The sequence below is a fragment of the Lentibacillus sp. Marseille-P4043 genome (genome assembly GCF_900258515.1).
In the GTDB taxonomy this organism is placed as follows: domain Bacteria; phylum Bacillota; class Bacilli; order Bacillales; family Amphibacillaceae; genus Lentibacillus_C.
The window spans coordinates 2132812-2190482 of record NZ_LT984884.1 but is presented as its reverse complement, the minus strand read 5'-3'; the positions used below and the strand labels follow the sequence as shown (position 1 = coordinate 2190482).

Below are 57671 nucleotides of genomic sequence, written 5' to 3'. Positions count from 1 at the left end.
TAAGGTTAACTGTTTTACCATTATATGCAACCTCAACCTCTGATTCATACTGTCCAGCTTTATTCACCAACAATGTTGCAGGTCGAGCATGTACACCTGTATCTGCAGTGATTGTGAATGTTTTTTCTTGCATTGTATCTCATCCTTCCAATTGTAATAAATATACGTATGTACTTCATTAACATACATTTTTGCTCGTCATTAACTCAAATCATTTTATAAAAAACGTGAATGAATGAACTATCTTTATTATATACAATTCCTCACATTTATGAAACAAAAAAACCCTACTATAAGAAAGAAATTTGTCTTTAAATTGGTGTTGTGATAACGTTATTTTGTAAGAAAAGCAAAAAATGTAGGAGGTTCAATGGATGAGTGTACATATTGGTGCTAAAAAAGGCGAAATTGCCGATAAAATCTTGTTACCGGGGGATCCACTACGGGCAAAATTTATTGCAGAAACATTTTTAAAGGATGTAACGCAATACAATAATGTTCGAGGTATGTATGGTTTTACCGGGACGTATAAAGGTGAAAAAATATCTGTCCAAGGAACGGGCATGGGAGTTCCTTCAATTTCAATTTATGTTAATGAACTTATTCAAAGTTATGATGTTCAAAAATTAATTCGTGTTGGGACATGCGGTGCGATCCAGAAAGATGTTCAAGTTCGCGATGTTATTTTAGCACAGGGATCAACAACTGATTCACAAATCAATCGCATGGTGTTTAATGGAATTGATTATGCGCCATTGGCAGATTTCAACTTATTAAAAGATGCATATGATGTAGGTATAGAAAAAGGACTAAATCTACGGGTAGGAAATGTCTTTACAAGCGACACTTTTTATCGCGATAATGCAAAAGAGCTTAATGAGTTATTAGCCAAATATAAAGTTTTAGCAATTGAAATGGAGACATCCGCTTTGTATACCCTAGCAGCAAAATTTGATCGTCAGGCTTTATCAGTTTTAACAGTTTCAGATCACATCCTAACTGGCGAAGAGACGACAGCAGAAGAACGCCAAACTACCTTTAATGACATGATGGAAATTGCTTTGGATGCAGCAATTAAATAAAAGTCTGTCCCCACCGTGCTAGCGTGTTAGCTGGTAGGGACAGTGTTTCCTAATTGTAAACCATATCAAAATTAAGTTGACAATGTGACACCTTCTCCCTTATGATTACCTTACAAGGAAGGGAGAGAATACATATGAATGGTTTACGTCCATTAGATCTAACATTTGGTGCTGTATTCGTCTGTTTAATGGCAATTGGTGCTAATATAGCAGTATGGTTTCCTATATTAGCTGTCCCAATTGGCGGGGCATCTGTACCGTTATCATTACAAACTTTTTTCGCAATTTTAGCAGGGTTAATGCTTGGTAAAAAACTCGGAACCATTTCAATGATCACGTATATACTTGTTGGGGTTGCTGGTGTCCCAGTTTTTGCAGGGATGTCTGCTGGACCAATGGCATTAGTCAGTCCTACAGGTGGATTTATTATTTCTTTTATTTTTGTAGCATTTTTTGTCGGGTTGATCACCGATTTTAGTAAAAAACCATCCATTCCATTATACACAGCCGCAGCGGTTATTGGATTGGCAGCAAATTATGGAATTGGTGTTACCTACATGTACATTGCGATGAATACCTGGTTGGAATTAGATATTTCTTATATAGTTGCATGGACAAGCATGATCCCATTTTTAATAAAGGATGCCGCCTTAGCTTGCCTTTCCGGTGTGTTCATGGTTAATTTAGCCAAACGAATTCCAGCCAGATGGTTGACTGCTAAAATTTAAATAAATAATAAGTACAAGGATATTTCCACGGGAAGTATCCTTGTTCTTTTTTATAAACAGGGGTTTACTGCTAGTTATTGTGCGACAAAATTACTTTTCCTCCATTCGCTCGCCTGTATGCTTTTCATTATTCTGTATGATACTATAATCAGCGATTTTTTTTAAACGCCCCTTGCAGTTTTCCCATAGATGAACAGCAAGCACAGGCCTAAACTAGAAAGGAGGTTTCATCTATTCATGAGCCTTTTCACAAATTTCCCCTTATGGGCTGCATTGATCGCAATTGCCTTTGCACAAATAATAAAAATACCGATTCATCTCATTGCAACAAAAGAATTTAAGCCAAGTTTGGCCTTTAGTACTGGTGGTATGCCAAGTAGTCATTCCGCCGCTGTTGCTGCTTTAACAACCGGCATCGGGATCATGGAAAACGTAACCTCTACAGTTTTCGCTGTTTCATGTGTTTTTAGTATTATTACGATGTTTGATGCGACAGGTGTACGCAGACAAGCTGGAGAACATGCTATTGTATTAAATCAAATGCGCAAAGATTTTCTCTATTTTGTTGAAGGCGCAAAAGATTGGAAGAAAAAAGCAGAGTATGAGAAACGCAAGGATTTAAAAGAACTTCTTGGTCATCAGCCAATCGAAGTATTTTTTGGTGGATTAACTGGAATATGCATCGCATTTATCCTTTACCTTTTATAAAAAACAGGCATACATCATTGTATGCCTGTTTTTGGGTTAACTTTTTGTGATTTGCTCGCGAAATACCTGTAATGCCTCGTTTTCATTCCATTCAATAAGCTGTTCTTCGCTTAGGTTGCCATCACCCATTTCAACGATGTACACCTCTACTTCTTTTTTACCCCATTTTTCATATACGTCTTCAACCGTAGGGTAATATAGATCGATTTCATTGCCGTTGATTGCGCCACCTTTATCCGCAACAACCCCATATCCGTAATCAGGAATAAACATAACGGTTCCAACCGGATAAACACTTAAATCAGCTGCGATGGTAGAGTACAAATCACGTTTAACCTGTACACCGGAATACGTAATCCCATATTCAGGGTGACCAGGTGATTTACCCGTCGATTCAACTCCTGCTGTGTAACCTGTTGCAACAACAGTGGTACTTGGATACTGTTTAGCATTAATCGCTTCTTCCAATGTTTTTGGCCCTTCGATCTGTTCACTGGAAATATATCTTTTTGGCTCTTTTTTATAGTTTAATGTTTTTTCTTGAAGTGTAACCTGTTTCCCAGTGAGAGATCCCTCTGGAGCAACGGATGCATATGGTACATCTTTTTCAACCAATGCATGGACATCTGTTAAAGTGACGTTTGAAATACTAGAAATCGTCGTATAAAATGCAGCTAAAAACAGTAGAAACATTCCTGTTCTTCGGAAAAATTTAATTTTTTTCAATGATAACACCTCTCTGGATGTCATCATTTCCAATCTAGCAACATTTTATTCAAACATATTTAATTAAAACATTTGATAGCCACTTTTACGAAGAAATTTAATAACAAATCCCGAGACAATTGTTCCAACAAAACCAGCAACTAAAATTGTTATATCAACCGGTGTTAAATTTACTACCCTTGTGAGTAATTGTGAGAACGAATCACCTGGATCTTTAAAATATTGCGTCGTTGCAATATTATCGACAATCATGATGACAATTATCGGATAAATATAGGACATTAACCATGTACGTCTTAACAACATATTTAGGATAAATGCAATCCCAAAAAATATGACGAAAAATAATAATATAGAAACAACAAACTGAATCAACGCTGTGTCCCCCTCATTCGCGATCTATTTACACAAACTCCATTCTATAATAAAAAGGAATAAAAGCAAAGGCAGCAAGATTGCCTTTGCTTTTTTAAAGATAAGATAGTATATAAATAAAGACCTTATTTATATTAACAACAGTGTAAGTCGCGTCCAGCTCTAGTGCCTTAACTTAATAAAAAATATTGAATTTGCCTTTTCTCATTAATAGACTTAAACCGCCTAGCTTTAATAAATAACGATTATCGATCATTTTCTTCATGACCGTTGCTTTAAAGCCAAACAACTTTCGTTCATTCAAAATAACACCTATTGCATCGTTATGTCCAAGTGATGCGACCGTGCCAAGAATTTTTGGTTCAAAATGTTTTAGTTCCTGCGTCCCTTGTACAAGCTTCTTTACGTTTTGTGCTACTGTTTGGGACTCTTGAATCGCGATTTGTGCCGTTGGTGGGTATGGATGTCCGCTTTCTGGATTCGTAATTAATGCACAATCACCAAGCACAAACACATCATTGTAACCTGGTGCGCGCATATCCTTTTGTACTTCAACTTTACCTCGATTTGTCACAAAACCAGATTTTTCCACAACTGTATTAGCACGGACTCCAGCCGCCCAAACGGTTGTTAATGTTGGGACCTCTACTTGTTTGCCATCTTTTTCGTAAACGATGCTCTCTGGTTTACATTCTTTTAACATTGCACCAGTTACAAATTCAACACCACGTGATTCTAGTGAGTTCATCGCATATTCAACAAGCTGTGGGTCAAACCCAGGTAATACAGTTGGTGAACTTTCCACATTAATAATCCGTACCAAATTCTTATCAATATCATATTCTTTACACAATTCCGGAATCCGGTTAGCCAGTTCACCAATAAACTCAACCCCGGTAAATCCGCCACCGCCAACAACAATGTTTAAGCGTGCTTGATTTTTTTCCTGTTCGTTATGGTACATTGCGAAATTATACTCAATGTGTTCCCTGATTACCCTTGCATTATTAATATTGCCTATTGTGAAAGCATTTTCGATTAATCCTGGGATACCAAACGTAGCTGCTTCAAAACCAAGAGCCACAACCAAAATATCATATGTCAGTTCCCCATGCTGCAATTTAACTTTTTTTTCATCGGTTTTTACTTTAACTACTGTATCTCGAACAAAATTAATTTTATTCGTATTAACAACTTCTTTTATTGGAATGCGTGTACGGTCATGATGCAATGTACCGGCCGCATTTTCATGTAACCAAGTCGTTTGGTAATGATAGTTATTTTTATTAACAAGTGTAATGGTTGCCTCGTTGATTCCTAATGATTTTTGCAGCTTTACAGTAGTCATCATCCCACCATAACCTGCACCTAGAATCACTATATTCGGCTTTCTCATTCATTCATCACTTCCGTCTGTAAAATTTTCCGTATTCCCTATGTGACATAATTCACGTAAAATAACATAAGAAAAACTTAACATCCGCCAAGTATGTAATCTTTGAAATGTTTTTGTCACACAATCGTAATATACTAGATCCAAACAATATCTTAGCCTTTTTCCTGGTACTTTTCAACCCTATTCATTCATTTATAAAATTAAAAATTGAAGCTGTTACAGAAAATTGACCATCATGCTCAGTAAAACACATAGCATATCTCTTTATGATAAAATTAATATGTCGTAGTATAGTAACTATGGAATGGAGGAGCTTATTAATGTCAGAAAAAATATATGATGTAACAATTATTGGTGCAGGTCCGACTGGCTTATTTACTGCCTTTTACGGTGGCATGCGCGATGCAAGAGTAAAAATAATTGAAAGCTTGCCTCATACTGGTGGGCAATTGACGGCCTTGTATCCTGAGAAAGATATTTATGATGTTGCAGGATTTCCCAAAATTCGTGCCCAGGAACTGGTCGATAACTTAGAGGAGCAAGCTAATCTGTTTGATCCGACCATTGTATTGGGACAAGCGGTCGAAAAGGTAGAACGTCTGGAAGATCAGACACTTAAACTAACAACAAACAAAGAAACACATTATACAAAAACCATGATCATCACAGCCGGAAATGGTGCATTTCAGCCGCGGAGATTGAATGTTGGTGATTTTGAAAAGTTTGAAGGGGTTAATTTACACTACCATGTTAAGGATATGGATCAGTATAAAGACAAGCATGTTATGTTGCTTGGTGGTGGTGACTCTGCAGTTGACTGGGCTTTAATGCTTGAGACAATTGCTAAAAAGGTAACACTCGTACATCGACGTGATAAATTTAGGGCTCATGAACATAGTGTTGAAAAATTAATGGCATCGACGGTTGATGTTTTGACGCCTTTTACACCAAGAAGTATTACAGGCAATGACACAATTGAAAAGGTAACATTAGAAGAAGTAAAAGGTGATCGTGAAATTGAGTTGGATGTTGATTCCGTGTTATGTAATTACGGTTTCGTTTCTACTTTGGGTCCAATAAAAGATTGGGGCTTAGAAATAGAGAAAAATAGTATTGTTGTGAACACGAAAATGGAAACAAATATCCCAGGTATCTATGCTGCAGGAGATATTGTTACATACCCTGGAAAGATCAATCTTATTGCCACTGGATTTGGGGAAGGGCCAACAGCAATTAATAATGCCAAACAATATATTGATCCGAAAGCTAGGGTACAACCGAAGCACTCAACAAGCATGTTTTAATTATAAGCGGGACAGTCCCTATTGCTTTAGTACATTCGTAAAGCAATAGGGACTGTCCCAATTATAAGTTTGCTTATATGGGAACAAAAGATTTATCAGTTATGTATGTAATCTAAACAAATTCAACTAGTAGGCAATCATCAAAAATATGCCAAAATAAAAGCCAGAACGCCTACATAAGCGCCCTGACCTCTCATTAACATTTCTCTGGAGTACCTGCTCGATCCTTCGCTTTAAATGAAGACCCACATCCACAAGAAACGATAGCATTCGGATTATCGATTGAAAATCCTCCACCCATCATATTTTGTTTGAAATCGATTGTTGTTCCTTCAATAATCGGGATATCCTGTTTAAAGATAGTAACAGGGATACCGTTTATTTCATCAACCATATCCAATTCTTCATTTATATCATAATCAAACCCTAGAGCATAAGATAATCCGCTACAGCCGCCACCTTTTATTCCAAATCTAAGGCGAACATTTTCTTCTTCGTCTTTCATCATTTCTTGCACCTGTTCAATTGCTTTATCAGTAAACGTAATAACCATTCCATGTCCTCCTTCTCTAATTTAAGATGATCTTTACTTACTAGTATACAAACAGTTTCGGCATGATTCAAATTATTCATTTCATGTAAAATACACCAGTTGCTATCGTTTCTGCTCCACCAGTCATCCAAACTGACCCATCTGAATCCCATCGAACAACTAAATTACCACCACTTAAATGTACACAAATCTTTTCATCTTTTTTCATATAACCATTTAAAATTGCTGCTACAACTGCTGCACATGCTCCAGACCCGCAGGCTTGCGTTACACCAGACCCCCGTTCCCAGACACGAAAATTCATTTCATGTTCTGACAACACTTCTACAAACTCCACGTTAACACCCTCTGGAAAGCACTTATCTTTTTCAATAACGGGACCTAGATCATATAATGGTGCCTTATCAATTTCATCAACGAAAAACACGGCATGCGGGTTGCCCATGGAGACTGCTGTAACTTCCAGTTGCTGACCGTCAATTAAAAACGGCTCTGCCACAACGAACGGTTCATTTTCCCCAGCCATAGGAATCGCAGCACGGTTTAGTGTTGGCTTACCCATGTTAATCGTAACATCCTTTATATCATCATTTTCATCAAGGCCAACGATCACATCAACAACATTTGCTTTCGTCTCAATCCGAAAATTTCGAAATGGAACAATTTCATTCTCACAAACGTATTTTGCAACACAGCGCAACCCGTTGCCACACGTTTTTCCTTCCGATCCATCTTTATTAAAAATACGCATTTTAACTTCAGCCACATTACTTGGTTCAATCAAGATCAGTCCGTCAGAACCAATGCCGGTATGCACATCAGCCACCTGCATTGCAAGTGGCACTACTTTATCCTCTGCGATACTAAATCGAAATAAATCAAGATAAATATAATTATTGCCTAATCCATGCATCTTTGTAAAAGGTATTTTCATTACGTTTTCCTCATTTTTTTATGCTAAAAGTTCAACTCCATTAGTATCCAGCGCATGATAAATCGTCTTTAGTCTAGGAATTCCTTCCGCAACCATTTCGTCATTAACAAACACGATTGGAAAAAACAAATCCTCTGTAAGTACACGTTGGGCAAATTGTTTATGCTTTTCTATTTCTGGTGGTTCATTTATATCTACATACTCATATTCCACAGTATTGGTATCATATTTCCGAGCAACTGCTGCTTGAAGCCATTCGTACGTATCCTTTGAGCCTGGAGCACCGACACAGCTTGCGCAAATTTGTTCAGCCCCATAAATTGTTATCGTTACTTTCTTCATCCCCATTTATAAAACCTCCACCAACATAGTTACTTTTATTTTACAAAAACTTTTATAAAAGATAAAATGAAAGTATCTGTTATACTAAAAGTAGCTGTCCAAAAAACATAATTTCTAATAGATTTTTTTCATAATGCAGCTTATAATATAATTAGAAAGGAGAAGATGGATAATGCAAGAACAAGTTCGCGAAGTGTTAGAAAAATTACGTCCATTCCTACTGCGTGATGGTGGAGATGTGGAATTAATTGATGTTGATGATAATGGCATTGTACTTCTTCGTCTTATGGGAGCATGTGGAAATTGCCCAAGTTCAACCATCACTTTAAAAGCTGGAATCGAACGTGCATTAATGGCTGAAGTTCCAGGTGTTACGGAGATTGAACAAGTATTTTAAAACATAAAAGTGGCAGACACCTCCATGAAGGTGTCTGTTTTTTTATTAGGCTGTTTTAAAAGATTGTTGTTTTTGTAGAAATATCTATGCATATATTTCTTCAAAAGTAGCCCGTATACACTTATTCCACTGGTGTTACTGGATCCTCGCCATTAAGCACGTGATGGATATTTTCCAAACAAAGCTTCATCATATCGATCCGTGTATCGACACTTGCTGAACCAATATGTGGCAGACAAATAACATTCTCCAAATTTAATAATGGATGATCCACCCCAATCGGTTCATTCGCAAAAACATCTAAACCGGCTGCAGCAATTTCTTTTGTACGCAATGCTTCATACAATGCCTGTTCATCAACCACTTTACCACGGGAAACATTTATAAAAATTGCTGTATCCTTCATTTTATGGAACGTTTCCTGATGAAATAGCTTTTCCGTTTGCTCTGTTAATGGTACTAACGATACAACAAAATCTGATTCCTCTAATAGTTTATCCATGTCTGCATATGTTGCATGCAATTCATGCTCAGCACGTTTATGGCGTGATCGATTATGATACAAAATCTCCATTCCAAATCCACTTGCACGTCTTGCTACTGCCTGCCCAATACGTCCCATTCCGACAATTCCTATTGTTTTATTATGAATATCTGCTCCCGCAAGCATGAATGGTGACCAATGCTTCCACTTACCTGCTCTTATATAATCACTTGCTTCTACCACTCTTCTTGCTGTCGCCATTACTAATGTGAAAGCTAAATCAGCTGTCGTTTCCGTTAATACATCAGGTGTGTTGGTAACGATAATGCCTTGATCCTTTGCCGACGTTACATCAATATTATCATAGCCCACTGCCATGTTCGCTATGACTTTCAACTTAGATGCGTTTTCTAAACACTGCTGATCAACTTGCTCTGTCAATAAGCAGAACAACCCATCCACATGTTTAATCTCTTCTAACAAAATATCTCTTGGCACCGGTTCAGTTGCTTTTTCCCACATTCGAATATCAATAAATTGCTTATATGGTTTTATTACTTCATCTGGAATTTTCCTTGTAATATAAATTCGGGGTTTTTCCATGTATGCTCACCTCTATTCTACACTCTATAGCCAGTGTAACACAGGAATCTGTAATGCTTCAGGATCAACCGCAACTTCCGTGAAAAAGTCGCGTAAACGCTCTTCATATACTGTTTGCTGTGCCATCAATTTGGTCAAATCCGTGTAGACCTGATCATATTCTTGAGAGTCAAATCCACGCTTCAAACAATCATAAATATGGATAGGAAAAATTAATCTGGCATACAATAATCTCCAGCTGAATACAGATAAAGGACGAATCAATTGATAATCATGAAGAAACGACAATACTCTTTCTGTACTGTTCTTATCATTTTGCAGGAAATAAAAACGAATATTTTCCGCCAAATCCCTTGCTGGATGATCATATACTAATTCATCCGTCCAAAATACCGGTTTTGACATGCTATTCGCAAAACGCTGAAACGAAATTGTTCCTTGATCAACTTCATCAAACCGATATTCCTGTTCCGTTTCCTGCACATATTGAATGGCATTTTCACTAATACCGACAATATACGGCAAAATATCCATGACAAACCGATAATAGTCAGATGGATGTTTCTCTGCTTCTTGCATTAGTTTATTTTCATATATCGTCAATTTGTTTATCCATAACTGTTTCCATTGGCCGTAACTGGATATCTCGTGTGGTTCGTAACGATACATTGCGCCAACATGATGAAACGCTGCCAGTTGTTTTCCCTGAGATAAACCGTTCTGATCCTTCAGTTGATTGACCTGTAAAACAAGATAATTTTCCCCCTGATAGTGAAGAATCCATTCACCATGTATAGTTGGTATCGGTATGGCCATTTCTGTATAGTTATTTTCCGCCAAGTAATATGCTAGTGCTGCCTGCTCCATATGGATAACTTCCTTGTTGTCAGCTGAAATGATAAAATAGGTATGATCAGCACTTTTGTACCCTTTCCGTTGATCCAGTATGATTTCCGCTTCAATTTGGACATCATAATATGTAGCAAGTAAGTGCTTCAAAAAGATCCCCCCAGTAAATATCTATTTGTTTTAGTCTATGTGAATGAATAGAACTTTTTAACTTATAAACGAGAAAATTACTTAGAAAGGTGATTGTTATGGATACAAAACAGAGTGAATTGGAAGTAAAAGCAAGGGAATGGTTGAAAGAGCGAGGCGTTACAATAGATGACATTGCAGAACTTGTCTATTATTTACAAGCGAAATACCACGACGATTTAAGTATGGAAGAATGCGTTTATAATGTTGATCGCGTGCTAACGAAAAGAGAAGTTCAAAATGCCATCTTAACTGGAATCCAACTTGATAAACTTGCCGAGGAAAAGAAATTGGATCACCCACTTCAGGAAACAATTGAAGTTGATGAAAGCTTATATGGAGTAGATGAAATTATTGCCTTATCAATTGTTAATGTGTACGGTTCCATTGGGTTCACGAATTATGGTTACATTGACAAACAAAAGCCTGGAATACTTGAGCATTTAAACGATAAATCAACCGGTGAATGCCATACATTTTTAGATGACATTGTAGGGGCAATCGCTGCGGCAGCATCCAGCAGACTTGCACACGGAACAGCTGATGGTAAAAAATTAGACGATTAAAACAAAAGCTCCAGTGCCCGTATCTCACTCGGCGTTGGAGCCGGACGTGTCTTATCCTAACCGAGAACAAATTAGAGCCCAATTTTATACTTTCCTTACTTTATAAAAGGGAGTGCATTGGAACTGCACTCCCTTTTATATTTTCTCTATCCATTCCCCTAAATGCTGTACATGATAAGTTGGCTTCTTGTCCAGTTTTGGAAAGTCTTCATATGGAGTTACACCAGTAAAGACCATTAGCGTATCAACTTCCGCATGAATGCCAGCAAGGATATCCGTGTAATAATTATCTCCAACCATTAATGTCTGATCCTTTGAACTCCCTAGCGAAGTTAGTGCCTCATCCATAATAATTTTTTCGGGCTTGCCAATAAAAATCGGTTCCTTGCCAGTACTTACTGTTATAACAGAAGTAATGGCACCATTTCCCGGAATTAGACCACGCTCAGTAGGAATTGCTACATCACTATTCGTTGAAATAAACTGTGCCCCATTACGGACTGCTAAACACGCTTTTGCCAGCCTTTCGTAATTAACGGTCCGATCAATTCCTACGACAACAAAATCAACCGCTTCATCTGTGATCGTCATGTTTTCTTTTTCTAATGCATCACATAGACCTTCTTCACCAATAACAAAACAGCGTGCAGCCTTTTTTTGTCGTTTGATGTACCTTGCCGTTGCCATACTGGAGGTGAAAACGCACTCCGGAACCGCCTTAATCCCCAAATTCTGTAACTTTTCTGCAACCTGCACTTGCGTTTTAGCTGAATTGTTGGTTAAGAATAAATGAGGTATTTCCTTTTGATACAAGGCCTCAATAAATTCAGCTGCTGCTTCTATCCGTTCGTCTCCGCGATACATTGTCCCGTCTAAATCGATTAAATAAGCATTATAATTTCTCACGTGCGTGCCTCACTTCTACGCGCTGTATTACTCATTGGAAAATGCATTTGCCACACCTAATTCATTGTTAAGGTAATGTCTTACATGTGGACCAAATTGTTCTAAAACAGGTACATTATCCAAAATAGTGTTACTTAATTGTTCGTGATCAATCGTTGTATATTCTTTCACGACCATTTTCCGTAGTTGAATCATTTCCTTATATGAAGCTTCATCTTCTTTAGGTATTACTTTTTCATCAATTAAAATATCAATGATATCATCAAAACTTCCTGGATCGCGCATAATAAAACCATCTATCATCATATTCCCAACATCAAGCATTGACTCAATGATCATATGAGCAATGCGTTCCAAACCAAGCTTTTCCATAAAAGATGCAAAAGAATGGTGTTTTACTTCTTCCAATAGACTTTCCATATATGTAAGTGTTTGCTCAATTTTACTACGATCAACAAAATACATTTTCTTTAACCTCCATTTGTCCATGTAAGAATACTATATCATATTTCAAATGAACGATTAAACAAAACGTGGTATAGTGAAACAAATGTTTAAAAACGTTATTTGTATTAAATTGGAGGATGAATATTATTGAGTACAAATTTTGATTATTTAAGAGATGAGACAATTGAAAAACAAGTCAGATATGTTAGTTTTATGGGAAAGTTTCACCGCTACGATTTTGCCTTTATTGATGACAAAGATGACCCAAAGAAAAAAATTGTCATCGACTTACGCAAAAATCATTTCTCTATCTTAAGCAGACAAGATATTGAGAAGCCTGGTGAAATGGAACACGTTTTTCACGTTACTGAAATGGAGGCAGATGAACTGCGAATCTTTTTAATGGAGATATTTCAATCGCAGAATTAGGTGATACTTTTTTCAAGGAAAAAAAGATACCAACAATTGGCATGATGAACCTTTCTATTTTAGCAAAGGCTATAATCAGAAGGGGTGAATGTTAATGGGAGAAAAAGATAAAAAGAAATATTCGAATTTCTCAAATGTAAACAATATAAAAAACCATTTAATTCCTGAAGAGTTTCCTGAAGGTCCAGTAGGTTCGCCTATTAATGAAGAGAAGCCCGTAACTACAAGTAAATCAACACCGTGGACGGAACACCAACGCCGCCAAAGTGCATTTGTATATCCTTACAAGGAATTGCATGAGGACTTGCCACGGCAAACACCTGGTTCTCACCCCATCCACGACGAACCAGACGATGTCAATCCGCAACAGGAGGAACAGTAATTTTATAATTGGTGGAAATCGGCATAATGGCCGATTTCTTCTTTGTTTGATTATAGTATAACAAAATTCGGCACCCGCAATAAACAAGGCAAATGCCGAACTTTTTTGCGAAGAAAGCTTTATTTATCAACCTTTTTCATTACAAAATAAGCACAGCCAAAATTGCAGTATTCATAAAGATAATCATCTAATGCACTAATCTTTGTATCAAAAGAAGCTTTGTTGTTTTGATCGTCATAAAACCCCTTTAATCGTAGCTGATCATATCCCCAATCCCCTACAATAAAATCGTATTTCGCTAAAATTTCTGAATAACGATCGTTCAGTGCAGACTCTTGAAAGGCATTTTTTATGTTTTCGATGATTTCATAATTTTTTCCTTGTATCTCTATCACAGATTTCACCCCACTTACACAATTTATAGTTTATCACATTCAACCAAGTCATAACCAGAAATTTCAAAGTCAACTCTTCATATTATCTGTATGATTTTTTCATGACACCACAAACTAATAGGTAAGGGGAGAAATCATTTTGCTTGAGGAGGATAATCATGAGATGGAAAGTTTTACTACCATCCGCTTTAACATTGGGCATTATAACTGGATGTAATGGGACAGATGATGCTGCCAGTGAACAACAGCAAATTGTGAATGAATTGGATCCAGCAAAAGAGCAAGCACCAACAAACGAAGAAATGGATAATAAACTTGGCTATGTTCGCTACAACAAAGATCAACTTAATAATGATACAGAACAAAATCATTCTGTTCGTCTGGACCGTACACAAATGGCAAATACGATTACGCGAATGATTTTGAGGAACGATGGCTTTGATGAAGTTGCAACACTTGTAACCGATGAAGAAGTGCTAATCGCTTATCAAAAAGAAGATCAACTTGATGAACAAACTGCTGCTGATATCGCAAGTAAAACAGCCAAATCAACAATGCCTGGTTTCTTTGATGTATATGTATCAGATAATAAAACACTAATGAATGATATCCATAGCCTGCATAACTCAAGTACACGAAATAAAAATTATGATAACACAATTGACAAGATTATAGATGAAATGAAAAAATCCCCGCAAGGAACCCGCGACAATACGGCACAGCAATAAAGAGGGGTCCCTAAAATGGGACACCTCTTTTATAATTTTTTAAATAAGAAAAACTTCGGACCTGCTATAGACGGAATGAATGACAAGTTTTTCTAAGAATATTCACATGTGGATTTTGAGGTGACAAGGATTGTTTACAAAACGTACTTATTTTCTACCTGTTTTTTGTTTATTATTCCTGATATTGCCCATTGATCATGTACATGCTACGGAATCGATCTATAAAAAAAGAATGGCCTTATATGAGAAAACAGAGGCATTAACACAAATTCCTTGGTATTATATCGCCGCCATTGATCAGTATGAACGCAATATGGAAGATGACTCAGCGTCAGAAAATCTGGTTTCCATTTCCTTTCCAACTGAATTGTGGTATGGGTTAGGAAATAGTGCCATGATAAAAGATGAATCCATTATTGAATTTTTTAGTGGGATTGGTAAAGATGGAAATGGAGATAGTAAAGCTAACCCAAACAACCCAGAGGACGCTTTATTTACAATGGCCAATTGGCTTTTGCGCTATGGCCCGACAAAAGATGATATAAAAATTGGACTGTGGCATTATTACAAACGTGATTTAACGGTGCAAACCATCATGAGTACAGCAAAGGTATTTAAAACATATGGTAAGCTTGAATTGAAAACACGCGATTTTCCGGTATCCATTAAGTACAATTATAGTTATCGCAGCACTTGGGGAGACAGACGAGGGTTCGGTGGTGTACGTATCCACGAAGGTACAGATATTTTTGCTGGATATGGTACACCTGTTAAATCAACAACATATGGTGTAATCGAAATGAAAGGCTGGAATTTATATGGTGGCTGGCGTCTTGGAATAAGGGATATCAATAATATTTACCATTATTACGGCCATTTAAGTGGGTATGAGGATGATATTCAAGTTGGCCAAGTTGTTAAACCAGGAGATTTACTTGGAAGTGTTGGTTCTACTGGTTATGGACCACCAGGGACATCAGGAAAATTCCCACCCCATTTACACTACGGAATGTATAAAGACAATGGTTATAGTGAATGGTCATTTGATCCATATCCTTATTTAAGAAAATGGGAGCAAATGGCTAAATAATAAAGTTAGAGCCTTTGCTGAATAGCAAAGGCTCCTTTTATAAGAATTAATTTGATTTAGATGCTCTAGACTTTTTCACAGCATTTGTAATACTTGCTGCAAGGCCGCCCCAAATAATTACCATACCAAGGATCATAACAAAGATAGCTCCACCACTCATTTTATTTTGCCTCCTTAGATTCAGTTTCCATTCCATTTTCCGATGATGCTCGCCATTTACTTAATGACATTAAGATTCCGATAATTAATGCTGCTGCTGCAACAAACCAGCCACTATAGAGGATAAAGAAATCAGGATAACCTTCATAGTTCCCGTTCGCTGTATCAAACTCTTTTAGTAAATTATCTTTAAACAATCCGAACATCATATACCCTAATACAATTGGTGTAATTACACCTAAACTAATCGTCCACCATGAGCCTAAGCGAATATCGGAGATTTCATTCGCATGTGTCTTAAATTCATTAAGTTTACGTAAGCCCCACGCGACAAAGATGACTTCCACTAGTCCTAGGAACGCTACACCGAATTGATTGATAAAGTAATCGGTAGCATCTAAGAAATTCAATCCGCCCCTTGTTGCAAATAACATGGAAATGATTGCCGCTATTCCGCCACCAAACAATACAGCTTTCCCTCTGGAGATTTTAAATTTATCAACTAATCCTGCAACATAAGTTTCGGTGATCGACATCAGGGAAGTTAACCCTGCTAGAACAAGTGAAGCAAAGAATAAGAACCCAAACAATTCATTAAGCGCTGGAAACTGATTAATAATCTGCGGAAATACAACAAAAGCTAATCCTACACCGCCAGCTACCACTTCATCAATCGGTACACCTTGTTGCGTAGCCATAAATCCAAGTACCGAAAATACCCCAATACCAGCTAATAATTCGAAGCTAGAGTTTCCAAACCCAGTAATAAATGCGTTGTTCGTAATATCAGATTTTTTCGGCAAATAACTAGAATACGTAATCATAATCGCAAATGCTATTGACATACTAAAGAATATCTGTCCGTATGCTGCAACCCACACACTCGGTTCTAAAATTTTATCAAAATCAGGTGCAAAGAATGCTTCTAGTCCTTCTAATGCACCAGGTAATGTAACTGCCCGAATAACGATAATAAGGAATATAATTACCAATGCCGGAATAAAAATTCGGTTTGCCATTTCAATACCTTTTTTAACACCCTTAAACAATATACCTAAAACCAGGATCCAAACGATGATTAGTGGAATAAATACCCCTGGAACTAAACCGCCAATTTGCCCTGGATCAGTTAATTCTAAATAATCGCCAAACAAAAATCCCTCTGTGTCTTCTCCCCAGTTTAAATTAAATGAGAAGATGGAATATGATATTGCCCAGGCAATAATTACGGAATAATATGTTGAAATAACAAAGGCAACTAATACAGCCCACCAGCCGACCCATTCCGACTTTTTATTCATTCTCTTGTACGTTAATGGGGCTGAGCCGCGGTACTTGTGCCCCATTGTAAATTCCATGATAAGAATGGGAATACCTGCTGTTAATAATGCGAATAGATAAGGAATGAAAAATGCGCCTCCACCATTTTCATACGCTACTGACGGAAACCGCCAAATATTGCCTAGTCCAACTGCAGACCCTACAGCTGCCATAATAAAACCGGCTCTTGTTCCCCACTGTGATCGAGTTTCCACTTTAAAGACCTCCCCTTTTATTTTCCTTCTGCTTGTATTCTATGCAAGGAAGGAAATTAAAATCTTTACTATTTTCTGATATTTATACTTGTATTATAACGGTACTTTTTGACTATGTCAAAGAAATATTTTATTTTTCAGTATTGTAACTATTTTCCATAAAATAACCCCTTCATCCTTTATAGAATGAAGGGGTTATTCCTTAATTGTTAGCTTTGGTTTTGGCCATAAATTGAAAAAGTAATCCAATAGCAATGATGACAATTATGGTAGCTAATAATGCTAACAAAATTTGATTCGTCCATCCAACAAGTAAATAGCCTATACTAGCAGCTATAGCAACAACCAGTGCATATGGCAATTGCGTTAACACGTGGTCAATATGATTCACACCCGCTCCTGTTGAAGATAAAATCGTTGTATCCGAAATAGGTGAACAATGATCACCAAACACAGATCCAGCTAGAACGGCTGCTAAGGCTGGAAGTAACATATTTGCATCAGTCAATACAGCCACCTCTGCAGCAATCGGTAACATAATGCCAAATGTCCCCCAGGAAGTACCTGTTGCTAAAGCCATAAACCCAGAAATAATAAAGAATAAAAACGGAAGTAATGTTGGACTGATGGAAGCATCATTTACAAGCTGTGCCAAATAATCACCTGTTTCCAATGTTCCAATTACGGAACCGATCATCCAAGCCATTATTAAGATATAAATAGCTGGAAGCATTGTTTTTATTCCTTCCAAAATAACGCTAACCAAATTTGCTCGCGGTTCACTTTGCTGCATATGGAAGATTAAAGCAGTTGCAACTGCTAATAGTCCACCAACAAACAGGGACAAGTTAACGTTTGTATTAGCAAAAATAGTCAATATTGTAGCATTATCACTGGCCTGTATTCCAGTAATTATCATCATCCCAACAGTTGCCACAACCAAAACAAGGATAGGGACAAGCAAATGATATATTCTTCCGTTTTTATGTGGCTCAAATGTTTCCTTCAAATCTCCAGGCACTTTTACGTCTGGATTAACAACCTCTCCTGTATCAAGTGCACGTTTTTCATGTTTACGCATTGGGCCAAAATCGATTCTCATATATGCTGTCAAAAATACAAAAAGTAGTGCTGCTAATGCATAAAAATTATACGGAATCATTTTCACAAAGGCTTCTAACGGTTGTATATCTGTTATTTCATTTGCTGCCAACAAACTTCCTAGTAAACCGATGATATAAGCGCCCCAACTGGAGATTGGAGAAATAACGGTTACAGGAGCAGATGTTGAATCGATAAAATAAGCCAATTTAGCTCGTGATACTTTGTGTCTATCTGTTAACGGCCGAGCAATTTGCCCGACAGCTAATGCATTAAAATAATCATCAATAAAAACAATAATTCCAAAGATAGCGGTCATAACTTGAGCGCCAGTTCTTGTTTTCACACGCTTAATCATCCATTCACCAAAAGCCCGACTGCCGCCAGACGCTGTTAAAAAAGCGGTCATAATTCCTAAAAATAACAAGAAACATAATAACAATATATTCCCGGCATTTAACGAACCATCTACAACAAAAATCGCATAAAACGTTTGCCAAATTTCTTCAATCGAAGCAATAATATTAAAATCATGAATAAATAATGCTCCAACAACAATTCCTACACCCAATGATAGTAGAACTTTTCTTGTAAGTAGGACTAAAACGAGCATAAGTAGTGCTGGAATTAATGAGTAAATTGTTCCTTCCATAATTGCTACCTCCATTTATAATAACTCGTACATAGAGATACGCCACAAAATAAGAGGAACTTAGCTTCATGTCCTATTTGGCAAACAATCCTTGCCAAAAAACACAAAAAAGCAACGATAGAAAATAACCTACCATTGCTAAAAAAAGTATACGTTATCCTCCATTTCGATCAGTAGTTCTCCATGCATTCCGATAAGCATGACAGTATATCCTTTGTTCAAAGATACACCAGCAATAATAAGTCTGACCCTTATTACACTTCGGCAAACAATCCTTTTGTCAATCATCATCGTTGTCATTCTCCGATTGATTACTAATCTCATTTGCACCTCTACCTCACCGATCTGATAAGGTTAAATTATTTAATTATTAACCTAACTATACTAAACTATTTATCATCTTGCAAGTCTTTTTCAAAGTCATCTTTCGGGATTGATATGGATGGATTATTATTTCCTCCCTCACCATAAAAATCTGGAACACCTAAATTAATTACTCCTGAAGTTGCATATACATCTGTACTTACTTCTTTTACTCCAGTTGAAAACGGTATAACAATTTGGACCTCTGCCTCTACATGAATATATACTTTAATTAGCGCACTATTAATCCCAAATCCCTCTATATCATGAACAACGTCGGTCTTTACATTACCAACGAGTTCTAAATTAACAGGGATTTTTGGTCCTAAGTTGGCAAAAATGGTATTACCTGTTGCCTGACCTAAAGGGATTTCTACTACAGTTGGATCCTCGTTACTTTTTTCTTCAGCTGTATCACCATAGTCTAGATTTAAATTTTCTTGCTCCTCCGGTGGTATTTCACCACTGTTCATTCGTTTAAAGAATTCCTCCACTCGATCCGTTGCATAACGATTAATTTCATTGACTGCAGCAGAATTAAATTTCCAGGAAGTGATATCACCATTTTCATTCTGCGTAACATCCGTTACATCTTGAAATTCATAGGTCTCGGCAAATTTAACAGCTGCATTTATCGCCCTTGTGGCGAATTCAGTTGTTTTTGTTTCTGCAACATCCATTAATGTTGGTTTAATTCCTTTATCAACTATTACAAAACTTAACCAAATCATTAACACAAATAAAATCATGGTGATAACAAAAATGTTTTTTACTGGAGGTGGTGATCGTCTCTTTCCAAAAGCTAGTCGTTTTCTCAATATGAAAACCCCCCTAAAACAACTTATGCTTGTTTTAGAGGGGTTAGAATTCCCGATTTTATATTATTTCTGACAAGCTGAAATCGTAACATTAACAATGGAAGCTAAATCGATTTCATACGGAGTTACAAGTTGGGTATTTTTTTCTTCAACAATTCGAACGATTGGGCGATCACATAGACTTTTATTTTGTCTGGCAACAACACCCTTTCGACCATCACTTAATTGAACAGACAATCCATTTGGATAAACCGCGACACTCTTTTTAAACGCTTCAACCATTTCTTTATCAAATAAGCAAGTTGCACCTGCATAAAGAATTTCTAGTCCTTCATGTGGTAGCATTGCATCACGGTAAACACGATTACTTGTAACAGCATCAAAAACATCGGCAATACCGATTAATTTTGCATATTTATGAATGGCGTCACCAACAAGTTCTCGCGGATAACCAGTACCATCTAACCGTTCATGGTGTTGATACGCACAATGGGCAATAACAGAAGGAAGATCCATTTGTTTCCGTAAAAAATCAAAACCTAATTTAGTATGTTGTTTAATCATTTCAAATTCTTCATCGGTTAGTTTACCAGGTTTCTGCAAAATATCCTGATCTAGAAAAATTTTACCTATATCATGTAGCATCGCACCAGTACCTATTTCAGATAATTCCTTTTTGGTGAGATTAAGTTCCGTACCGATAGCCAATGAGTAAATTGTAACATTTAAGGAATGCTGGAAAATATAGTCATCTGTAATAAAAATATTTGCCAGTAATGATAATGTTTCTTTACGATTTAGGATTTCGTTCATGATTTTCTCAACAATTGATGTTAATTGTGTTCCCTGTTTTTCAAAAATAAATGAGCGATTCTTAATTCCATCCTGCTTAACCTCAGCAAATATTGATTTGATTGTGTCCGAGGCTTCTTTTCGAAGACTTTCCGAAATAACTGGTTTAACTTGTACATCGGCAGTTACATCATCTTCTATATAAATATAGGTGATTCCTTGGTTTAAAAGACGGCTGATCATTCTTTCGGTTAAAGCTAACCCTTTTTGAATCAATACTTGTCCATTATCATTATAAATTGTTTGTCCAAGTATTGTTCCAGGTTTAGTCGATTTTGTACTAGTAAGTCTCATCATGATCTCCTAACTTCTGACTTTCGGCAAATTCCGCCTCAATTCGACATATGTATATAAAAATAATAACAAATTTTTGGTAATATTTCTAGAAGACACTCCCCGTAATGGATTTTTCGTAGTTGTATAAAATGCGACGTAAATTTGCGTGACTTCCTTCCATCCTGTATAAGATGAGTGCTAATTCGGCGCTGCGGAAAAATACTCGCTTTCCATAGGGAACGCTTCAGCCTCCCACCACTTCCTTTGGTGTCTTCAGACTGTTCCTTTTCCCATCGGAGTCTCGCATTTTTCCGCACCTTAGAATAGCCTTCTTTCAAGTAATAAGAATTCTTCTGACATTGATTTCATGGGTAATAACCACAAATAATCAGGAATTCTCTATCAGCGGAGGCAGAATACGTAGACTCCTGTGGGAACAGCACGTGTCCGAAGACCCCGCAGGAAGCGCTTTTTGCTTCCGAGGAGGCTGAGGCCGTGCCCACGGAAAGCGAAGTATTCTGACGTAGCGGGGTCAAGCACTCATGCCATATTAGAGTGAGAGAAAGCGTTACAAAAAAAATTGTCACTACGTCGCATTTTATTTCTATTGTGCAAAAACAACAAATGTGTTCAATGGGGCGAGTAATCGCAGTCCCAATCTTTCAGAAAAACTTTTCGAAAGTCGTTAGCTATACTACAATCAAAAACATGCCTCCCATTCTGGAAGACATGTTTGTTTATGATATTTTCATCAGTGCATCTCTTCCAATCATGCCAGATTTCCAGCCATAAGCTTTTGATGCATTCGTTATTTTCTCGAGTGGTGCATGTAGTAAATCATCAATTGTTTTGACACCTACAGCCCGTGCTGCGATTACTTTCCGTTCTGCCAATACATCATTTAATACATCCACGTCGAGCGCTCCACACATAATGTAGCCAATCTCATTTGAAATCATTAACAAATTCGTCTTTGGTAGTTCCACTGTAATTGCTGTAAAAAACATACCATCAATCTCTAATGGATTAACCGTAATCATTCACCCATGCCTCCTTCTTGCCTCACACTACATCGTATTCATGGGGCTCGGGCAATGTCACTTAATTACATGGACGTTCCATCAGTCAAAAAAATTGGTTCAGCCATTATTGGTTAGCAAAGTCATGGCGCAATGTATAAGCAAGCAAATCACGTAAAAACTCCGGCAAGAAATATTTTTTCGTTTCCGATTTTGCCACTTCCGGCAACAATCGGCCAAACGTAAATGTATCGGCAACAGCTACTGAATAGATTCGATCTGGATCAAGCTGTTCATGATTAAAAGTAACTTCTTTAACGGATTCGTGACCATCTTTGTGCATGGTTGTATCAATTTCCAATCCTGAAAAAATCATCCTGCCAATAACTTCACCACGGAAGCCAAAACCTTTTAATTTTAGCTCCATTAATTCTTTTGTAAAAGAAGCGCGAACCACTTCTCTAAGTTCGTCACCATTTAATTCTACAACACAAGGATTAATTGGGTGTGGACATATACGATGGATGTCTTGATACGTAATGTCCCCTTTTTCAAAGCGATCAAGTAAAACACCTGCATTTAACATGGCACAATCTGCGTCTGTCCAGTTTTTCATTGTATCCGTTAGTTTCTGCATCATTTCTGTTTCCTGAAACCACTTAACCTCAATTGTTTCGTTCAACGATATAACTGTCTGATCTAAGAGAACGTCCGCTCTCTCGGATAGCTCAAGCAACATTGTTTCAGTTGAATGATCCTTCGACAAATGCGTAACATCCGTCGTGTAAGCCTCCTTTGCAATCAGCTTATTGTTTGTGTGGTCCCAGGTTAAAATTACTTCACCAACAAAAGCGCAATGCTTTCCCGCAGCAGTAATAATTGTGTTATTAATCGTCTCACCTGTACGTAATAAGTGATGCGTATGTCCACCGATAATAACGTCAATATCATCGAAGCGCCTTGCTATCTCTTGGTCTTCACTAATTCCTAGGTGAGATAACAAAACAATAACATCTGCTGATTGTTTTACTGATTGAATATATGCATCCAACGTTTCATACGGATCCGAAACATGCCATTGCAGCAATTCATAATAAGCATTAAACGGGGCAGTAAGTCCAATTACCCCAATCCTCACACCATTTATCGATTGAAAGTGAACAACAGGCTTTAGCCATTCTGGTTCTTTCTCCAACTCCATTGTGTTATGTAAATTAGCACAAACCACTTGAAAATCGGCTTCATCATAAAGTTCAGATAAGTCGTCATGTGCTAAAGTGATTCCTTCGTTATTCCCAATCGTTGCACAATCATAACCCACTTCATTCATTAATGCTACATTCGCCTTTCCCATAAACGCCTCGGCAATCGGATGAACACGGTCCACATGATCACCAATATCAAACAGCCAACAAGATTCATGATTCGCTGTTTTAGATGCTTTAGCTCCTTTTAGAAAACCGGCTACTCTTGACCATTGTTCAAAGTTACTATGTAAATCATTTGTATAGTAAAAATAGATTTTTTCCTCCATGTTTCATACCCCTTAAGATAAACCTTCTAATATCAAGCGAATTCCAATGATAACAAGTAATATACGTAATATCCACTCCAGTATATTTCCTTTTAATCGCTGATTTGCCCAAGCCCCGATCATTCCGCCAATCCATGCACCTGGAATGAAGAAGAAAACATGCTCCCAGGAAACATGTCCTAACACGATATGGGTGCTTGCACTAATGATACTAATAAATACAATCATAAACATTGATGTAGCAGTTGCGATATGCATTGGTATACCGTACAAAATGATCATGGCTGGTACCATAATGGATCCGCCACCAATACCAAATAAACCGGATAGCATTCCAACGATCAATGAAAGTATAAACGCAGACCAAAATGAAACGGTATACTGATATGTTTCTCCATCTACCTTGAATGTTCGCTTATTTTTATTATTCCCATTTGTAGTTGATTTTGGCTTTCGTTTTATTAAAAATAATAAAGACAAAGCTACCATTAAAATACCGAAATAAACCGAAAAATGTTCTGCATTAATATACTGATTTAACCAAGAACCAAGAACACCTCCGGGAATACTGCCCGCTAAAAATAACAGACCTGTTTTATAGTCAACACGACCTTTTTTAAAATAAGAAATGGATGAGGATAAAGCTGTAACAACCATCACAATTAAAGATATTCCAACAATTATTTGTGGTGTTGCCCAGGCAAACATGTCTGAATAATGATATAAAAATAATAAACTTGGGATTAATATAATGCCACCACCGAGGCCAATTAAACTTCCTACAAAAGCTGTGATCACACCGATCAATATACAAATAATGTAAACCAATAATAAAACCTCATCTCTAAAACACTAGCTATAATCGAAGCAAAAACTCCCTTACACAATACTAGCATTGATTTACAACGAATCCCAACCTTATACTCACGACTTGGTTATTCTAATTAACCATCCGTGTAGAATAGCTGTATATATGTTATGATTAGAATGAAACAAGGAGGTAAAATAATGACAACAAACCAATTTTCAATACGACTAAACAAGAAAAATCTGGACTTAACTCCATGTAAAATGACAATGTATCGTCAAGCAAAAATTATCGAAGCATGTGATAACCAGCAAAACTTTTACTATTTGTTCTTCTATAAAAATAACTTTCTTACTGGGGCAAAAGCCAACAACATAAACGATGATTCTTTCATCCATCGTGCCTTTTCAAAGGGAATTGTTTTTGATGGATTACACCCGATTACGACGATACTAATTAAAAAGCAAAAAGCAATTACATTTGTTAGCTTTAAACAACTGTATAATAAAGTCCAACAAAAGTACTCTCCAATTGAAACTGTCCATATCTTCACGTTCTTTGATTCCTTTCTACCACACGAAACCATTCAAGAATTACTAAAACAAGTCTATAATCACCATCGCCGAGATGGAAAGATAGTTGCCGCATATCAATTGCTAACCATGTACCAGCACTATGATGATACATATAATTTTGCCAATGACATGTTAAACAATATCGCACAGTTTCATTCACATCAGCAACACACGGATTATGTCAAGGATCCAATCAATGCTGAAACATACTATTTCGACCACCTCTCTCAGACTGATGTATCACCAATACTGATTCAATTGTATAAAGACCAAAATCGTTGGATTGATGAACTCATTATTCGAATCCACTTGCTAACCAATCAATTTACCTCAGAGAATTTCACGTACATCCAAGAGCTTTTAGAGAAATTTAATAAAGAAGATCAACTTTACATTTTAAAATCGCTGGATAGTGAAAATAATAAACACACAAATTTACAGGAGGTTCTATTCGCGAGCTTAGTTGACGCAAAAAATGCAAACGAAATTGTTCGATTTGTCATCACCCATGATTACAGACCACATCCTGATCAACTATCAAAAATCGGAACCAGTATGGAAAAAGCTGATAACGCGATCTTTCCTGACTTGTTTCATCAGTCGAATAGCAGCTTAATTCAATTATTTGCAACTGACCATAAAATGTTAGAGAATGCCTGCACAAGATTCGTATCAACTTTTTTAACGCATTACTCACTGGAACAAATCCAAAACTGGTTTATCCCATTCCATGAGGCGAGTATTCACCTTCCAATCGAACAAAAGGTAACAAAACTCAAGACATTAGAAAATGACCCCGATCAGCAGCTTCCATTAGGGAAAATATATTTAGAATTCAACCAGGTAGAAAAGGCGATTGATTGTTTTAAATGGGAGATGGAACTAACTCCGGAAAATCCAGAACCGGTTAAATTGTTGGCGAATGTCTATAAACAGATTGGGAATGAAGAGGAAGCCTATATTTATCAACAATTATTGATTCAATTGAAAAAGGATAATGTGGGTTAATTAATAGAAAAAAAGGGTGGTCCCGAATTGAGGGACCACCCTTTTTCTTATATTATTATCCAATTGAACCTTCCATTTCGAACTTGATAAGTCGGTTCATTTCAACTGCATATTCCATTGGCAGCTCTTTCGTAAATGGCTCGATGAAGCCCATTACGATCATTTCTGTTGCTTCTTCTTCGGTAAGACCTCTGCTCATCAAATAGAATAATTGTTCTTCAGAGACTTTCGATACCTTTGCCTCATGTTCCAATGAAATATTATTATTATACACTTCATTGTAAGGGATTGTATCTGAAGTTGACTCATTATCCATAATTAATGTATCACACTCAACATTTGATCGAGCGTTTTCCGCTTTACGTCCAAAATGAACTAGTCCACGATAGTTTACTTTACCACCATGCTTAGAGATGGATTTGGAAACAATTGTCGATGACGTGTTTGGTGCAAGATGATGCATTTTTGATCCAGCATCTTGAACTTGCCCACGACCAGCAATTGCAATGGATAGTGTGTTCCCGCGAGCACCCTCACCTTTCAAGAGAACAGCAGGATATTTCATCGTTAATTTAGATCCAATGTTACCATCGATCCATTCCATTGTTGCGTTTGCATCACATGTAGCACGTTTCGTAACCAGATTATAAACGTTATTTGCCCAGTTCTGAATTGTTGTATAACGGCAATACGCATCTTTATGAACAAAGATTTCAACAACCGCACTGTGTAAACTGTTCGTTGTATATGTTGGTGCTGTACAACCTTCTACATAATGGACAGATGCGCCTTCATCAACAATAATTAGTGTACGTTCAAATTGCCCCATATTTTCTGAGTTAATCCGGAAATATGCTTGTAATGGTGTTGTAGTTTCCACACCTTTCGGAACATAGATGAATGATCCGCCAGACCATACTGCTGAATTCAGTGCAGCAAACTTATTATCTGTTGCAGGGATAACTTTTCCGAAATACTCTTTGAAAAGTTCTTCGTTTTCCTGTAATGCTCTGTCTGTATCTTTAAAAATAATCCCAAGTTCAGCAAGATCTTCTTTCAAACTTTGGTAAACAACTTCTGACTCATATTGCGCAGAAACACCAGCTAGATATTTTTGTTCTGCTTCTGGAATACCCAATTTATCAAAAGTCTGTTTTATTTCATCTGGTACTTCATCCCAAGACTTTCCTTGTCGTTCAGATGGTTTAACGTAGTAAACTATTTCATCAAAATTCAATTCAGAAAGATCCCCGCCCCATTGTGGCATTGGTCGCTTGTAGAAATGATCCAATGCTTTTAGGCGGTAGTCCAACATCCATTGTGGTTCATTTTTCATCTTTGAAATTTCTTTAACTACGGCAGGTGTCAAACCACGTTCTGTACGGAAAATAGAGACGTCTTTATCATGAAATCCATATTGATATTCTTCCATTTCTGGTACTTCTTTAGCCATGTTAAAAACCTCCTTATAGTATTATCCCATCATCCTTTGGTAACATACAGCACTACTAACTTATCAACAGTGCATATAAACGTTATTACCAATTATTCTTCATGAACACCTTTTTCCATTGCCTTCCATGCAAGGGTTGCACATTTAATCCGGGCAGGAAACTGTGAAACACCTTGCAATGCTTCTATATCGCCAAAATCCGCTTCTTCGGTATCAACGTCCTCACCAAGCATCATGTTAGAAAATGTTTTTGACATGTTTAATGCATCATGGATATTCTTTCCTTTAATTGCTTGTGTCATCATGGACGCAGATGCCATACTGATTGAGCAACCCTCTCCATCAAATTTCGCATCTTTGACGACCCCATCTTCAACTTGCAATTGAAGCTGAATCCGGTCACCACAAGTCGGATTATTCATATCGACTGTTAATGCGTCACCCTCTACAGCACCCTTATTACGCGGGTTTTTATAATGATCCATAATTACTTTTCTGTATAGTGTATCAAGGTTACTAAAAGACATCACCAAAATACTCCTTCGTTTTCAAAAGTCCATCTACCAAATGATCAATATCTTCTTTAGTGTTGTATAAATAAAAACTTGCTCTTGCCGTGGCAGATACATGTAACCATTTCATCAATGGTTGGGCACAATGATGACCAGCGCGCACTGCAATTCCTTCAGCATCAAGTGCAGTAGATGCATCATGCGGGTGTACATCATCCAGGTTAAACGTTACAAGTGCTGCACGTCTTTCTGGGCCATAAATTGAGATACCATCGATTGTCCGAAGTCTTTCCAGCGCATAATCAGCCAATTCGTGTTCGTGGGCTGTTATATTTTCCATGCCGATTTCATTCAAAAAGTCTATTGCCGCACCAAGTCCGATAGCACCAGCAATAATTGGTGTACCACCTTCAAATTTCCATGGGAGTTCTTTCCAAGTCGAATCGTAAAGGTTAACAAAATCAATCATTTCGCCACCGAATTCAACTGGTTCCATGTTTTCAAGAAGTTCACGTTTCCCATACAATACGCCAATACCTGTTGGCCCACACATTTTATGACCAGAAAATGCATAAAAGTCACAGTCCATATCCTGTACATCTACTTTCATATGTGGAGCGCCCTGTGCACCATCAACAAGTATAATGCCACCATGTTGATGGGCAATTTGCGCAATATCTTTTACAGGATTTATCGTTCCTAGTACATTCGATACATGTGCAACAGCAACTATTTTTGTGTTGTCTGTTACTGCTTCCCGAACATCAGCTAAATCAATCGTACCATCTTCTTGTAATGGCAAATACTTCAGTGTTGCACCAGTTGCTTTTGCCGCTTGTTGCCACGGGATAATATTACTATGGTGTTCCATTGGTGTGATCAATATTTCATCCCCAGCACTTAAATTACTGCGAGCATAGCTATAGGCAACCGTATTAATTGATGTTGTTGTTCCACGAGTAAAGATCACTTCAGCTGTACTTGACGCATTAATAAAACGACGGACTTTTTCCCGGGCCCCTTCATATTTTTCTGTTGCCCTTGTACCAAGTGTATGAACACCACGGTGAACATTGGAATTATCCTGTTTGTAATATGCTTCAAGCGATTCAATAACGGATACTGGCTTTTGTGAAGTTGCTGATGAATCTAGGTAGACTAATGGATGTCCATTCACTTCCTGATTTAAAATAGGAAACTGCTGCCTTATGGCTTTTACATCCATTAGTAAACCTTCCTTTCAATTACTCGTGTAAGCTGCTCTTTTACTGAAGTAATCGGCAATTGATTTACAACCGGAGCCAAGAAGCCATGTATAATCAAGCGCTCAGCCTCAGTTTTTGAGATACCGCGACTCATCAAATAGTACATTTGTAAAGGATCAACACGGCCGACTGATGCAGCGTGACCAGCCATTACATCATCTTCCTCAATTAATAAAATCGGGTTTGCATCTCCACGTGCCTTTTCACTTAACATTAACACGCGTGATTCCTGTTCAGCATTTGATTTTGATGCACCATGTTCAATTTTCCCAATACCATTAAAAATAGTTGTTGCACTTTCTTTCATAACACCATGTTGTAAAATATAACCTTCTGATTGTTTACCAAAATGAACGATTTTAGATGTGAAATTCTGTGTTTGCTTACCGCGTCCAACTGTCACAGCTTTCGCGTTAGCATTTGAATTGTCGCCAACCAAATGGGTAACATTCTCCGAAACAGTATTTCCTTCATTCATTTGTCCTAAAGCCCAATCAATTGTAGCATCTCGATATGCAACACCACGACGATTCACGTATGTTGTCGTTCCTTCGGCAAAGTTATCCACTGCTCCAAATGATACTTTTGCATTATTGTGAGCAACAACTTCTGTAACAATGTTTGCTACTGTCTGTTCCGCTTGGTTATGCGATACGTAATTTTCCACGTATGTTAATGAACTATTATCATCAGCTACAACCAACACATGGTTAAATATTGCAGCTTCCGGATCTTCCTGCCAAAAAATAGCATGTAAAGGAACATCTAATTGAACATTTTTCGGTACATATACGAAAGTCCCGCCGTTCATTAGTGCTGCATGTAATGCTGTTAAACGATGTTCATCTATCGATACTGCATCTTTCATATAATAACGTTTCACTAAATCTTCATGATCGTTTAAAGCAGTAAAGATATCTGTGAAAATAACACCCTTTTTCTTTAGTTCATCACTTAATGCTGCATATGCTACAGTGTGATTTCGTTGTATTAATAGGTTTTCTGATTTACTTTCACTGTCGAGAAAATCTTGAATTTCCGTTGGTAGTTCATCCAATGATGCGATTTTTTCACCTTGCGCATTATGTTTAAACTGACTAAAATTCCATTTACCTATCCTTGTTTTGTCAGGTTTAGGCATTTCAATTGTATCAGCTTGCTCTAAAGCTTGAAGGCGTAAATTCCGCATCCATTCTGGTTCATTTCTGTCTTGTGAAAACTGATTGATATATGCTTGATCGTATGGCAGCTTTGTTTCAACAGTCATTTTACCCCTCCTAACTTTTACGCGTTTTGCTCTGCAGGTTCGTCTTCAATACCTAATTCTTCTTTAATCCAGTCGTAACCTTCTGCTTCTAATCGTTGTGCAAGCTCAGGTCCACCAGATTTAACGACACGGCCTTGCATCATAACATGAACAACATCTGGTGTAATATAATTTAATAAGCGTTGATAGTGTGTAATGATTAGGCAACCAAAGTTCTCATCACGTAATTTATTAATGCCTTTTGAAACTACTTTCAATGCATCAATATCCAAGCCTGAATCAATTTCATCTAAAATAGCAATTTCCGGTTTAATCATCATTAATTGAAGAATTTCATTACGCTTTTTCTCACCGCCAGAAAATCCTTCATTTAAGTAACGTTGTGCCATGTTCTTATCGATTTCCAAATAATCGAGTGCGTTATCCATTTCTTTGATGAACTTCATCAATGGGATTTCATCGCCTTCTTCACGACGAGCATTAATAGAAGAACGTAAGAAGTCAGAAGTTGTTACACCGCTAATTTCACTTGGGTATTGCATGCCTAGGAATAATCCGGCACGAGCACGTTCATCAACTTCCATTTCTAGAACATCTTCCCCATCTAGAAGGACAGATCCTTCTGTTACTTCATATTTCGGGTGGCCCATAATTGCAGAAGCAAGCGTTGATTTACCTGTTCCGTTTGGTCCCATAACCGCGTGGAATTCGCCACCTTTTATCGTAAGGTTTACACCTTTTAATATCTCTTTTCCTTCAATAGATACATGAAGATTTTTTATTTCTAGTGTTGATCCTGCCATATCGATACCTCCAAATACTATTATGTGTTTATTTATCAAATGGATTTACATCCATTCTCAATTTATTCTCATTACAATCTTATATCATTTCAAATGTATATTCAACTCTTAAAGATTGATAAATATCACGTTTTTCATGATATATTTCTAGTTTAACACAAAATTCAAGATTGGGTTTCATTCAGCATATACGAAAGAGTTATTTTTTCCAAATAAAGGTCAAAAACACCTACCACTAATCACAATGTCAAGCATATATCATATACTAAACAAAAATGCCGGTAACACCCAAGAGGTGCTACCAGCTTTCAATTATTATATCATTTATGCAATTGACTATCGATTTCGGCAATTTTATGTTTACATTCTTCGTATTCCTGTTGTCTTCTCTTTTCAACAACGATACGATTGTCTAACTTCCTCCCGTATTCTGCATAGCCCATTCCGTGCGACTGTTGCATTGCTTTCTCCATTTCGGGAGTGTGATTGATCCTTATTCCACTATGGATAGTGAATCATCCTTTCAATTTATTTAACAATTTTAATGCTACCATAAGGACGATTCCCATTACAAAACGGATATAAACGTAGGTTGGCGCAATGAATTGGATATTCTCCAATAAACAAAACATAGCCATCTTTCTTCATCATATTTATCTTTTTGCAACGAATTACTACTATTTACTCAAGATTTACAAAAAAAGTTATTCTTCCCCATTTACTGGGACAACTGCACCTTCATATTTTTCTAAAATAAAGTCCTGAATTTTTTTCGAATGCAATACATCAACTAATGTATTCAATGCCTTATTATCTTTATCCTCTGTACGAACAGCGACAACATTCACATAAGGGGATTCATCACCCTCTAATATAATGGCATCGTCCAATGGGTTCAATCCCGCCTCAATTGCATAGTTTGTATTAATCGCCACTAATGCATTTTCCTCCGAATTGTATAGTTCAGGTAATAGCGCCGCATCCACATCTGCAGAGAATTTTAAGTTTTTGGGATTATCCACGATATCATCAACCGTTGCATCGACTGTATCCACACTATCATCAAGCTCGATCAAGCCTTCTCGTTCAAACAATGCCAATATACGTCCATGGTCAGCGACTGAACGACTTAAAATAACTTCTGTACCATCTTTTATCTCATCGACACCGGATATTGTTTTCGAATAAACTCCCATTGGTTCAATATGAATGCCACCTATTTGCGTGAAATCATAACCTATTTCAGCGATTTGTGTTTCTAAATAAGGAATATGTTGAAAATAGTTGGCATCTAACTCGCCACTTTCCAAATCATCGTTAGGCAAGACATAATCTTGGTATTCTTCTATTTCAAGTGTAATGCCTTTTTCTTTAAGAAGTGGTTTTGCTTCTTCTAAAATTTCTGCGTGCGGTACACTAGAAGCGCCAACTTTTATTGTCTTATTGCCTGAATCACCTTCGTCCGAATCTCCACCACATGCTGCTAAAATGAGAACAGTTAATACTGAAACAATAGCTAAAATCTTTTTCATGATAAATTCTCTCCTTTTTTTATCTTTTATCTAATTTATTGGAAACAAAGTCGCCAATGAATTGAAAAATAAATACAATGATAACGATTAATATGGTACAAACGAACACAACGTCAAAGTCACGTCGTTGAAACCCGTAAAAGTATGCGTAATCACCTAAGCCACCAGCTCCGATAACACCAGCCATTGCTGTGTAACCAATTAAGGCAATCGCGGTAACCGTGATTCCTGAAATTAGCGCTGGCATCGATTCTGGTAACAACACCCGGAAAATAACCGTGCGTGTTTTAGCTCCCATTGCTTTAGCTGCTTCTAAAACACCTTTATCTACTTCTTTTAGAGCAATTTCAACAAGTCGTCCATAAAATGGCGCTGAACCGATAATGAGTGCTGGTAATGCAGCGTTTGGACCACGGATCGTACCTATAAGAAAATCAGTAAACGGGAATAACAATAAAATTAAAATAATAAAAGGAATGGCGCGAAATACATTCACAATCGCTGCGACTATAAAATGAAGAAACTTGTTCTGCCAAATACCATCTTTCGCTGTCAGGTACAAAAGTAATCCAAGTAGAATCCCTAATATAAATGTTCCAACTAACGAAAGTAACGTCATATAAAACGTTTCGTATGTTGCTGTCCAAAAATCCTGCACATCGAGATTTGGAAATAAATTAGTTAGCATCACGAACAACCTCCACTTCTACTGAGGTTTGAGTGATAAAATCAATCGCCTTATCCATTTCCTCTGTTTTCCCTTCCATTTGTACAAACAAGGTTCCATAGGCTCCTGCCTGCGTTTGTGTGATCTTCCCTTGTAAAATATTAATATCAATCGCAAATTTTTTAGCTACTTGGCTGATTAATGCTTGGTTGGTTGTTTCACCGATAAAATGAAGTCGAACTATTTTTCCGTGTTCATAGGTATTTACCAATTCATTGACGCCTTCATTTTCGTCTTGGGTCCCCATTACCTGCTCTACAAATTTTTTCGTCACTTGTTGCTTTGGTCGTAAAAATACATCTAGCACATCACCTTGTTCCACAATTCTACCGTTTTCCATGACAGCAACTTGCTTGCAAATTTTACGAATGACGTGCATTTCGTGGGTTATTAAAATAATCGTTAACCCAAGCTTTTTATTAATATCCACTAATAAATCTAAAATAGCATTTGTCGTTTCCGGATCAAGTGCGGATGTTGCCTCATCACAAAGCAGAACTTTCGGATTGTTGGCGAGTGCTCTAGCAATTCCGACACGTTGCTTCTGTCCACCACTCAATTGCGATGGATAAGCATTTTCACGTTCAGAAAGTCCAACTAACTGGATTAACTCGTTAACCCGCCTCTCCCGCTCAGTCTTTGGTACACCGGCAATCTCCAAAGGAAATGCAATATTATCCTTAACTGTGCGTGACCATAGTAAATTAAAATGTTGAAAAATCATTCCAATTTCCTGCCGAGCTAAGCGCAGTTGATTTGAATTTAGTTTGGTAATATCTTGCCCATCAATGGTCACCTGCCCATGTGTAGGATCCTCCAAACGATTTAGTAATCTAACAAAGGTACTTTTTCCAGCACCACTGTAGCCAATAACACCGAATATACCTCCTTCTTTTATATCAAGTGTTAAATCGTCAACAGCCGTGATTTGCTTTTTATTAGATGTAAAAACTTTGCTTAAATTCTCTATCGAAATCACAAGTATTCCTCCTAGTTGTTCATAAAAAAAACGTCTTTCTGTAAGAGAACAGAAAGACGTATTATATGTCTTTGCGTCCCCTCATCTGTCAAAGTATTACTTTGCAGGAATTGGCACCTTTCAAACATTTAAGTTTGAAGGTTGCCGCGGTTTCACAGGGCCAGTCCCTCCACCGCTCAAGATAAGAGATTTTAAATTCATTTAAATTGATAAATTCGATAATAGCACGCTTATTTCTTTGTGTCAATATAAATTTTCTTTCGTTAAGTCGGAACCGTCAATTCCCAACGAACAGCTCTGGTTTATACTTCATTAAATAGCTATAAATATTGGCAATCGAATGAAAAGCATACACTTTTTCTTGCACTTCATTGTCAGTTTTGATCAGCAGACATGGTACACTTTCAATCTGATTGTCCTGCATAAAATCAGGATAAAATGACGCATTCATATGATAAAAAATAGACTCCTGATGGACAGATTCAATTTTATCCAGCATTGTTCTCGCTAATGCACAAGTCCCACAAAAAGGAGTATGAATAAATAATAAATAATGATCTTGCTGTAACACTTCCGTTGTTATTTCTTGCAAAGGAATCACCCTAAATCAAAAATATCGGATTAACCGCAATAGATTTACTTACTAGGACAGTTGCGAGTATTTGTTCAGGCGTTGTCGCAACTTCACGATATTCACTGCTAACATAAATATGTTCAGCATGTGGCAGCTCGCGCGCTAATTGTTTGCGTAATTTAATCCCTGAATTGTCTTCATCAACTAAGATAAAAACATCTTTATTGTCTAAATCGTACGTGTATAAAAGTTCATCAAATCGTTCCACACCGAGTGTACCATTTGTACAAATGATCTCCACATCGTCCGTGATTACTTTTTTGATTTGCTTTTTGTCCGTAAGACCTTCGACAATAATAACCTTTTCCGATTCGTGTGTCATCATCACATAGCACTCCTTATGGAATCAAGCAATATGATTCGTAAGTATGTGTTCAAAAAGTAACAAATCACAAGTAAGGTTGCAGCAGCATAGACTTATGGATCCGAAAGATTTAATGACTTATCCAAATTGCAACCGATCTAATAGACAATCTCTTTTATGTTTTTCGAAGGATACTTATTATTGTACCTTTTGAACAGCCCTATATAACAATACTATGATGCGAATAAGGCTGACTTTACATCCTTTTTCAAAGATGCAAGCCAGCCTAAAATTATTGTATGATTTTGTGATTAGTCTTCTTGAATAACTTCTTCATATTTTTCAGCTGATAATAGTTCGTCAAGCTCTGATTGATTTGATGGCTCAACAACGATCATCCATGCTTTTTCGTATGGAGATTCGTTAACAAATTCTGGACTATCATCTAGCTCTTCATTCACTTCAACCACTTTTCCACTGATTGGAGCGTACAATTCCGAAACAGTTTTAACAGATTCGACGCTTCCGAAAGGCTCATCGGCTTCGATATCGTCGCCTACTTCTGGTAGCTCAACAAACACAATATCGCCAAGTTCATCTTGTGCAAAATCTGTAATTCCGATACGTACTTTGTCATCTTCTTTTTTTACCCATTCGTGTTCTTCTGAATATAATAAGTCTTTTGGTAAGCTCATTGAAATCCCTCCGTTAATTAATTGCACTATTACTATACAAGGTAATAGCTTTTATTTCTAGTATTTCAGCTTATTTTCTACAGCCAAATTTCAGCAAACGTTTCTTCCTTAAATCCAACCGTTACGTTTTGTCCATCCGTAACAATTGGTCGTTTTATTAACATACCATCAGATGCGAGTATTGTCGCCATTTCTTCAGTTGTCGCATCTTTAATTTTATCCTTGATGTTTAACTCACGATACTTTTTCCCGCTCGTATTGAAAAACTTTTTAGCTGGTAATCCACTTTTCTCAATAAAATCCAACAGTTCTTCCTTTGTCGGTGGATTGTCCACAATATGTATGCTAGAATACGTTTTTTCGTGATCGTCTAGCCATTTCTTCGCTTTCTTACACGTACCACAGTTTGGATACCAGTAGAATGATAGTGCCATATACGTCCCTCCTAACCTTTTTACTATTTACATTTATTATAGCAAAATTCTATTGCAGTGGTCGAAGGAATTGCTAACGATTATTTTTTATGTTGACATTTTACATAAAATCCTTTAAATTGATCAACGTGACTATAAGGTTACCAATTATGACCGAGTGGTTACAAGGAGGTATTTTGTGAGTAAAAGAAACGAATTAATGACCCATGCCATCCGGTTATTTTCAGAAAAGGGATTTCATCAAACATCTGTCCAAGAGGTTGCTCAGGCTGTTGGTATTTCTAAAGGTGCATTCTATAAATACTTCGATTCCAAAGAAAGTATCTTTATCGAAATCCTGAAGCAAAATCATGAACGGATCATTACGGAGGCAAACTTATTAAATGTATCAAATAACTTGACAGGAAAAGAAGCCTTCACCCAAAAAATCCAAATAGAATTAAGCCACTGGATGGAGAACCGTCCATTTTTCACGGTTATGTTTAACGAATTTCCACCAACTGAGAATGAACGAATCGCTGACATTATGAAGACGTTAAGAACATCCATGATTGAATTGCATAAGAACAGTTTACTAGACGCATACGGGGAAAAAATTAAACCGTTTATGTCTGACCTTGTTATTATGTTTGAAGGAATGCTAAAGGAGTATATTTTCACAGTAATCATTGAAAATAAAAATGTTGTTGTATATAAATTAGCTACACTCATTGCTTCAAGTATCGATTCCATTGTTCAATCTCTGGATCAATTGGAACCTGCTCTTGACGAAAAGTTATTTGAATTAAGCCATGATGATTTGTTGGAAGAAATGAGGAAACGATTAAAGGTGCTGGAACAAAAAATAAGTAATTCTCCCAGCCAGCAGTATAAAAAAGAAAAACTATTATCTTCTGTTCAACTATTGAATGAAGAGATTACAAATAAGAATCCACAAAAATTTCTTATTGAAGCATTAGTTGGGTACTTAAAACAAGAAAAAACGTTAGAAGAAGATATCCTTCTGCTCAAAAGTTTATTAGAAAAATTTATTGGAGAGGTTTGATTCACATGTCATCTGAAATTAATCTAGATCAAATAAAAAAGGGACCTATGATTGCCGTAATGCTTCTCGGCGCATTCTTTGCATTACTGAATGAAACATTGCTGGCAACTGCACTACCTACGATAATCAATGATTTCGGAATCACGGAGAATAAAGCGCAATGGCTGACAACCGCATTTTTGCTTACAAATGGAGTCATGATCCCGATTTCCGCATTTTTAATTGAACGATTCACAACAAGACAAATCTTTTTAACAGCGATCAGTGTATTTACTGCTGGGACATTGGTTGCTGGAATTTCGCATACATTTCCATTATTGCTAACTGCAAGAGTCATTCAAGCTGCAGGGTCCGGCATTATGTTGCCATTAATGATGACGGTTGTGTTAACCATCATCCCTGTCGAAAAAAGAGGGGGAGCTATGGGGGCAGCTGGACTTGTGATTGCATTTGCCCCGGCAATTGGGCCAACGTTATCCGGTTGGTTATTAGAACATTTCTCTTGGCGTTCTTTGTTTTTAGTTGTTTTGCCAATCAGCATTTTAACATTAATCATCGCTTATTTTGCGGTTAAAAACGTAACAAAACAAACGAATCCAAAAATAGATATTTTATCCATCTTGCTATCTTCCTTTGGTTTTGGCGGCCTGTTATTCGGCTTTAGCACTGCTGGAGAAGACGGGTGGACAGATACCAAGGTGCTTACTTGCATAATTGGGGGAGCTATTATTTTAGCATTGTTTATCTGGCGTCAGCTTCGTCTGAAGACGCCGATACTAGAGTTCCGAGTTTTCAAATTCAAGATTTTCTCTATATCCTTAATTATCACAATGGTTGTCCTGATGTCGTTGATTGGTGCCGAAACATTGCTTCCATTATATATGCAAACAGCAAGAGGATTTTCTCCACTGGAATCTGGACTGATGCTATTACCAGGTGCCATTGTTATGGGAATTATGTCGCCGATTACGGGGGTTCTTTTTGATAAGGTTGGAGCAAGAGTATTAGCTATCCCTGGATTACTGATTGTCAGTGTTACAACGTTCCTATTTACAAACCTTTCAATGGATACATCGTTTACTTATTTGGCAATCATTTATGCCATTCGCATGTTCGGTTTATCGTTAGCAATGATGCCAGTGATGACAAGTGGATTAAATCAGCTACCACAAAAATGGAATGCTCACGGCTCAGCAATGGCCAACACGTTGCAGCAAGTATCCGCATCCATTGGTACTGCTATTCTCGTAACAACGATGACCACAGCAGCAAAAAATTACGAACCAGACATGACCGATTTCCAAGGCTTATCTCAAGCCGAAGCACAACAGCAAATAATGAATGCCGCTACCATAAACGGATATAACACGGCATTCCTAGTCGCCTCTTTCTTATCCGTTGCAGGCATGGTACTTGCACTATTCCTAAAGAAGGGCAAAGGGACAGAAGAGGCGTCCCACGTAGAACAAGAATAAACTGGGCGCTTTTTGCCCAGTTTTTTTGTTTAAATGGTTTATTACAAGTTGTATGAGAACGGACGAAGAAATTGAAACTTTAGCAATAAACTCCTTTTAAATTAAATAATGAATTACGATTAAGTAAAATATGGGGTGATAAAACTTATTCAACTTTCGCAGCGTGAAATGGACAAATAAGCTTTGATAGAATGAGAGAAGCTGGAGATTCACAGCTCAAGTTGACTTTGGATTAATCACATTTAATATAAAATGCGACGTAATAGCATTCAAAATTGCCGCTCCGGAAATACACTTCGCTTTCCGCGGGCAATGCTTCAGCTTCCTCGGAAGAAAAGCACTTCCTTGAAAAAAGGAAAACCGCTTTTTCTGCGTGCGATGTAACGCTGCCGAAGCTTTCCTTGTCCTGCGGGATCTTCAGCTGTTGCTTTTCCCGCAGGAGTCTACGTGTATTTCCTACGCTAGTGTTGGCTTTCTCGTATTATTACAATTATTAATGCTTGATTACAGGGAAATATTAGAGCATATACTTCCTCGCAAGCAGCCCGTATACATGCCCCTTCATAGGAGTATGCCGACGTTGGGCGCAAAGCCCGCTTTTAGTCGGCCTTCCTTCTGACGGGGATGAGAGGCCTAGGTGAGACCCCGCAGAGCGCCAGCTCGAGGAGGCTCAGCAGCCGCCCGCGGAAAGCGAAGTGTATTTCCGGAACGGCGGGAGAGGAATTTCCTAGTTACGTCGCATTTTATATCTTTTGTATATTGAAAAATTATATACTAGATCCTTTTAATCTTATGTGTGCGTATTGAATATTGTTATTGAGTTGAGCAGGTTATATCATTTTTTTTTTTGATCCGCCTATCGAGATAAATAATCATAAAATTCATTCAAAACGTCATCTTTTATAGTAGATAATCGAGAACAATGTTATACTACTTATTAAACCTTTAAAAGTAGGTGTTTGGATTGGGAGAGAAATATTTCAATAAAGGGAACAAATGTAAAGACGTCATCAAAGAAAGTAACCTCACATATGAAGATTATGCTTCGATCGATGATGAGAATCGATACGAACTGGTAAACGGACAATTAGAATTAATAAGTCCTGCCCCAACAGTTACACATCAATTAATTAGTTATCAAATGCAAAAATCAATTGCTCGTAGCTGCGAGTCGGATTATATTATTTTATATGCACCTGTTGATGTCATTCTCTCTCCTGAAGAAGTTCGTCAACCAGATCTTATACTTTTACACAGAAATCGTGTCGATATTTTACGCAATCGGGGGATTGAAGGGGCACCAGATCTTGTTGTCGAAATTTTATCACCATCAACATTAAAGCGTGATAAAATTGATAAATTGGAAACCTACGCACGCTACAAAATCCCGGAATATTGGATCGTGGAACCTACAAGCGGCATGTTCGAACAATATGCCCTTCAAAACGAACAATACACCATAATAAATGTTTTTCAACATGATGATATTGTAACATCGCCAAACATTCCATGTATCTCATTCACTATGGAAGAAATTATGAATAACATTCCGGATATAAAAAATTAACAAAAGTCCTTGTTACTATTCAAAACAAGGACTTTTGTATTTATTAAACGTAATATTTTTCTTCCTCAATAATACCTGCTGCAATTTCGCGTTTCTTTGCAATAACATTTGTTGGCGTATGGCGTGTTAATTTACGTAATGATGAAAGCATCATGCGTAATGTGTCACCAGACTCAACAGCAATCAACGTTTCTTTTGCATCGGCTTCGATTTGGTTGAAAGCTTCTTGGACATATACTTGTGTGTAAAGTAGTTTTTGTTTGTTCTTCTCTTCACCAGATTTATTAATCGCTTTTTCCGTACGAAGAATAGCCGCTTCCATGTTGTACACTTCATTTGTCATATCAGCAAGGTTCACTAGAATTTCTTGTTCATTTTCTAGCTTCTGCATATATTTCTGTGCTGCAAGCCCTGCACCAAGCAAGACCATTTTCTTCGCATTTCTTAATAGATATTTCTCTTGTTCCAACGTTTCATCGCTTACTTCTTCTGGCATCATCATCATAAGCTCTTCTTGCAAGCTTTGTGCTTTTTGCAGTAATGGTAATTCACCTTTCATTGCCTTTTTCAGCAATGTTCCTGGTACAATCAAGCGGTTTATTTCGTTTGTTCCTTCAAAAATGCGATTGATACGTGAGTCACGGTATGCTCTTGCTACTTCATACTCTTCCATGAATCCGTAGCCACCATGCATTTGTAATGCCTCATCGGAAACATAATCAAGACATTCAGAAGCAGAGAATTTATTGAGTGAACACTCGATTTGGTATTCTGCAATCGCTTTTGCCACTTCACGACCATCTTTTAATTGTTCATCGGATAATGCTCCCATCCGTTGTTCAAACAATCCAACTGTACGGTAAACAGCACTTTCATTTGCATATGTTCTTGCAGCCATTGTAGCTAGCTTCTCTTGCGTCAACGAAAAGCTGGAAATTGGTGTATTGAACTGCTTACGTTCATTCACATATTTTGTCGCTACTTCAATTCCACGTTTTGAACTACCGACACCACCGATTGCTAATTTATAACGGCCCACGTTCAAAATATTAAAGGCAATTTTATGTCCTTTGCCTTTTTCACCTAATAAGTTCTCAACAGGTACTTCTGCATCTTCTAAAATCAATGTACGAGTTGAGGAACTCTTGATTCCCATTTTATCTTCTTCATTACCAGTGGAAACCCCTGGAAATTCACGTTCCACAATAAAGGCGGAGAAATGTTCGCCATCAATCTTTGCATAGACAACGAAAACATCAGCAAAAGCGGAGTTTGTAATCCATTGTTTTTCACCATTTAGAATATAATGGGTACCAGCTTCATTTAATTTAGCAGTTGTTTTTGCGCCTAATGCGTCAGATCCTGAAGAAGGCTCTGTCAGTGCATATGCAGCCAATAGCTCACCTGTTGCTAGTTTTGGCAAATATTTTTCCTTTTGCTCATCATCCCCAAAAAATACAATTGGCAGAGAACCAATACCTACGTGCGCTCCATGTGAAATAGCGAACCCGCCTGCGCGAGCAAATTTTTCGGTGATTAACGATGAACTAATTTTATCTAATGCTAGACCACCGTATTCTTCCGGAACATCCGCCCCTAATAGTCCAAGCTCTCCAGCCTTTTTAAGCAAATCTACCGAATAGCCAAATTCATGATTTTCCAATTTGTCCATTACAGGTAAAACTTCACCTGAGACGAAATCATCTGTTGTTTTAGCAATCATTTTGTGTTCATCAGTAAAATCTTCTGGAGTAATAACGTCTTTTGCAGTTAAATCCTCTACTAAAAAAGCTCCACCTTTAAATAATTTTTCTTTTGTATCGCTCATCATTAACGTCCCTTTCTATCATAAAGTAGTTTGTTCTGCCAGCATCAAGATTTATTCCTGATACTGACAGATAAATAGATTAGATTAAATTAATTCAAATACACCAGCAGCACCCATTCCGCCACCGATACACATCGTAACAACACCATATTGTACGTTACGACGTTTCATTTCATGAATGAGACTTAACGTTAATTTTGTACCTGTCATACCAAGTGGATGGCCAAGTGCTATGGCTCCACCATTTACATTGACGATATTCGGGTCCAGATCCAAAGCCTGAATGACCCGTACGGATTGTGATGCGAATGCTTCATTCAGTTCAAAAAGTCCAATATCTGAAAGGTCTAATCCGGCAATTTTTAGTGCTTTCGGTACTGCTTCAATCGGACCCACGCCCATGATTTCCGGCTCTACACCAGCGACTGCAAAGGAACGGAATTTAACAAGTGGTGTTAGTCCTTCTGCTTCTGCTTTTTCTCTGTCCATTAATAGAACAGATGCAGCGCCATCACTCATTTGCGAGGAGTTACCCGCTGTAACAGACCCTTTCACATTAAATGCTGGTCGAAGTTTTGCAAGCACCTCCATTGTTGTGCCTGGGCGGACACCTTCATCCATTTCAAATAGGGATGACTTTTCTTCTATTTTGTTGTTTTTGCCGACAACACGTTCCGCTACTTCTACTGGAACAATTTCATCTTTAAATTTCCCCTCCTGAATGGCTTTTGCCGCTCGTTCATGACTTTGGACAGCAAAAGCATCTTGTTCTTCGCGGGAAATACCAAATCGATTGGCTACCTCTTCTGCCGTGTGTCCCATGCCCATATAATATCCTGGTGCATCTTGAACAAGCTTGGAATTCGGTTTGATAACATGACCACCCATCGGAATCAAACTCATCGATTCTGTTCCGCCGGCAATCATCGTGTCACTTGCTCCAACCATTATTCGTTCTGCAGCAAATGCGATACTTTGCAATCCTGAAGAACAGTAGCGATTTATCGTAACTCCTGGTACAGTATTCCGCAAACCGGCGAGTCCTGCGATATTTCGTGCCACGTTCATTCCCTGCTCTGCTTCTGGCATTGCCGTTCCGATAATGACATCATCAATATTTCCATCATAATTTCCTGCACGTTTTAACGTTTCTTTAATCGTTAATGCTGCTAGATCATCTGGTCTTGAATTAGCTAACGATCCTTTATTTGCTCTTCCTACAGGGGTTCTTGCACCTGCAACAATTACTGCTTCCTTCACCTTTCATCCCCCTCTTCTTTAATTACGTAAAGGCTTTCCTTTTACTAGCATGTGCTGCATCCTAGCTTGCGTTTTTGGTTCACCAATTAAGCTTAAGAAGGCTTCACGTTCCAAATCAAGCATAACTTGTTCATCAATCAATGTACCTTCTTTAATTCGTCCACCTGATAGTACATAAGCCAGTTTCTCAGCAATTTTCAGGTCATGGTCTGATGCATAGCCGCTTAATTGCAGTGATTTTGCACCAAGCAGCATTGCAGCATATCCTGGGTCACCAACGACTGGTACCTTCTCCTGTTTAGGTGCCTGATAACCAGCATTTGCCAATGCAAGTACTCGTTGTTTCGCATCGTGCAATAAATGATCTGGGTTTACACTAATTGCATCGTTTTTATTTAAGAATCCATTTTCACGTGCTTCAGCCGCTGACGTTGACACTTTAGCTGTAGCAACTTTTTCAAATACGTCATTCGCTATTTTTGATAAGTCAAATGTAACGCCTTTTGGCAAATTACGAAGTTCCTTCAGGTAAAGCTCCTTCGTTCCGCCTCCACCTGGGATAAGACCTACACCAAATTCAACAAGTCCCATATATGTTTCCGGTGATGCTTGGATTGCAGCTGCCGGTAATGAAACCTCCGCACCTCCGCCAAGTGTCATATTAAATGGCGCAGTAACGACCGGTTTATCGGAATACTTAATATTTAGCCCCATGTTCTGGAATTGGCGGACAACCATATCCAGTTCAAAAAAGTTATCATCTTGTGCTTCCATTAGCATCATGCCAAGGTTTGCGCCGACACAGAAGTTTTTACCTTGGTTTCCAATCACAAGCCCTTCATAGTTTTTGCTAACTTCTTCTAATGCAAAATTAACCATTTGAATGATATCAAGCCCAATTGCATTGCTTTGTGAGTGGAATTCAAGTCCTGCAACCCCATCACCTAAATCTATTAAACTAGCACCCGTATTCTTTTTAATGACCCCATTAACATCTTTTAATCGTTTTAAGTTAATCTCTTTTTTATTGAATTGCTGTTGTTTATATTCGCCATTGTCATAGTAATAAACATTACCATTTTCTGTTTTGTAGAATGTTTCATTACCATTTTCAAGTAGCTTAAGTACCCATCCTGGTACCGTTTCACCTTCTTTTTGCATCCGTTCTACTGATTTACGAACACCAATCGCATCCCACGATTCAAATGGGCCAAGTTCCCAACCGAATCCCCATTTCATTGCTTGATCAATGGATACGATATCATCAGCGATTTCACCAACAAGTTCAGCTGAATATAACAATGCCGGCTTCATCACGGACCAAACGAGATCTCCAGCTTTGTCGCCTTTAGCTGATACAAGCGCTTTCAATTTGCGGCGAGAACCTTTTTCTTGTTTGACCATTTCAGTTGCAGCCGTTTTCAATTTTTTGCGATCCTCGTATTCTAGTGTTTCTGGATTTAACTCATAGATCGTACTGCCGTTTTTATCTTTCTTCTTCAAGAAAAATCCTTGACCGCCTTTCGCACCGATCCACCCTTTTTCTTGCATTTGCAAAATAAAGTCAGGTACGTCAAATACTTCTTTTTCTGCTCCTTCAACTTGATCATAGACGTTTTTGGCTACATGAATAAATGTATCCAACCCTACGACATCCAATGTGCGGAATGTTGCACTCTTTGGACGACCAATCATTGGTCCGGTAACAGAATCTACTTCACCGACACTATAGCCACCCTCAAGCATCTTTTGCACCGTTACTAAGAGGCCATATGTACCAATCCTGTTAGCAATAAAGTTTGGTGTATCCTTTGCTTCAACTACACCTTTACCGAGCACATTTTCCCCAAATGTTTTCATAAATGCCAATACGTCCGGAGCTGTGTCTTTTGTTGGTGTAATCTCAAGTAATTTCAAATAACGTGGCGGGTTGAAAAAATGTGTTCCAAGAAAATGTTTACGGAAATCCTCTGAGCAATCTGCCGCCATTGCCTCAACTGAAATTCCAGATGTATTGGAGCTGACAATTGTTCCTGGTTTACGGTATTTATCTACATTCGCGAAAACCTGTTTCTTAATATCCAATCGTTCTACAACAACTTCAATGATCCAATCCACATCAGCAAGTTTTTGCATATCATCATCCATATTGCCAACTTCAATTAAATCAAGACTTTCTTTCGTTGAAATTGGGGAAGGTTTTTGCTTTAACAATGCCTTTTTGCTTTGTGCGGCTATACGGTTTCGCACCACACGATCTTCTAATGTCAAGCCTTTTTTCTCTTCATCTTTTGTCAATTCTCTTGGTACAACATCGAGCATAATTGTTGGTATTCCAACATTAGCCAGGTGAGCAGCAATCCCAGATCCCATAACGCCAGATCCTAATACTGCAGCACGCTTGATCGTTGTAGTCATGATTTGTCCCCCTATCTTATTTTGAATGAATACTCATTCATTTTATTGCGAAAAAGAAAACTTGGTGACTGCCAAGTGTAAGCGTAATCGATTCATCGTCGTGCGCTAATACCTGGTTCCTAAAAATAACAGCTACAGTCGGAATCCTTTCCTAGCCGAAATTTTAACTTCTCCAAGTGTCCATAAAAGATAGTTCCCTATCCGTCTGTTTAACATTATAATTTAAATTCTGACATTTCGCAATAAAAATGAATAAAAAATTTATATATCTTGTATTTGTTTATTAATAGTTATTCAACTTTCGCACCGATAAAATAAGGTCAAACAGTTAGCTGTAGCAAACTTTGAATACCTCTAATAATTGCATTTACAACTCCGATAAACCTAAAGACTGTTAAGATTGAGGCTGCGATTACTCGCCCTATTGAAAACATTTGTTGATTTATATACAAAATGCGTAATAACTAAAAATTGCTCTTTCACCGTTCCGGAAATACACTACGCTTTCCGGGGGCGGCTGCTGAGCCTCCTCGTGCTAACGCACTGCGGGGTCTCACCTAGGCCTTTCCTCCCCCAGGAGTCTCCGCGTATTTCCTCCACTGGTTTTGCATTTACTACCNCCGTTCCGGAAATACACTACGCTTTCCGGGGGCGGCTGCTGAGCCTCCTCGTGCTAACGCACTGCGGGGTCTCACCTAGGCCTTTCCTCCCCCAGGAGTCTCCGCGTATTTCCTCCACTGGTTTTGCATTTACTACCATTAACTGTAGTAGTATGTGTTCTACCGAGCAACATTCTTCCGCTTTACTAGTCTGGGTGAGTGGAGGGTGGTGACTCCTGCGGGAACAATGGTTTTCGGTGGGGCGAGTTAGCGCAGCCCCAGCACGTGTCCGAAGACCCCGCAGGAAGTGGTTTTCTTCCGAGGAGGCTGAGGCCGTGCCCGCGGAAAGCGTCCACCCGGAGCGATCCCAGACGGTGGGAAATGCTGTACTTATAGAAAAGAGTCCAGCAGTCACAACTTGTTTAAATGTGATTAATCCAAGTCAACTTGAGTAATGAATATACATACTCCCACATTTTACCAAGGCTTATTTGTCTATTTCACGCTGCGAAAGTTGAGTTATACTTAACAAGATGCTCACTTTGTTAGCGTGCTGTATAGCCTAATCAGGAGAATCGGAATCATTACTATTTACAAATCGGAATCATTACGGTAAGATATTTCTTGCATTAAAATTCAGGAGGACACAACGTTGAAACGATATACAATTATCATTTCCTTTATACTACTTTTTTCCCTAATCATCTCCGGTTGTAAATCTTCCAAGGAAAATAGTAATGAAGGTTTAACGATATACACATCCATTTATCCAATACAATACGCCGTTGAGAGAATCGGCGGCGAAACTGTTAAAGCAAAATCTGTTTACCCTCCCGGTGTCGATGCGCATACGTATGAACCCACTACAAAAGTGATGACGTCCATCGCTTCAAGTGATGCCTTCATTTATTTAGGTGCTGGCATGGAAGGTTTTGCAGAAAGCGCTGCAGATGCTTTGGAACCTGAGGATGTTCAATTAGTTGAACTTGGAAAACACAAGGAACTTTTCCATATGTCAGAAGACGGTAATAAGAAGGAACATCATACAGACGATGGACATCACCATGGTGACCATAATCCGCACATATGGCTTGATCCATTAAGAATGTTGGATATGGCAAATTTAATAAAAAAGGAATTAATCCATTTAGATCCGAACAAAGCAGAACAATATACAAAAAATTTTAACAAGCTAAAAAGGGATTTGTTGGCATTAGATAACAGTTTCAAAAAAACATTGCAGGATAAAGAAAATAAAAAAATACTTGTATCCCATGCTGCCTATGGCTATTGGGAAGAACGATATGGCATCGAACAACTAGCTATAAAAGGATTAACATCAAATGATGAACCATCACAAAGAGATTTAATCACCATTATCGATCAGGCGGAGAGATACAATCTTAACTATATTCTGTTTGAACAAAACACATCAGATCAGGTCGCGGAAATCATACAGAAACAACTTGGCGCCACCGTACTCTATATTCATAATTTATCGGTCTTAACTGAAAATGATATCGAAAATAACGAGGATTATTTATCCCTGATGAAACACAATTTAAGTGTACTTGATCAAGCTACAAACTAAAGAAGGTGAAATATATGTCAAAATCAGTCATCATAATGAAAAATATTCATTACACATATGACAAAAAAGAAGCATTGGACCATATTAACTTTGAATTACCACAAGGCGCATTTATGGGATTAGTTGGTCCAAACGGTGGTGGTAAATCGACGTTAATTAAATTAATTCTTGGATTAATAAAACCTGCTACTGGTACAATCTCGCTTTTTGGTAAACCAATCGAAAAATTTCATGATTGGGATCGAATTGGCTTCGTTTCTCAAAAATCCAACTCATTCAATAAAGGTTTTCCTGCTACTGTATTTGAAGTTGTATCAATGGGACTTACAGCCAAAATTGGTTACTTAAAGTTTTTCAAAAAACAGCACAAAGAAAAAATTGTACAAGCGATAAATCAAGTTGGCATGGGAGATTATGTCCATCAAAATATTGGCGACTTATCTGGTGGACAACAGCAACGCGTGTTTATTGCCAGATCGCTGGTAAATGATCCAGAGCTTCTTATCTTGGACGAGCCTACGGTTGGGGTTGATGCGGAAAATGTAAAGCGGTTTTATGAGATTCTTCATCAGTTAAACCAAGAACAAGGGATCGCATTACTATTAGTTACACATGACACGGGAATAATGACAGAGTATGCAACAGACATTGTTTGCCTAAACAAAACATTGCATTTTCATGGAAATCCGAAAGAATACGCATCTTTATCAGAACGAGATTTGTCACAATTTTACGGGTACCCAATAAATATTGTTACACACGATCATTCATAATGGAGGAAAGAATATGTTAGCAGATATTTTAGAATACGATTTTCTTAGAAACACCTTTTTAACTGGCCTCCTGATTGGTGTAATTGCTCCATTACTTGGTACATTTATTGTTGTCAGACGCCTGTCCATGATTGCCGATGCCTTGTCACATGTTACACTTGCCGGAATAGCTTTTGGCTTGTTAATGGAAAAAACATTTACCACAACCCTTATCTCTCCGCTTTATGGAGGTATGGCATTTTCCGTGTTTGGCTCTATTTTAGTTGAAAAACTTCGTGGTGTTTACAAAGCATATCAAGAACTGGCAATACCGATTATTTTATCTGGTGGGGTAGGATTAAGCGTGATTTTCATTTCGCTTGCAAATGGTTTTAATACAGAGCTATTTAACTATTTATTTGGTTCCGTCTCGGCAGTTAGTCAAACGGACTTTTATACAATATTGGGAATATCCATTTTTGTATTAATCATCATCTTTTTATTTTATAAAGAATTATTTACATTGTCATTTGATGAAGAACACGCAAAAGTATCCGGAATTCACGCAAAAAGTATTCATTTGCTTTTTATCATCCTAACGGCACTTGTTATCGCAGCTTCCATCCGGATTGTCGGTGTATTACTTGTTTCCGCATTAATGACGCTACCAGTAGCGGCTAGCATACGGATTGCGAAGGGGTTTAAACAAACGATGATTTTATCAATTGTTTTTGGCGAACTAAGTGTTGTTCTAGGATTAATAACCGGTTATTACTTTAGCATTCCACCTGGTGGTACAATCGTTCTTGTTTCTATTTTCATTTTGCTCATTTCTATCGGTATGAAAAAATTTCGCTTTAAGGGAAGAGGGTATTCAAATGAAACGTGAAGAAGCTATCCAGAAATTAAAAGAGCACAACTACAAAACAACAAAAAAACGTGAAGATATCATTACATTCTTCACCAAGGCTGACGGTTATCGTACGGCGAAGGAATTAATTGCTTACATGGAACCAACATATCCAGGGATCAGTTTTGATACGGTGTACCGAAATCTTCATTTATTTAATGATGTTGGTATTTTAGAAACAACTGAATTGAATGGTGAAAAACTATTTCGCATTAGCTGCACACATTATCATCATCACCATTTTATTTGTAAATATTGCGGCAAGACAAAGGAAATTGATGTTTGCCCAATGGAAGAGGTCACAAATTCATTAAAAAACTATCGGATTGAGGGGCATAAATTTGAAATTTACGGCCAATGTCCGGAGTGTAGAACAGCGTGAAGACAAATACTTTTCGACTTTATCTAGCTGTTGGTATTGGTGGTATGTTTGGAGCAATTGGCAGGTACGGTATATCGCTGTTATTTCCTACTAATGGTGGATTCCCTTATGCTACATTAATTGCCAATTTGATCGGATGCTATTTGTTGAGCTTTTTACTAAACCAGCGAACAATAAAGCAGAAGTTATCACCCGAACTCTTCACAGCACTTGGCACTGGTATAATTGGGGCATTCACCACTTTTTCTACCTTTGCAGTGGAAACTATTGAGTTATGGCAATCAAATCAATTTCAATCATTCATTTATATTTTTGTCAGTATATTTGGCGGGTTAGGTTATTGTTATCTTGGCTTTATGTCAGCTAGGGAAAGAGAGGTTTAATCATGAGTTTTCTTTTCGTAGCGTTAGGTGGTTTTTTTGGCAGTATGCTTCGCTTTTACATTTCGGTAAAAGCTAATAAGCATTTGATTGGTACGTGGGTTGCAAACATTTCCGGGTCAATCTTGCTAGCTACTATAGTCTATTTCCAAATGAATGGTTCACTCACTGAATGGATGTGGGCTCTTCTCGGTACTGGGTTTTGTGGGGCCTACACAACATTTTCCACATTTGGCAATGAAACATTACAACTGATTCTTGATAAAAAATATTGGTCAGCTACCAGGTATATTACCGGCTCACTAGCGGTATCGTTTTTGTTTGTTTATTTGATTATAGTATGATCTAGAACTTTTCTGAAACTTTTTCTGTTTTCATTCGTACATATAAGTAAAGGAAAATATTCTTACGATAGGAGGGGTCTCCTTGAGTGCCGGTATTTTTATCTTAATAATGTTCGGTGGACTAATTGTATTCGCAGTAATTGTTGATTTAATTGCAAAACGGAGAGGGAAAAAACTAGACTTCGAAAACCGAGACGACAGTAACATCAGTCAATCGGAAAGAATTTATGCAGAAAGCTTTAAAGATCAGGTAAAACAAAATATGGATCAGGGTTTTTTCTAGGATAATCATTGCAGAGGAACTAAAGCTGAATTTAGTTCCTCTTTTATTGAAACGGATTTTCATCACTACAAAAGTAATTTTCAAAAAGGGTTTACAAATTAAACATTACATATTATCATTTAATTGTTCGTTATAAGAAACAAAGTCTATTATTTATGTTTTAAAACGCACGAAGGAACAATTGTGATTAATTTAGACTTCTCAAGTTCTTAGCAATTTTATCCAACATAGACCTCATACACGATTTACGGTTTATTTCAACATGCAACATAGGGGGGATTGAATTGAAAAAAGTACGGAAAGCGATTATTCCAGCAGCAGGATTAGGTACCCGTTTCTTACCAGCAACAAAAGCGATGCCCAAAGAAATGCTGCCTATTGTAGATAAGCCAACCATTCAGTACATTGTGGAAGAAGCCGTTGAAGCAGGAATTGAAGATATCATTATTGTAACCGGAAAAGGTAAACGTGCAATTGAAGACCACTTTGACCACAGTTTTGAATTAGAAGAAAATCTGATTCAAAAAGAAAAGTTCGATTTACTACAAAAGGTTCGTGATTCAGCTAGTGTTGATATTCATTACATTCGGCAAAAAGAACCAAAAGGACTCGGGCATGCTGTCTGGTGTGCCAGAAAATTTATTGGGGAAGAACCATTTGCAGTCCTTTTAGGTGACGATATTGTCCAAGCAGATACACCTTGCATAAAGCAAATCATCGCTCAATATGAAACAACTGGATCATCTGTGATTGGTGTTCAAGAAGTTCCTGAAAATGAAACCCACCGTTATGGTATCATTGACCCAAACGGATGTGAAGGGCGATTGTACCAAGTCAATTGCTTTGTTGAAAAACCAAAAGACAATGCTCCTTCCAATTTAGCTATTCTGGGCCGTTATGTGTTAACACCCGAGATCTTCCAATTTTTGGACCGACATGAAATTGGCGCCGGAGGAGAAATTCAACTTACCGATGCTATACAAATGCTGAATAAACGTCACGGTGTCCTTGCATATAATTTCGAGGGGAATCGTTATGATGTTGGAGAAAAGCTTGGATTTGTCTTGACAACACTTGAAATGGCTATTCGCAACCCGGTTATTAAAGAAGATGTTATCAAAGGAATCAATAGAATATTAGATAATGAGAAAAGCATTTTGAAATAAGAAGAACAAAGAGGATGTAAAAGCCAATTTGGCTTTTACATCCTCTTTACCTTAACCAAACACATCCTCCAGCACTTTGGATTCTTCTTGTTCTAGCAAATTTTTTTGAATCACTTGATCAACAGACTTGTTCATTTGTGCCTTTATTTCCCAGGAGGCATCCGATCCGCCAACAATGTAAATTTCTTCCCATCCATTATCCTTGGCACGCTTGTCCAATTTAGGTGCAATACTTTTATACCATCTTTGCTTATTAGCTTCATACCGATCCTGGAAATCTTCTTGTTTCAAGCTTTTACCACCTTTCCCCATTGATGCATCTGCTTTATGAGGACCAGTAAATTGTCGCCAATGATCCGTTTCGATATCTAGTTCATAGTAAGCAGTATCAGTAATTTCACCAATCTCAGCTTCGATGACTTTCACTTGATCCTGTTGTACAAGAATAAGCCCCGATTTCGGAAAAGATTGGTATAACCGGTTAAACTGATCTAAAACTGGAATACTCCCCCAGAAGAATTCCGTTTTCAAGCGCATTTGTACACGTTCGGCAAACCATACCTCTTCATCGGCAGTCGCAAAGAGAATAATCCCTTTACGAAAGTTTTGTTCATTGCCGCGTACAAATCTTTCTACTTTTTGCCTAATCTGCTGAAAGTTTTTTAACTCCTCTTTATTTTCATCTTCCTCGAGATAGTGTTCAAAATTTTGCAATCCGTTTTTAAAATGTATTTTCCATTCCCCACCTTGTTGCTCTGGATCAGATGGATCTGTATTCAAATACATTGTGAATACTTTATTCGTATTATCTTTTCTTACTTTCTCCAACTTTTCCATTTCTTCAATTAGTTCCATATGATATCGGCACTCCTTTTAACAGTTGGTTAGTTATGTGTAACCGAAATCACTTTATCATAAACATATATTAAGAGATTAGCTTCAAGCCTACAGCTGCGGAAAGAATCATACCAATAAATAGAATCCTGCGCCAATCTTTCGACTCCCCGTAAACAAACATGCCAACGAGTGCACTGCCAATTGTCCCCATCCCTGTCCAAACAGCATAGGCTGTGCTCATCGGTAATGACTCCATAGCAATGGATAAGAAAATAAAACTCATGATAAATCCGCCAAACAGCGTTACAAAAGCATTCAGATTTTTTTCTTTGTTTACCTTATTTATTCCTGTTACACCAATAACTTCACCAGCACCAGCAATTATCAAATAAAACCACGCCATCATTCATGTTCACCTTCATTCTCCGGTTCTTCGGTAATCATTTTAAGGCCAATTACGCCGCACAATAATAATAGAATTAAAAATACTTTCATACTATTAAATGGTTCTCCAAATACAGTTAAATCAAAAATAACGGTTCCAGCAGTCCCCATTCCAGTGAATACTGCATAGGTCGTTCCTACTGGTAATTTTTTAGAAGCGACAATTAAAAAGTGCATACTTGCATATATCGCAATTGCCGTTAATACCCATGTTCCAAGATTGTAAGCATGTTTTAAACCAACAACCCAACCAATTTCAAACAAACCAGCAATAAACACCAAATTCCAATCCCGTTTCATTCTTACATACCCCCTGTTTAAGAAAAGCTGTTTGTTTGTTGCTTTTCAATTTCATAGTCGATATAAAATGCGAAGTAACTGCTGGGCTCTTTTCTATAAGTACGTTCATTTCCCGCCGTCCGGGATCGTTTCGGGTGGATGCTTTCCGCGGGCACGGCCTCAGCCTCCTTGCCCCGGCGAGGGGTATGTCGACGTTGTCCGCAAAGGACGGTTTTAGTCGACCTTCCTTTTCCAACTGCGGGGTCTTCGGACACGTGCTGTTCCCGCAGGACAAGGAAGGCTACGTCAGCACTACATCGCACGAAGAAAAAGTGCCTTACTTTTTCGAGGAGTCACCACCCTCCACTCACCCGGACTAGTAAAGTTGTAGGATGAGACTTGATAGAACACATACACCTACAGTTACTGGTAGTAAATACAATATAAGTGGAGGAAATACACGGAGACTCCTGCGGGAAGAGAGGCCTAGGTGAGACCCCGCAGTGCGACGAGCGAAACTTCCACCGAGTAAGCTTCGAGTTGCGAGGAGCGCTACTTCACCGAAATTGCTTGCAACGCGACGAGCACCCAGCACGAGGAGGCTCAACAGCCGCCCGCGGAAAGCGTAGTGTATTTCCGGAACGGTGGGACAGCAATATCCTAGTTACGTCGCAGTTTATAGCTATTGTGTCAAAAACAACAATTGCTTAGAAAACAACCTTAAGAAAATAAAATAAACCCGGGATGATATCCATCTAATAGATATCCTCCCGGGCTTTTGTCCCTCCGTGTACACGTTCGTGCGTTTTCTCTTGGACCAGACCAAATAAGTTTGCGGAACCCTAGAAAACCTCATATGAGTGAAGTATAACCTGCATCCAATTGAAAGTCAATCAGTGCTGGAAAAATTTGCTTCTATCGCTTTCAGTTGATCTTTTAATTCGGCAATATCGTTTTCAGTGACACGTTTCTCACCATAGCGGACCCTTTGATAGACAGCAAGATCGGCATGTATTCCAACCCGTTTAAACCAATCTTCCACTGTCTCCGAGGTGTTGCGACCATACCCATGTTTGACGGCATTCTTCTCAAATTGATATACCATTTTTCGAATGGGATGGTGAGGTTTATTAAAATAATTTCCAAACAGCTTATTCATGAACGATTTTCCTTTTTGCCGATTATCATCAAGATCACTATACTTAACCGCTTCTGGTACTCCTGTTTGATGTTGCACCAAAAACTGCTTTTTCAAGTGACGAACGATTAGCAAAATCACAAATGCCGCAATTATAAGCGCAATCCCCCAATAGATAAACGGTAACACCTTTTCTAAGTAGGATGCATCTCCCTGCTCCATTTGATTCAACTGTTCTTGCTGTTGCCCCATTGGTGATGAATCATCTGGCAATTCCACTTTATTAAAATCCAAAAACTGGAATAGAAACGCAGACTTACTTGCCACTATCGCCGCAACATAACTGAGTCCTTCACCGATTTTTATAAAAACAAAGCGACCTGTATCAAATAAAGAGAATATAATCACTGTTCCAGCTGCAAACACACCGAGAACGAGCAGCCACAATTTTTTATCAAACCGATTTCTTTCTTCTTTCGTAATAACAGTCAAATGACTACTAATATACCCAACTACCATCATTAAAAACTGCAAGAAAGTATACACGATAATTTGATAATCATTTAGTAATAGCATAAATCCAGTACCTAGCACTAAGGTAATTCTAATATATGTATTTTCTCGCTCTAAAATCGTTTCACCACGTATATTAATGTAACTCCAAGTTAAAACAGCAGGCAAAACAATGCTTAAGCCGATTGGAAACCCGCATATAATAAAGATTGCGATTAGACCAGGTGCAGTGACGATATACGGCAAATAACTATTCATAAACCGTGTATAAACAGAAAAGAGTATACAACTCCCGAGAACCAAAGCTAAATAAAGCCCATATGGGACCCACTGATAATAATAATTCATAATAGGTAGGCATATAAAAAATAAGATGATGGCTTCGCTCATAAAATGATACGCATATGCTATAATAGGGTGTTTATTTTGCATGATCAAGCCCATCCTTTGCCCATCGATTCATAAAAGCGCCATCTTTAGTTGATTCCACATGAAAGATATGCTTTTGCTTCCATTTATCGATAATCTGATTAGCTTCAACTGGAAGTTCACCAATGATAATAATTGTTTTTGGTTTGGAAAAATTCTGTCCAACCCGAAATAACATTTGCGTAAACGGGACAACCATTGCCTGTGGATGAATGTGTGCTAACATCTCCAGTGCCTGAACATAATGTGTCTTTCCTTCCCCTTCTGGCATGACTACATATGGCGTTTTACCAGGCTTTCGTGCATTAATCGCAATTTGATACGGAATTCCTTTTTCGGTCGCATATTGACATAGATATGCCGTATATGCGAGTAATTTTTCCAAATCTTTATTAAGCTGTCCTGTATTACTATGTCCTTGCTTAATCCCAAGATTAACGATAAATACATAGGACATATCAACCACCCTATCATAAACATTCGTTTGTAACTCCTGCGTTTTCGCACTTGCCTTCCAATTTATCCTGTGGAATGGGTCACTATAGCTATACGCTCTTGTTCCACGTGGGCTTTGCACATCTTCAAACGGGGAGAAGTTCATCTGTTGTGAGCCAGGTGTCACGTAAGATAATAATTCTAGTCCATTTACTGGAAGTGGTTTTGGAAAAACAACATATTCCATATAAAAGAACGGATTATACTTTAATGTCACTGTATCAAAGTTGAATAAATGGGGAAATCTATATTGGATATTTTTCACTCTTGATGTTCCCCGTTTCTCCGCTTGAATCGGCAGTGTAATCGTTACCTTTCCTTTACCAATCACAGATAATGGCATGTGGAATTGATTCCAATACTTACTTGTTGATTCAACATATTTAGTTGCCTGAATAGCTGGTTCTGTTTGAAACTGAAATTCCCCATTGACGATTGGGAAAATGGAACGGTTTTGAAATTCAAAGGTCATCTTCGTTTCATCACCAGGAAATAGACGTATCACTTGACGGTTATTTTTTAACTCCAGTTTTTCACCGATTTTTTTACCATACCATTTGTTTAACACGAGAAAAGCGGTAAATAAGCCAACTAGCAGAAACAGTACTGGCTTTTTAA

General features: G+C 37.8%; 64 protein-coding genes and 3 riboswitches (2 of these 67 only partly in view). Of the genes, 23 read left to right on the top strand and 41 right to left on the bottom strand.

All coding sequences use genetic code 11. The features are described from left to right. Positions 1-133, bottom strand: partial view of a phosphocarrier protein HPr gene (locus C8270_RS10675; protein ID WP_106496812.1) — the 5' portion only. It extends 131 nt beyond the left edge of the window; the window shows 133 of its 264 coding nt (coding positions 1-133); it begins with the start codon at positions 131-133; its stop codon lies off the left edge, out of view. A 241-nt stretch (positions 134-374) separates the two neighbouring features. On the opposite strand from C8270_RS10675, the gene deoD reads away from it, so the two are divergent. The 3 genes from deoD to C8270_RS10660 all read left to right on the top strand — a co-directional run bounded on the left by deoD (position 375) and on the right by C8270_RS10660 (position 2518). Continuing rightward, positions 375-1082, top strand: a complete 708-nt coding sequence (gene deoD / locus C8270_RS10670) for a purine-nucleoside phosphorylase (protein ID WP_106496811.1) — start codon at positions 375-377, stop codon at positions 1080-1082. A gap of 134 nt (positions 1083-1216) precedes the next feature. Continuing rightward, positions 1217-1810, top strand: coding sequence for a biotin transporter BioY (locus tag C8270_RS10665; protein WP_106496810.1), 594 nt, complete (start codon positions 1217-1219; stop codon positions 1808-1810). A gap of 237 nt (positions 1811-2047) precedes the next feature. Then, positions 2048-2518 (top strand): divergent PAP2 family protein, encoded by a 471-nt coding sequence (locus C8270_RS10660; RefSeq protein ID WP_106496809.1) that lies wholly within the window; start codon positions 2048-2050, stop codon positions 2516-2518. Positions 2519-2554: 36 nt separating this feature from the next. Here C8270_RS10660 and C8270_RS10655 read toward each other — a convergent pair whose 3' ends face one another. The 3 genes from C8270_RS10655 to C8270_RS10645 form a co-directional block, all read right to left on the bottom strand. Further along, a complete protein-coding gene (locus C8270_RS10655) occupies positions 2555-3211 on the bottom strand; it encodes a 3D domain-containing protein (protein ID WP_106498518.1) in 657 nt (218 codons plus the stop codon). Positions 3212-3307: 96 nt separating this feature from the next. Further along, positions 3308-3619 carry a YuiB family protein gene (locus tag C8270_RS10650; protein WP_106496808.1) on the bottom strand — a complete coding sequence of 104 codons (312 nt, stop codon included), beginning with the start codon at positions 3617-3619 and terminating at the stop codon, positions 3308-3310. Between the two features lie 175 nt (positions 3620-3794). Then, on the bottom strand, positions 3795-5015 hold the full coding sequence (locus C8270_RS10645) for an NAD(P)/FAD-dependent oxidoreductase (RefSeq protein ID WP_106496807.1): 1221 nt from the start codon (positions 5013-5015) through the stop codon (positions 3795-3797). A 320-nt stretch (positions 5016-5335) separates the two neighbouring features. Between C8270_RS10645 and C8270_RS10640 the strand changes: the two genes are divergently transcribed. Continuing rightward, on the top strand, positions 5336-6319 hold the full coding sequence (locus tag C8270_RS10640) for an NAD(P)/FAD-dependent oxidoreductase (protein ID WP_106496806.1): 984 nt from the start codon (positions 5336-5338) through the stop codon (positions 6317-6319). A 196-nt stretch (positions 6320-6515) separates the two neighbouring features. Here C8270_RS10640 and C8270_RS10635 read toward each other — a convergent pair whose 3' ends face one another. The 3 genes from C8270_RS10635 to C8270_RS10625 form a co-directional block, all read right to left on the bottom strand. Then, positions 6516-6872: a HesB/IscA family protein gene (locus C8270_RS10635; protein WP_106496805.1), complete on the bottom strand. Its 357-nt coding sequence runs from the start codon at positions 6870-6872 to the stop codon at positions 6516-6518. Positions 6873-6948: 76 nt separating this feature from the next. Beyond that, positions 6949-7806, bottom strand: a complete 858-nt coding sequence (dapF, locus tag C8270_RS10630; RefSeq protein WP_106496804.1) for a diaminopimelate epimerase — start codon at positions 7804-7806, stop codon at positions 6949-6951. An 18-nt stretch (positions 7807-7824) separates the two neighbouring features. Then, complete coding sequence (locus C8270_RS10625) at positions 7825-8154, bottom strand: YuzD family protein (RefSeq protein ID WP_106496803.1); 330 nt, start codon at positions 8152-8154, stop codon at positions 7825-7827. A gap of 166 nt (positions 8155-8320) precedes the next feature. Between C8270_RS10625 and C8270_RS10620 the strand changes: the two genes are divergently transcribed. After that, positions 8321-8545, top strand: a complete 225-nt coding sequence (locus C8270_RS10620) for a NifU family protein (RefSeq protein ID WP_106496802.1) — start codon at positions 8321-8323, stop codon at positions 8543-8545. Positions 8546-8666: 121 nt separating this feature from the next. On the opposite strand, the gene C8270_RS10615 is transcribed toward C8270_RS10620, so the two are convergent. Next, complete coding sequence (locus C8270_RS10615) at positions 8667-9632, bottom strand: 2-hydroxyacid dehydrogenase (RefSeq protein ID WP_106496801.1); 966 nt, start codon at positions 9630-9632, stop codon at positions 8667-8669. A 24-nt stretch (positions 9633-9656) separates the two neighbouring features. Then, positions 9657-10631 (bottom strand): hypothetical protein, encoded by a 975-nt coding sequence (locus C8270_RS10610; RefSeq protein ID WP_106496800.1) that lies wholly within the window; start codon positions 10629-10631, stop codon positions 9657-9659. A gap of 98 nt (positions 10632-10729) precedes the next feature. On the opposite strand from C8270_RS10610, the gene C8270_RS10605 reads away from it, so the two are divergent. Continuing rightward, on the top strand, positions 10730-11236 hold the full coding sequence (locus C8270_RS10605; protein WP_106496799.1) for a phosphatidylglycerophosphatase A family protein: 507 nt from the start codon (positions 10730-10732) through the stop codon (positions 11234-11236). A 135-nt stretch (positions 11237-11371) separates the two neighbouring features. Here C8270_RS10605 and C8270_RS10600 read toward each other — a convergent pair whose 3' ends face one another. Beyond that, complete coding sequence (locus C8270_RS10600; protein WP_106496798.1) at positions 11372-12142, bottom strand: TIGR01457 family HAD-type hydrolase; 771 nt, start codon at positions 12140-12142, stop codon at positions 11372-11374. A gap of 27 nt (positions 12143-12169) precedes the next feature. Beyond that, positions 12170-12607, bottom strand: a complete 438-nt coding sequence (locus C8270_RS10595; protein WP_106496797.1) for a DUF86 domain-containing protein — start codon at positions 12605-12607, stop codon at positions 12170-12172. Between the two features lie 129 nt (positions 12608-12736). Here C8270_RS10595 and C8270_RS10590 point away from each other — a divergent pair, with 129 nt between their 5' ends. Together C8270_RS10590 and C8270_RS10585 are read left to right on the top strand one after the other, a co-directional pair. Continuing rightward, entirely contained in the window at positions 12737-13018 is a 282-nt protein-coding gene (locus tag C8270_RS10590; protein ID WP_106496796.1) for an SAV0927 family protein, read from the top strand. A 94-nt stretch (positions 13019-13112) separates the two neighbouring features. Continuing rightward, complete coding sequence (locus tag C8270_RS10585; RefSeq protein ID WP_106496795.1) at positions 13113-13400, top strand: hypothetical protein; 288 nt, start codon at positions 13113-13115, stop codon at positions 13398-13400. Between the two features lie 119 nt (positions 13401-13519). Here the strand turns inward: C8270_RS10585 and C8270_RS10580 are convergent, their stop codons facing one another. Continuing rightward, positions 13520-13795 carry a YutD family protein gene (locus C8270_RS10580; protein WP_106496794.1) on the bottom strand — a complete coding sequence of 92 codons (276 nt, stop codon included), beginning with the start codon at positions 13793-13795 and terminating at the stop codon, positions 13520-13522. Between the two features lie 158 nt (positions 13796-13953). Here C8270_RS10580 and C8270_RS10575 point away from each other — a divergent pair, with 158 nt between their 5' ends. Together C8270_RS10575 and C8270_RS10570 are read left to right on the top strand one after the other, a co-directional pair. Next, entirely contained in the window at positions 13954-14523 is a 570-nt protein-coding gene (locus C8270_RS10575; protein ID WP_106496793.1) for a YhcN/YlaJ family sporulation lipoprotein, read from the top strand. Positions 14524-14653: 130 nt separating this feature from the next. Continuing rightward, positions 14654-15613, top strand: coding sequence for a M23 family metallopeptidase (locus C8270_RS10570; protein WP_442785799.1), 960 nt, complete (start codon positions 14654-14656; stop codon positions 15611-15613). Positions 15614-15659: 46 nt separating this feature from the next. Here the strand turns inward: C8270_RS10570 and C8270_RS10565 are convergent, their stop codons facing one another. The 8 genes from C8270_RS10565 to C8270_RS10530 all read right to left on the bottom strand — a co-directional run bounded on the left by C8270_RS10565 (position 15660) and on the right by C8270_RS10530 (position 24750). Next, entirely contained in the window at positions 15660-15773 is a 114-nt protein-coding gene (locus tag C8270_RS10565; protein WP_106496792.1) for a methionine/alanine import family NSS transporter small subunit, read from the bottom strand. A 1-nt stretch (position 15774) separates the two neighbouring features. Further along, positions 15775-17307, bottom strand: coding sequence for a sodium-dependent transporter (locus C8270_RS10560; RefSeq protein WP_106496791.1), 1533 nt, complete (start codon positions 17305-17307; stop codon positions 15775-15777). Positions 17308-17509: 202 nt separating this feature from the next. Further along, entirely contained in the window at positions 17510-19060 is a 1551-nt protein-coding gene (locus tag C8270_RS10555; protein ID WP_106496790.1) for a Na+/H+ antiporter NhaC family protein, read from the bottom strand. 166 nt (positions 19061-19226) lie between these two features. Further along, positions 19227-19403, bottom strand: a riboswitch (Lysine riboswitch). Positions 19404-19449: 46 nt separating this feature from the next. After that, complete coding sequence (yunB, locus tag C8270_RS10550; protein WP_234028545.1) at positions 19450-20241, bottom strand: sporulation protein YunB; 792 nt, start codon at positions 20239-20241, stop codon at positions 19450-19452. Between the two features lie 63 nt (positions 20242-20304). Continuing rightward, positions 20305-21387, bottom strand: coding sequence for an HD-GYP domain-containing protein (locus C8270_RS10545; RefSeq protein ID WP_106496788.1), 1083 nt, complete (start codon positions 21385-21387; stop codon positions 20305-20307). Positions 21388-22106: 719 nt separating this feature from the next. Next, positions 22107-22409, bottom strand: coding sequence for a YunC family protein (locus C8270_RS10540; RefSeq protein WP_106496787.1), 303 nt, complete (start codon positions 22407-22409; stop codon positions 22107-22109). A gap of 106 nt (positions 22410-22515) precedes the next feature. Further along, the gene (locus C8270_RS10535; protein WP_106496786.1) at positions 22516-23922 is read right to left on the bottom strand and encodes a bifunctional metallophosphatase/5'-nucleotidase; all 1407 of its coding nucleotides are present in this window, start codon (positions 23920-23922) and stop codon (positions 22516-22518) included. Between the two features lie 12 nt (positions 23923-23934). Beyond that, a complete protein-coding gene (locus C8270_RS10530) occupies positions 23935-24750 on the bottom strand; it encodes a sulfite exporter TauE/SafE family protein (RefSeq protein ID WP_106496785.1) in 816 nt (271 codons plus the stop codon). 180 nt (positions 24751-24930) lie between these two features. Here C8270_RS10530 and C8270_RS10525 point away from each other — a divergent pair, with 180 nt between their 5' ends. Further along, on the top strand, positions 24931-26313 hold the full coding sequence (locus C8270_RS10525) for a tetratricopeptide repeat protein (protein ID WP_106496784.1): 1383 nt from the start codon (positions 24931-24933) through the stop codon (positions 26311-26313). 55 nt (positions 26314-26368) lie between these two features. Here the strand turns inward: C8270_RS10525 and sufB are convergent, their stop codons facing one another. The 13 genes from sufB to C8270_RS10465 form a co-directional block, all read right to left on the bottom strand. Further along, a complete protein-coding gene (gene sufB, locus C8270_RS10520) occupies positions 26369-27766 on the bottom strand; it encodes a Fe-S cluster assembly protein SufB (protein WP_106496783.1) in 1398 nt (465 codons plus the stop codon). Positions 27767-27858: 92 nt separating this feature from the next. Beyond that, a complete protein-coding gene (gene sufU, locus C8270_RS10515) occupies positions 27859-28293 on the bottom strand; it encodes a Fe-S cluster assembly sulfur transfer protein SufU (protein ID WP_106496782.1) in 435 nt (144 codons plus the stop codon). Continuing rightward, positions 28283-29503, bottom strand: coding sequence for a cysteine desulfurase (locus C8270_RS10510; RefSeq protein WP_106496781.1), 1221 nt, complete (start codon positions 29501-29503; stop codon positions 28283-28285). Before C8270_RS10510 ends, sufU begins: the two co-directional genes overlap by 11 nt. Continuing rightward, positions 29503-30810 (bottom strand): Fe-S cluster assembly protein SufD, encoded by a 1308-nt coding sequence (gene sufD / locus C8270_RS10505; RefSeq protein WP_106496780.1) that lies wholly within the window; start codon positions 30808-30810, stop codon positions 29503-29505. The genes C8270_RS10510 and sufD overlap by 1 nt, the downstream gene beginning before the upstream one ends. A gap of 17 nt (positions 30811-30827) precedes the next feature. Next, complete coding sequence (gene sufC / locus C8270_RS10500) at positions 30828-31613, bottom strand: Fe-S cluster assembly ATPase SufC (protein ID WP_106496779.1); 786 nt, start codon at positions 31611-31613, stop codon at positions 30828-30830. A gap of 320 nt (positions 31614-31933) precedes the next feature. Then, on the bottom strand, positions 31934-32086 hold the full coding sequence (locus C8270_RS19985) for a hypothetical protein (RefSeq protein ID WP_158701696.1): 153 nt from the start codon (positions 32084-32086) through the stop codon (positions 31934-31936). Positions 32087-32317: 231 nt separating this feature from the next. Then, entirely contained in the window at positions 32318-33145 is an 828-nt protein-coding gene (locus C8270_RS10495) for a MetQ/NlpA family ABC transporter substrate-binding protein (RefSeq protein WP_106496778.1), read from the bottom strand. Positions 33146-33164: 19 nt separating this feature from the next. Beyond that, complete coding sequence (locus C8270_RS10490; protein WP_106496777.1) at positions 33165-33833, bottom strand: methionine ABC transporter permease; 669 nt, start codon at positions 33831-33833, stop codon at positions 33165-33167. Next, complete coding sequence (locus tag C8270_RS10485) at positions 33823-34851, bottom strand: methionine ABC transporter ATP-binding protein (protein WP_106496776.1); 1029 nt, start codon at positions 34849-34851, stop codon at positions 33823-33825. The genes C8270_RS10490 and C8270_RS10485 overlap by 11 nt, the downstream gene beginning before the upstream one ends. Before the next feature lie 78 nt (positions 34852-34929). Next, a riboswitch (SAM riboswitch) is annotated at positions 34930-35039 on the bottom strand. An 89-nt stretch (positions 35040-35128) separates the two neighbouring features. Beyond that, positions 35129-35443, bottom strand: a complete 315-nt coding sequence (locus C8270_RS10480; protein WP_106496775.1) for a thioredoxin family protein — start codon at positions 35441-35443, stop codon at positions 35129-35131. Positions 35444-35453: 10 nt separating this feature from the next. Further along, positions 35454-35807: a toprim domain-containing protein gene (locus C8270_RS10475; RefSeq protein ID WP_106498516.1), complete on the bottom strand. Its 354-nt coding sequence runs from the start codon at positions 35805-35807 to the stop codon at positions 35454-35456. Positions 35808-36100: 293 nt separating this feature from the next. Then, complete coding sequence (gene gcvH / locus C8270_RS10470; RefSeq protein ID WP_106496774.1) at positions 36101-36484, bottom strand: glycine cleavage system protein GcvH; 384 nt, start codon at positions 36482-36484, stop codon at positions 36101-36103. Between the two features lie 77 nt (positions 36485-36561). After that, positions 36562-36918 carry an arsenate reductase family protein gene (locus tag C8270_RS10465; protein ID WP_106496773.1) on the bottom strand — a complete coding sequence of 119 codons (357 nt, stop codon included), beginning with the start codon at positions 36916-36918 and terminating at the stop codon, positions 36562-36564. Between the two features lie 178 nt (positions 36919-37096). On the opposite strand from C8270_RS10465, the gene C8270_RS10460 reads away from it, so the two are divergent. From C8270_RS10460 to C8270_RS10450, 3 genes are all read left to right on the top strand, one after another. Then, positions 37097-37963: a TetR/AcrR family transcriptional regulator gene (locus C8270_RS10460; protein ID WP_106496772.1), complete on the top strand. Its 867-nt coding sequence runs from the start codon at positions 37097-37099 to the stop codon at positions 37961-37963. A gap of 5 nt (positions 37964-37968) precedes the next feature. Then, entirely contained in the window at positions 37969-39438 is a 1470-nt protein-coding gene (locus C8270_RS10455; RefSeq protein ID WP_106496771.1) for an MDR family MFS transporter, read from the top strand. A 964-nt stretch (positions 39439-40402) separates the two neighbouring features. Continuing rightward, positions 40403-41005 carry a Uma2 family endonuclease gene (locus C8270_RS10450; protein ID WP_106496770.1) on the top strand — a complete coding sequence of 201 codons (603 nt, stop codon included), beginning with the start codon at positions 40403-40405 and terminating at the stop codon, positions 41003-41005. A 43-nt stretch (positions 41006-41048) separates the two neighbouring features. Here C8270_RS10450 and C8270_RS10445 read toward each other — a convergent pair whose 3' ends face one another. The 3 genes from C8270_RS10445 to C8270_RS10435 all read right to left on the bottom strand — a co-directional run bounded on the left by C8270_RS10445 (position 41049) and on the right by C8270_RS10435 (position 46511). Beyond that, positions 41049-42833 carry an acyl-CoA dehydrogenase family protein gene (locus tag C8270_RS10445; RefSeq protein WP_106496769.1) on the bottom strand — a complete coding sequence of 595 codons (1785 nt, stop codon included), beginning with the start codon at positions 42831-42833 and terminating at the stop codon, positions 41049-41051. An 84-nt stretch (positions 42834-42917) separates the two neighbouring features. Beyond that, a complete protein-coding gene (locus tag C8270_RS10440) occupies positions 42918-44093 on the bottom strand; it encodes an acetyl-CoA C-acetyltransferase (protein ID WP_106496768.1) in 1176 nt (391 codons plus the stop codon). 18 nt (positions 44094-44111) lie between these two features. Next, positions 44112-46511 carry a 3-hydroxyacyl-CoA dehydrogenase/enoyl-CoA hydratase family protein gene (locus tag C8270_RS10435; protein ID WP_106496767.1) on the bottom strand — a complete coding sequence of 800 codons (2400 nt, stop codon included), beginning with the start codon at positions 46509-46511 and terminating at the stop codon, positions 44112-44114. Positions 46512-47762: 1251 nt separating this feature from the next. On the opposite strand from C8270_RS10435, the gene C8270_RS10430 reads away from it, so the two are divergent. The 8 genes from C8270_RS10430 (at position 47763) to galU (ending at position 52918) form a co-directional block, all read left to right on the top strand. Then, complete coding sequence (locus C8270_RS10430) at positions 47763-48701, top strand: metal ABC transporter substrate-binding protein (RefSeq protein WP_106496766.1); 939 nt, start codon at positions 47763-47765, stop codon at positions 48699-48701. A 14-nt stretch (positions 48702-48715) separates the two neighbouring features. Beyond that, on the top strand, positions 48716-49474 hold the full coding sequence (locus tag C8270_RS10425; protein WP_106496765.1) for a metal ABC transporter ATP-binding protein: 759 nt from the start codon (positions 48716-48718) through the stop codon (positions 49472-49474). A gap of 13 nt (positions 49475-49487) precedes the next feature. Continuing rightward, a complete protein-coding gene (locus tag C8270_RS10420; protein WP_106496764.1) occupies positions 49488-50342 on the top strand; it encodes a metal ABC transporter permease in 855 nt (284 codons plus the stop codon). Beyond that, entirely contained in the window at positions 50332-50745 is a 414-nt protein-coding gene (locus tag C8270_RS10415; RefSeq protein WP_106496763.1) for a Fur family transcriptional regulator, read from the top strand. Before C8270_RS10420 ends, C8270_RS10415 begins: the two co-directional genes overlap by 11 nt. Further along, positions 50742-51128 (top strand): fluoride efflux transporter CrcB, encoded by a 387-nt coding sequence (crcB, locus tag C8270_RS10410; RefSeq protein ID WP_234028544.1) that lies wholly within the window; start codon positions 50742-50744, stop codon positions 51126-51128. Before C8270_RS10415 ends, crcB begins: the two co-directional genes overlap by 4 nt. 2 nt (positions 51129-51130) lie before the next feature. Then, complete coding sequence (locus C8270_RS10405) at positions 51131-51469, top strand: fluoride efflux transporter FluC (protein ID WP_106496762.1); 339 nt, start codon at positions 51131-51133, stop codon at positions 51467-51469. Positions 51470-51551: 82 nt separating this feature from the next. Beyond that, positions 51552-51752, top strand: coding sequence for a hypothetical protein (locus C8270_RS10400; protein ID WP_106496761.1), 201 nt, complete (start codon positions 51552-51554; stop codon positions 51750-51752). 284 nt (positions 51753-52036) lie between these two features. Continuing rightward, positions 52037-52918: a UTP--glucose-1-phosphate uridylyltransferase GalU gene (gene galU, locus C8270_RS10395; protein WP_106496760.1), complete on the top strand. Its 882-nt coding sequence runs from the start codon at positions 52037-52039 to the stop codon at positions 52916-52918. 51 nt (positions 52919-52969) lie between these two features. Here the strand turns inward: galU and C8270_RS10390 are convergent, their stop codons facing one another. The 3 genes from C8270_RS10390 to C8270_RS10380 form a co-directional block, all read right to left on the bottom strand. Next, a complete protein-coding gene (locus tag C8270_RS10390; RefSeq protein ID WP_106496759.1) occupies positions 52970-53773 on the bottom strand; it encodes a VLRF1 family aeRF1-type release factor in 804 nt (267 codons plus the stop codon). A gap of 70 nt (positions 53774-53843) precedes the next feature. Further along, positions 53844-54158 (bottom strand): DMT family transporter, encoded by a 315-nt coding sequence (locus C8270_RS10385; protein WP_106498514.1) that lies wholly within the window; start codon positions 54156-54158, stop codon positions 53844-53846. Further along, a complete protein-coding gene (locus tag C8270_RS10380) occupies positions 54158-54499 on the bottom strand; it encodes a DMT family transporter (protein WP_106496758.1) in 342 nt (113 codons plus the stop codon). Before C8270_RS10380 ends, C8270_RS10385 begins: the two co-directional genes overlap by 1 nt. A 426-nt stretch (positions 54500-54925) precedes the next feature. On the opposite strand from C8270_RS10380, the gene C8270_RS20835 reads away from it, so the two are divergent. Beyond that, positions 54926-55189, top strand: a complete 264-nt coding sequence (locus tag C8270_RS20835) for a hypothetical protein (protein WP_442785798.1) — start codon at positions 54926-54928, stop codon at positions 55187-55189. Positions 55190-55243: 54 nt separating this feature from the next. Continuing rightward, a riboswitch (guanidine-I (ykkC/yxkD leader) is annotated at positions 55244-55335 on the bottom strand. 32 nt (positions 55336-55367) lie between these two features. Here the strand turns inward: C8270_RS20835 and C8270_RS10375 are convergent. After that, positions 55368-56561, bottom strand: coding sequence for a hypothetical protein (locus tag C8270_RS10375; RefSeq protein ID WP_106496757.1), 1194 nt, complete (start codon positions 56559-56561; stop codon positions 55368-55370). Then, a protein-coding gene (locus tag C8270_RS10370) for a DUF58 domain-containing protein (protein ID WP_106496756.1) crosses the window boundary here: on the bottom strand, positions 56551-57671 show its 3' portion. 94 nt of this gene lie beyond the right edge of the window; 1121 of the gene's 1215 nt are visible here — the last part of the coding sequence; the start codon falls outside the window, past its right edge; it ends in the stop codon at positions 56551-56553. The genes C8270_RS10375 and C8270_RS10370 overlap by 11 nt, the downstream gene beginning before the upstream one ends.

Bases quoted from the DNA above. Each gene is read 5' to 3' on its own strand.
- C8270_RS10525 (WP_106496784.1), top strand. From the start codon at position 24,931: ATGACAACAAACCAATTTTCAATACGACTAAACAAGAAAAATCTGGAC.
- C8270_RS10405 (WP_106496762.1), top strand. From the start codon at position 51,131: ATGAGTTTTCTTTTCGTAGCGTTAGGTGGTTTTTTTGGCAGTATGCTT.
- C8270_RS10605 (WP_106496799.1), top strand. From the start codon at position 10,730: ATGGATACAAAACAGAGTGAATTGGAAGTAAAAGCAAGGGAATGGTTG.
- C8270_RS10420 (WP_106496764.1), top strand. From the start codon at position 49,488: ATGTTAGCAGATATTTTAGAATACGATTTTCTTAGAAACACCTTTTTA.
- C8270_RS10455 (WP_106496771.1), top strand. From the start codon at position 37,969: ATGTCATCTGAAATTAATCTAGATCAAATAAAAAAGGGACCTATGATT.
- C8270_RS10490 (WP_106496777.1), bottom strand. From the start codon at position 33,833: ATGCTAACTAATTTATTTCCAAATCTCGATGTGCAGGATTTTTGGACA.
- C8270_RS10665 (WP_106496810.1), top strand. From the start codon at position 1,217: ATGAATGGTTTACGTCCATTAGATCTAACATTTGGTGCTGTATTCGTC.
- C8270_RS10575 (WP_106496793.1), top strand. From the start codon at position 13,954: ATGAGATGGAAAGTTTTACTACCATCCGCTTTAACATTGGGCATTATA.
- C8270_RS10385 (WP_106498514.1), bottom strand. From the start codon at position 54,158: ATGGCGTGGTTTTATTTGATAATTGCTGGTGCTGGTGAAGTTATTGGT.
- C8270_RS10545 (WP_106496788.1), bottom strand. From the start codon at position 21,387: ATGAGACTTACTAGTACAAAATCGACTAAACCTGGAACAATACTTGGA.
- C8270_RS10625 (WP_106496803.1), bottom strand. From the start codon at position 8,154: ATGGGGATGAAGAAAGTAACGATAACAATTTATGGGGCTGAACAAATT.
- C8270_RS10645 (WP_106496807.1), bottom strand. From the start codon at position 5,015: ATGAGAAAGCCGAATATAGTGATTCTAGGTGCAGGTTATGGTGGGATG.
- C8270_RS10620 (WP_106496802.1), top strand. From the start codon at position 8,321: ATGCAAGAACAAGTTCGCGAAGTGTTAGAAAAATTACGTCCATTCCTA.
- C8270_RS10615 (WP_106496801.1), bottom strand. From the start codon at position 9,632: ATGGAAAAACCCCGAATTTATATTACAAGGAAAATTCCAGATGAAGTA.
- C8270_RS10585 (WP_106496795.1), top strand. From the start codon at position 13,113: ATGGGAGAAAAAGATAAAAAGAAATATTCGAATTTCTCAAATGTAAAC.
- C8270_RS19985 (WP_158701696.1), bottom strand. From the start codon at position 32,086: ATGGAGAAAGCAATGCAACAGTCGCACGGAATGGGCTATGCAGAATAC.
- C8270_RS10535 (WP_106496786.1), bottom strand. From the start codon at position 23,922: ATGGAGGAAAAAATCTATTTTTACTATACAAATGATTTACATAGTAAC.
- sufB (WP_106496783.1), bottom strand. From the start codon at position 27,766: ATGGCTAAAGAAGTACCAGAAATGGAAGAATATCAATATGGATTTCAT.
- C8270_RS10540 (WP_106496787.1), bottom strand. From the start codon at position 22,409: ATGATTACGGTTAATCCATTAGAGATTGATGGTATGTTTTTTACAGCA.
- C8270_RS10465 (WP_106496773.1), bottom strand. From the start codon at position 36,918: ATGGCACTATCATTCTACTGGTATCCAAACTGTGGTACGTGTAAGAAA.
- C8270_RS10495 (WP_106496778.1), bottom strand. From the start codon at position 33,145: ATGAAAAAGATTTTAGCTATTGTTTCAGTATTAACTGTTCTCATTTTA.
- C8270_RS10375 (WP_106496757.1), bottom strand. From the start codon at position 56,561: ATGCAAAATAAACACCCTATTATAGCATATGCGTATCATTTTATGAGC.
- C8270_RS10640 (WP_106496806.1), top strand. From the start codon at position 5,336: ATGTCAGAAAAAATATATGATGTAACAATTATTGGTGCAGGTCCGACT.
- C8270_RS10655 (WP_106498518.1), bottom strand. From the start codon at position 3,211: ATGTTTCTACTGTTTTTAGCTGCATTTTATACGACGATTTCTAGTATT.
- C8270_RS10660 (WP_106496809.1), top strand. From the start codon at position 2,048: ATGAGCCTTTTCACAAATTTCCCCTTATGGGCTGCATTGATCGCAATT.
- sufC (WP_106496779.1), bottom strand. From the start codon at position 31,613: ATGGCAGGATCAACACTAGAAATAAAAAATCTTCATGTATCTATTGAA.
- gcvH (WP_106496774.1), bottom strand. From the start codon at position 36,484: ATGAGCTTACCAAAAGACTTATTATATTCAGAAGAACACGAATGGGTA.
- deoD (WP_106496811.1), top strand. From the start codon at position 375: ATGAGTGTACATATTGGTGCTAAAAAAGGCGAAATTGCCGATAAAATC.
- C8270_RS10425 (WP_106496765.1), top strand. From the start codon at position 48,716: ATGTCAAAATCAGTCATCATAATGAAAAATATTCATTACACATATGAC.
- dapF (WP_106496804.1), bottom strand. From the start codon at position 7,806: ATGAAAATACCTTTTACAAAGATGCATGGATTAGGCAATAATTATATT.
- C8270_RS10510 (WP_106496781.1), bottom strand. From the start codon at position 29,503: ATGGATGTAAAAGCCATAAGGCAGCAGTTTCCTATTTTAAATCAGGAA.
- sufU (WP_106496782.1), bottom strand. From the start codon at position 28,293: ATGTCTTTTAGTAACCTTGATACACTATACAGAAAAGTAATTATGGAT.
- C8270_RS10565 (WP_106496792.1), bottom strand. From the start codon at position 15,773: ATGAGTGGTGGAGCTATCTTTGTTATGATCCTTGGTATGGTAATTATT.
- sufD (WP_106496780.1), bottom strand. From the start codon at position 30,810: ATGACTGTTGAAACAAAGCTGCCATACGATCAAGCATATATCAATCAG.
- C8270_RS10595 (WP_106496797.1), bottom strand. From the start codon at position 12,607: ATGTATTTTGTTGATCGTAGTAAAATTGAGCAAACACTTACATATATG.
- C8270_RS10555 (WP_106496790.1), bottom strand. From the start codon at position 19,060: ATGGAAGGAACAATTTACTCATTAATTCCAGCACTACTTATGCTCGTT.
- C8270_RS10435 (WP_106496767.1), bottom strand. From the start codon at position 46,511: ATGACTACAACGATCAAGCGTGCTGCAGTATTAGGATCTGGCGTTATG.
- C8270_RS10635 (WP_106496805.1), bottom strand. From the start codon at position 6,872: ATGGTTATTACGTTTACTGATAAAGCAATTGAACAGGTGCAAGAAATG.
- C8270_RS10445 (WP_106496769.1), bottom strand. From the start codon at position 42,833: ATGAGCGATACAAAAGAAAAATTATTTAAAGGTGGAGCTTTTTTAGTA.
- C8270_RS10475 (WP_106498516.1), bottom strand. From the start codon at position 35,807: ATGACACACGAATCGGAAAAGGTTATTATTGTCGAAGGTCTTACGGAC.
- C8270_RS10415 (WP_106496763.1), top strand. From the start codon at position 50,332: ATGAAACGTGAAGAAGCTATCCAGAAATTAAAAGAGCACAACTACAAA.
- C8270_RS10380 (WP_106496758.1), bottom strand. From the start codon at position 54,499: ATGAAACGGGATTGGAATTTGGTGTTTATTGCTGGTTTGTTTGAAATT.
- C8270_RS10390 (WP_106496759.1), bottom strand. From the start codon at position 53,773: ATGGAACTAATTGAAGAAATGGAAAAGTTGGAGAAAGTAAGAAAAGAT.